This window comes from Bradyrhizobium sp. LTSP885, assembly GCF_000938305.1.
GTDB lineage: Bacteria > Pseudomonadota > Alphaproteobacteria > Rhizobiales > Xanthobacteraceae > Bradyrhizobium.
Genome location: NZ_JYMT01000006.1, coordinates 173,015 through 230,685 on the forward strand (window position 1 = coordinate 173,015; position 57,671 = coordinate 230,685).

Below are 57,671 nucleotides of genomic sequence, written 5' to 3' on the forward strand. Positions count from 1 at the left end.
AACGCCGTTCGAAGATCCTTCGATCGGTCGAGCAGTATCTCGCCGACGTTCGTCAGCTTGATGCCCCGACCCGACCGGACGAACAGCTTGGTGGAAATCCCCTCCTCCAGCCGCCGAATGCACTTGGTGAGCGTGGGTTGACTTCGGCCTACGCGCATCGCCGCGCGGCCCAGGTGCCCCTCTTCGGCGATGGCCACGAAGTACTCCAGATCCCTGATGTTCATCCTATTACCCGGGGTAATGAGTCGTTGGCAAAAAGCAATTAGACTTCATGAGACGGTTGCCTGACAACCCATATGTCAATCCTCCTTCCGGCGATGGCCGCAGGTCCCGATGCCGATCGTCCGACCGGCGGAGGGCCCGTCGATGGCCGACGGAAGCGGGCAACTCCGTTCGGAGCAATAGCAGTGAAAAGATACGAACTGTTCATCGACGGGAAGTGGTGCGCACCAAGCTCTAACGAGTGGTTCGAGACGATCGAGCCCTATTCCGGCCAGGCGTGGGCGGAAATTCCTCGCGCGACGAAGGCGGATGCAGATCACGCGGTGGAAGCCGCGCATCGAGCATTCCTGTCTCCCGAATGGGCCGATATGAGCGCAGCCCGCCGCGGCGCCCTTTTGCGCAAGCTTGCCGATCTGGTCGAAGCGAACGCGGACCACCTCGGGAGGATTGAGCAACGCGACAACGGCAAGCTGATCGCCGAAGTGAGTGGCCAGGTGCGGAACGTCGCGGGATGGTTCCACTATTATGCCGGCCTCGCCGACAAGGTGGCGGGTTCCGTGGTGCCCATGCCAAGACCGGATGTATTCAACTACACCAAGTACGAACCGCTGGGCGTCGTTGTCGCGATTACCCCCTGGAATTCGCCTCTTGCCCTGAACTCATGGAAGATGGCGCCGGCGCTTGCCGCCGGCAATACGATCGTGATCAAGCCCTCCGAGTTCACATCGGCGTCTTTGCTGGAGTTCGCAATGCTGGCCGAAGAGGCAGGCTTTCCAAAGGGGGTCGTCAACGTCGTCACGGGTTTCGGAGCGGACGTCGGCGATGCCCTGGTACGTCATCCCAAGACGGCCAAGATCGCCTTCACCGGCGGCGAGATAGGGGGACGGGCCGTCAACGAGGCGGCCGCTTCGGACTTCAAGAAAGTAACGCTGGAACTCGGCGGAAAATCTCCGAACATCGTATTCGACGACGCGGACATGGACCAGGCGGTGCGGGGAGCGGTCGCCGGCATCTTCGCGGCAACGGGTCAGACGTGTATGGCCGGTTCGCGGCTTCTTCTACAGGATTCGATTCACGACAAATTCATCGAGCGGCTCGTTCTGCTCGCAAAATCGGCTCGCATCGGCGACCCATCGAAGATGGAGACTGAAGTGGGACCGGTGGCGACAAGACCGCAATTCGAAAAGATCCTGCGGATGATCGAAATGGCAAAAGCGGAGGGCGCCAGGTGCATCCTCGGAGGACATGCTTTGTCCGGCGAGGGGTACGGTCAGGGCCAATTCGTCGCCCCTACGATCTTCGTCGACGTCACGAATGAAATGAAGATCGCGCAGCAAGAGGTATTCGGACCCGTATTGTCGATAATACGCTTCAAGGATGAGGATGATGCGATTAGGATTGCCAACGACGTGGTTTTTGGATTGGCTGCAGGCGTTTGGACGCAAAATCTCCATCGTGCGCTCTACTGCGTCGACCGCATTCGGGCCGGTACGGTATGGGTCAACAATTATCGATCTACCAGCTTCGCTACTCCTTTTGGAGGTTACAAGCGAAGCGGTCTGGGCCGCGAAGGCGGCGTCGAAGCGATCAAGGAATACCTCCAGGTGAAGAGCGTCTGGATTACAACAAAACCCGACCGGAAGAATCCATTCGCTCTCGGCTAAGCATCCGGCGTATTCAAAGACCGGACGGGGAGGCACAATGAAGGAAACCAACAGCGATATCGTGATCGTGGGATCTGGCGTCGCGGGCCTCTCCGCGGCCGTCACCGCCTTGCAAGCGGGCCTGAGCGTCACGGTGGTGGAGCGCGCGCCACTTGAAGACTTCGGCGGAAACAGCCGATGGACCGACGCCTACGTCAGAATGAAGAATGAAAGCGAGATTTCCGACGATTTCGAGGAGACCTTTGCGGCCAACGCCGGAACCAATCTCGATCCCAACGTCCTGATAGCGGCCGGCTCTTCCTATCACGACTGGCCTGACTACGTGAAAGCACATCCGTTCACCGACCCCGAAATCGTTTCCCAGTTCGCAAATCATGTTCCGCAGACGGTAGCGTGGCTAAAGACGCTCGGAGTTAAGTTCGAGCCCCACGCCATCTATCATTTGACGCAGAACACGACGCGGCTGGCGGCTTCCGGTGGCGGCCTGGCTATCATCGAAAGGCTGGCCGAAGAAGCCAAGGCTCTGGGCGCGACGGTGCTCTATCGCACGTGCGCCATCGACCTCGTGATCGGCGACGACGGCGCAGTTACGGGCATCCTCGCGACCGATCCCGACGGAAAGCGGAAGAAGATATCCGCGCGCTCGATTGTGCTCGCTTCGGGCGGCTATCAGGGCAACCTCGAGATGCTGACCCACTACATGGGCAAGCGTGCCGTCAATATCCGGCCAGTAGCGAGGGGTGGCTATTACAACAAGGGCGAAGGCATCCGCATGGCGCTGAAGGCCGGCGCGGCGCCGGCTGGAGACTTCGGTTCATATCATGCCGAACCGATGGATCCGCGCTCCAAGCAAGCGGGTCCCGTGATCTTCATCTATCCTTACGGGATCCTGGTCAATAAGGCTGGAGCACGATTTCTCGACGAAGCTCCGGGAACGAGCGATGCCTCCTACGACGAGATAACGCGGACTATCGCCGACCAGAAGGACGGCCTAGCATACGTCATCTTCGATTCGAAGGTTGAGGGAATTCCTCGCTGGAGGACCAGCATCCGCTCGGAGGTCCCTGCCATAGAAGCTCCGACACTCGAACGCCTGATCGAAAAGCTGGGACTTCCTATCGCCGAGACCACGTCGACGATTGCGGCCTACAACGCCGCTTGCGGCGACTCCGGAACTTGGGATCCGGTGCGGCTCGACGGTCTAGCGACCTCCGGTCTCGTGCCCCGGAAGTCGAATTGGTCGCTCACCATCGACAAGCCGCCGTTCATGGCCTTTCCGATCATTTCCGGAAATTGCTTCACGTTCGGCGGCTTGAAGGTCAACAGCAACGCGCAAGTACTCGACTCCGACGGAAAGGCGATGCGGGGCCTCTACGCGGCGGGAGAGACCGTGGGCCTGTATCATCAGGTCTATACTGGGTCGACGTCGGTCCTGCGGGGACTGGTATTCGGGCGCCTGGCGGCCACGCACGCGGCGGGCCGCAACGAATTCTAGGCGAAGGTCCGAGACCCGCTTGTTCGTTTGATAGCTAGAAAGGCAAACATGCCGGCTGCCCTTTTTTCCAGCGAGTTCCAGGACTACGAGGAGTGGCGGCCTGCCCTCCTCTCCGCGTACCCCGAGCTGGACTTGCGCCTTTGGCCGGACGTCGGAGACCCGCGGGACATCGACGTCCTTCTCGTCTGGACGCCCCCCGCCGAAGCGCTTCGTTTTCCCAATCTGACTTTCGTTCAGACGCTCGGTGCCGGAATAGACCATCTGGCCGGGGTCGAGGTTCCAGCGCACGTGCAGCTCGCGAGACTGGTGGATCCGAAGCAGATCGACGGCTTCGTTGAATTCGTGGCGTCCGGCGTGCTTTCGTTCCATCGCGACCTGCAACTTTACGCGAAGGACAGAACTTCACGGATATGGCGAAAACGACCCCGTCGGTTGGCGGCCGACCGGAAGGTCGGGATCATGGGCTTGGGCGAGATGGGGCAGCCATGCGCCGAGCGGCTCGCCTCTTTTGGTTTCTCCATGCGTGGTTGGAGCCTGTCGAGGAAGGATGTTCTGGGTGTTTCGACTTACGCGGGCGAGGCCGAACTCTCGGCGTTTCTTCGCGATCTCGACATATTGGTCTGCGCTCTTCCCCTCACAGAGACGACGCGGGGTATCCTTGACCGCAAAACGTTCGCGCAACTAGCGCCTCGGGCCTGCGTGATCAACGTCGGCCGCGGTGGTCACTGCGTGGAATCCGACCTCCTTGACGCGATAAGATCGGGCCGGGTCGAGGGAGCTCTTCTGGACGTGACCGATTTGGAGCCGCTTCCCGACTGCAGCCCTCTATGGGAAGAACCAAGAATCCAGATCACTCCGCATATAGCGACTTCGCAGATAGCAAGCTCGGCAGCCGTGCTTGCGGCCGAGAATATCCGCCGCGTGCGCGCCGGCGCGCCGCCCGTCGGCCTGATAGATCGGAGCCGCCAATACTAGCGTGCAACCCATGGATGGCCGACGACGTCACCTCGCGGTCGCGCTCCGTGCATGCTCCGGAGGTACACGATAGACCGAGCGCACGTTGGCCGATCATTTCTGCAGATGGGCTTGCAAACTCTGGCGCCGGCGGCCTCGCGTAGCTATGCCGATCTGCGTTGGTTCGAACCTCTGTCACGTCGTTTCGTCCCGTTCCTCCAAGGCTAGAACTCGCTCAAATACGGCATATCGCGCTCGAAGATATGGGCAAGGTGGTTGCTTACATTGTTTAGAATCATCATTGCGTCAGCGTGAAACAATGCCGGCTGCCAGGGGCTTGAAGCGATAGATTAGGTAAGGCGTCTTGTTTTCAGCCTTTCCACCGTGAAACATGGCCGCAGCGGACACCTGCGAGGCCGAAACGTACATGTAACCGTCTGGCGAATACGAAATACCGTCGGGCCAAACCATCTGCGGATCGCTGGCGAGCGTCCGATATTTACGGTCCGGCGTGATTACACCGATCGATTTCGTCTCGACAGCGGTCAAATAGATATTCCCTGCGAAGTCGATTGACAGCCCTCCGTTGTTCGGCTTGTCCGAGTAACGCTCTACCTTTGCGCTCAGTTGGGCACTCGAAAGAGCTTGGTCGTTCAAATCGGCCACCCGAATGCGATACAGACTACGGCCGCTCAGTGGCGCGTAGTAGAGCCAATCGGCCTTCGCATCCATGGTGATTCCATCACAGCCCACCTTGATGATCGTTGGCTTGCCGTCCTTGCCGGGGACAGTCAGGTCATTGCCGTCGACGGTAATTGGAACGTTCTCTGGGATAGTCGACTTGTCGCCTTCGAGAACCCGCCGGGTGAGCCCGGTATCCATGTCGATAACGAGGATCGCCGCCTGTGAACCGTCACCGCCCGGTCCGATATCTTCGTCGGCGATGTAGAACTTATGGTTCTTGTGGTCGATGACGATGTCTTGCGGTTGCGATCCGGGCCGCGTCACAGGCTCAGGCATATAGTAAATGCGCTCAAGCCTATTTGCGCGGGTATTCCAACCAACCAGCTTTGGCGTGATATGGGTGCGGAAACCCATGTCGATGATCCAAACGACACCATCCTCGTCGGACCGCAACCCCAAGACGCTGTCCAGATACTGGTCACTCCCCTCACGCGGCGTGTTCCATTCCGCATTTGGGAATGGCTCGAACGTCGTCGGCGAGGTGAGTTTCGCCACGCGCACATCCGGACTGTAAAATGGGTGATGACTAAAGATAACCTGATTGTCGGGCGTGAACGCGACGTTGCCAACGGATTGTGGCAATCTAGCAAATATCTCGGCGGTCACGGTGTTGGATTGCTGTTGCGATAAAGCTGGCGTCGCTGCCGCGAGCGCGGCAATGAGAGCGGGCACGATGATGCGCACTTCGGTTATCCCCTTGAGGGTTTCCACATTCGACGACTTATTTTTCTCCGCCACGGTAGTCATTCCGTTGGGGATTTTGGTCCTGGCCTATTAAGAAACGCGAATGGTCTACCTATCGACCGCCGCACTGCTCCCGACTACAGCGTGGAGACGTTGGCTGCCAAGAGAGGCCAATCCTGACGCACATAATCCACCACGCGCACGTTATGTCGCCCGTTCGAGTCTGCTGCAAAACGACTGCTTAACTTGCGTGCGTGACTCACATAGCGCGCTAGAGTTATATCGCGCAAGTACGCACAGCGCGGGGACTAGGTATCACGGAGTGAACCATGCAAGACCTATTCGTGAAGAAGTACGATTGCGCAGCCGGATGCCCCGTCGAAGCAACTCTGGATTTGATCGACGGAAAATGGAAGGCAATCATCCTCTATCATCTTTTAACGGGAACACTGCGCTTCAATGAGTTGAGACGACGCTTGGCGAAAATCACTCAGCGCATGTTGGCGCGGCAATTACGTGAGCTCGAGGAAGTCGGCCTCGTGAGCCGGACCATCTTTGCGGAGGTACCGCCCCGTGTCGAATATGCGCTGACGGCTCACGGACAATCATTAGAGCCGGTCATTCGAGCCTTGTGGGTCTGGGGTGACGCCTATCTCACTCGGCGAAGCCAAGGATCGATAACTCCCGTCGCAGTCAAGCACGCTAAAAAGGAGCATCGGCCAGTTGTTGCCGATCGAGCGGTGCGATGACCTTGTGCTCGGGGTCGTTGCTGCCCATCTGCAATTGACTGCAATCGACAATTTACAACCCGCAACCGGAAGCGATAAATTACTTTTCTGGATTGAAATGCGCAAGCTTCGGATTCTCTGCCTTCACGGATATCACGGGAGCGCAAAAACGCTCCAAGCGCAAATGCGACCGTTGATGCAAGGATTGGGGTCGCTTGCGGAATTCGTGTGCGTTGACCCGCCGTCCCTGGCAATAGGTGACTTTGGCTGGTGGCATGCCGTTTCGAACGTTGGTGACGATCCAAAACATGCCGGCGTCGATCACCCTACGATGCGATATGAAGGATGGTTAAAAACGAAAACCTGGTTGATTTCGCTATTCCAACAAAGCGCACCGTTCGACGGCGTATTCGGTTTCAGCCAGGGAGCCGCGCTCACGTCCCTTCTCGTCGGCTTGCGAAATTCTTGTGAAGCGGAAGATAGAATCTCGTTCGATTTCGCAATGATGGTGGGTGGATTTGCAAGTAACGACGGCAGCCATGCGTATCTATATCAACGGAGATCAGAATACGGACTGCCGTCAGTTCACATCATCGGCGGGACGGATTTTGTGGTCGCAGGCAGCCAGTCCGATCGGCTTGCAAGCTTCTTCAAGAATCCTCTGATCCTACGGCATTCCGGCGGGCATGTCATTCCCGGCAACCCGCAAGTGCGCAACAGCGTCGTTGCTTTCTTGCAAGAAAGGGCGTGCGGTGCCGAACCGGCAGATGAGAGTGCAAGACGAGATATATGATCCGCTCCTTGCTTTTTCGATTGGGTTCTGAGCTTTAGCTAGTTCCCTCTCTTGTATGGTGAAAAATGGTGGCACTCGTCGAAAAGAAAATGCCGGATCTACAGCCTTATCTGACGTCTCCGAGCCTCATGACGCCGTTTCAGATCGGTCATGCAGACATCGGCGTCATGGCCAGCCTGACTGTCCGCACGCTTCACACCATCCAGCGTGTACGCTTTCAAGACGCCTGCGTAATACTTGTCCTTGAAGGATCTAAATCGGTTTCTGATCTGGACCGTCCAAAACATGCGGAAACTGGCGATATTGCGGTGATTCCTGCCGGTACCATCGCGGACGTCACCAGCAAACCGAACCCGAACCACGCTTATCGCGGCGTCATCCTCTCATTCGAGCAGTCGCTGCTGACGCGTTTCTCTGAAACCTACCCACGCGTGGTCGGAAGCAAGCAGCCGCTCGGTCAAGTCAAGATTCTAAAGAGAGCCGAGGACATCAGCGATGTCGTAGGCCGGGTAATCAGGGATTTCGAGGCAGGACTGGTTATCGAACGAGACCTGCTTTATCACCGGCTCGTCGAAGTGCTACTGACGCTTGCGATACGTCACTGCGTCTTCAATGGCACGAGGCAGCCCAAACTAACAGAACGTGTCGGTGTCCTGGTGGCAGCTGACCTCGCCCGCAACTGGACCGCTACCGAGGTCGCTTGCGAATTCGCCATGAGCGAAGCCACTTTCCGGCGCCGTCTCGCGCGTGAGAGGACCAGCTTTAGCGCCATTCTCGCTGAAGCTCGCTTGGGGAAAGGCCTGTTTCTGCTCCAATCGACCGAACAAGACATCACCAGCATAGCGCTCGACGTCGGCTACCAATCGCCCTCGCATTTCACGGCGCGGTTTCGAAGGCGGTATGGCGTCGCGCCGTCAGACGCGCGGTGATTGATCGAAAGTCGCTCATATCTGAGCGAAACGGGCGCGCGGAATATCTCGTTTTCGTTCAAATGCCTTTGTTGCCGCGCGGATAGGCCGCGCGCTTCGGAGGCTTCGAAATGCGAAAATCATTGATGGCACTATCACTGCTCGCCTTGAGCATAGGATCGGCGGCGGCTGCCGATTTCTCGCTCTCAATTCCGGGGCTGAAAGACGGTGGTACGGCGCCCGAAACGATGGTTCTGAACGGAATGGACTGCAAAGGCGGGAACATCTCGCCGGAGTTGGCGTGGAAGGGCGCGCCCGCCGGTACGAAGAGTTTCGCTTTGACATTTTATGACCCTGACGCGCCCACCGGATCGGGGTTTTGGCATTGGGCCGTGCTCGACATTCCAGCGACCGCAACTGGCTTGCCTGCTGGCGCTGGCGAACCCTCCAAGGGTCAACTGCCTAAGGGCGCCAGAATCGGGAATTCGGATTTCGGCGACCCATCCTACGCTGGCCCCTGTCCGCCAGTGGGAAGCGGTGCGCACCGCCTGCAGTTCGTGCTTCACGCTCTCAAGACAGAGAAGTTACCCGATCTCGCGGGCAAGACCGGTGCTCTCACGGGCTTTCTGGTCAACGCAAACGAAATAGCTCGCGCAAGTTTCACACTGAAGCTCGCTCGCTAAACACAATATAAATAATGAAGCTCGAAAATTCGTCATCATGCTGACAGGCACCCAGGCTCCAATCCCAAGCATCGGCAGTGGGGCTTGAGGCAACACAAGTTCTGTCCTTGCCGATCGGCCGGTCTAACAAAATTGGCGAATGGCAGCGAAGCCCTTGAGTTTCTTTTCCTGAATGTGTCGGAATCTCTTTCGAGATTCCGGCCTTTTCGGATTAAACTTGTTTGCGGAGAGACGTTCTTGACAAGCTTTATGATACTTGCACTCACTTACAAACCGATCAAGATGCGGCCAGGGTGCATGGGCTCTTCACGTCTTGGAAAACGACAAAGTTTGAAGTAACGCATTCCTTCTACCGGTTGCAAAGAGCAGCCTGCATAAACGGAAAGTCGATTCATGCCTCTCCGTTTCGGACGCCTTGAAACGATCCAGACCCAAATTGAGCCAGGTTGATCGGACCCTGATGCTGGTGCGGCGCGCTGCCAAGCGTCACCTTGCCATGCATCACTCCATCGGCCACGGATCCGTCCAAAGAGTAGACGATTACAGTGCCTTCATGCCGCATACGGAAAACAAGATGGATGGTATCACCTTTTATCTCGCCGACGACATCACCTTCGAATTGATGAGATTGTTGGCTACCGGTGAGGGAGCCTGAGTGTTGCCTCAGCTTGAGGCGATGACTTCGTTCTCCGCTCAGGAATTTTATCACCAAATTCCAAAGCCCCGACACGTCAGCATTTGAGGTGGAGTGTGCAGGTTTTGCGGCAACGACCGGTTCCGACAGTATTGCTTTTATACCCAGACCAACCTGATCAGCCTCCCCCGGTTGCAATCCAAAGGGATCGATCTGAACGGAATTATCCGTGACGGACTTGTCGTCAATCATGATCCTTGGCTCGCTCTCAAGCAACCGCAATCGCAAAGCTTCACCATGCAGGGCGATTTGCGCCAGGTCCCAACTCACCGTCAAGCGAGGCACATGCACCGCTCCCTGCGGAGCAACGATGTTCGTCTTAACGCCAGGCAGCTCCAGCCGGTGAGCCACAATGGCTAGATCCTCATTCCATCGGCGAAGTTCAGCCGCGGGATCCCGGCGTTCGAGCCAGACTTCAAGCGCGGTAAGCACGCCGATCACATCTTCCTTGGACACTTTCATGCCGCGCGCGAATGCCTGGTGCGGAGACGCGTTCCACCAGGCCGCTTGGATAAGATCCTTGCGGCCGAGCAGCAGACCACTGGTCTGCGGCCCTCTCAAGAATTTGCCACCGCTATAGACGACCATGTCGGCACCGCGTACCAGATAGGGGCTCGGCCGTTCGATGTGATCAGAAGCCGCATCGACCAACACAGGCACACCACGCGGGGCGGCACGCGCGACGAATTCCTCCAACCGGACGGGCGACGTCGCTTCCCGCGAGCCCAGCACAGCGATCATGGCGACAGGCTGTGTCAGAGCGGCATCGAGATCGGCGATGGTCTCAACCTCTACGATATGCGTCCCTACGATGCGGATTGCCTGGTCGTAAGCATAGCGATGGCTCTTCAGCATGATCACGCGATTGGTCCAACCGTCTGTGAAGGGCAAACGAAGCATCTTCACCGGATCATTGCCGGCTACACAGGCTGCGGTGGCCAATGTCAAGGCAGCCGAACTGCCACAGGTCACGATGCCCAATTCTGCCCCAGTCAGTTCCGCTATACGGCGGCTTGCACCTTCCATGAGCTCATCGAGGCTAACAAACTGGCGAGACGCCTGAGCTATTGCAGCGCGCACTTCGGGCAGCATCACGCTCCCGCCATGGGCGGTGCGGACGGACGCGCAATTTATGTAGGGACGAACGCCTAGCGCGAGGTAGGGATTGTCATTGCGCGCGGCGGGCGAGAATTCTGCAGTGGCTTTAGTCATCATAACAGCGCCTGTATCATTGACAATCTCGGGAACCGAAACGCTGCGTCATCTAGATTCAGCAGCATCTCAGCTGGCTCGGAACGGACAAACATAATCTCTGCCCTCCTGATTGTTATTGTTGCTGCCTTGACTCAGTTTCACTGAGCATAGAACCACGCGCTTATGCCCTGGGGAGACTCCTGGTTCGGTCGCAATCGCGCCTCGCGTTATGGACCGTTGTCATGTCACGATCTCAAACACGGCCTCAATCTCAACGGCAACGCCGGACGGCAGAGAACCCATGCCGACCGCCGAGCGCGCGTGCCTGCCTGCGTCGCCAAATACGCTTACGAGCAGATCGGATGCGCCATTGATGACCTTCGGTTGCTCGCAGAACTCCGGAGCGGAGTTGACGAAACCTACCACCTTGACGCATCGCCTCACGCGGTCGAGATCGCCACCGCAGGCAATCTTGAGCTTTGCCAACAGATTGACCACGCACAATGCTGCCGCTTTTTGACCTTCAGCAACCGAGATCTCCCGTCCCAATTTGCCGATGTATTTTCGGACGCCGTGTTCGATCGGCACTTGCCCCGACATGAAGAGCAAATTGCCAGTTAAGACAAACGGTAAGTAGTTTCCGGCAGGTTCGCCGGGCGCGGAAAGTTCGATTCCGAGTTCGGTCAGTCTTGCGTCGATCTTGCTCGTCATGTGGTTTCTTTCTCAAATTAAACGGTATCGTGGATGCGCGGCTCAGAAGCCGCGGCAGTCGCATTTTCCCGTACCGCGGTCCTTGCGGGACGTCGAAGTGGCGATGTCGCGACGCAACTGGGAAGGACGCTAGCGGTGAACGATGTCGGAGCGAGACCGCAATCATGCGCTGATACCCTTTACGCAAGCGCTTTCATAACCTGCGCCTGGAATGCAGGTCTTGCCGCAAGACGCTGATACCAAGCCTCAAGGCCAGGCATATTCGGCCGATCGATCCCTAGATTGAACCAACGGTACGCTAGATTTCCAATTGCGATGTCGCCCATCGTGAACTGTTGCCCGGCAACGAAGTCTCGCCTCACCAGGTGTTTGTCCAGTACGGACCAAATGTCAGCGGCCTCTTGGCGAGCTTTCCCAATCTTTTCGGGATCACGACTCTCCGGCGGTGTACGAACGAGGCTGACATTCAGCGTCGTCATGTGCGGTTGAACCTGCGACGGCCAGTCCATCCAACGATCGGCATCCGCACGGTCGCGCACGTCATCCGGCCATAGCTGTCCGGCACCGTACTTGGCTGCCAAATACCGCACGATAGCGTTGGACTCCCAGACGACATAATCGTCTTCGTCGCGAATTACCGGTACTAATCCGTTGGGATTGAGCTCGAGAAACCACGCCTCCCTGTTCTTGCCAAACTTTCCTCCGACCTCCTCATGGTCAAACAAGAGGGCAAGTTCCTGCAGGCACCATAGAACCTTGATGACGTTCCCGGAGTTTCCGCGTCCCCAAATCTGAATCACTGTTATATCCCTGCTTCAATGTCACGATTGCTTCCACGATGACGACGCAGCCGCGCGGCGGCGTGTTCGATAGCCTTTCGCGAGCACATGAAGCCCGCAAGACCCATCGCCTATTTAGCGTTATCGTTCTGCATCTATTGACCCGATCGCACACCATCGGTTCGATTGGCTGCGGTGTGGAATAGATTCAGCGAGGACCCGGCCCTGAACCACTTGAGTTGATCGGCCGCGAACGAATGTAGCAACACCAAGGTCTCCGTATTGCCGTCGGCGTGACGTAAGACGCACGTGACCGGCTTACCCGGCGCGAGATGTTCGAGATCAAGCAGGCTGATCCGATCATCCTCCCGAATACGCTCATAATCTTCGACATTCTTGAAGGTGAGCGGCAACAGCCCCTGCTTCTTAAGATTAGTCTCGTGAATTCGAGCGAAGCTCCTCGTGATGACGGCGAGGCCACCGAGAAGGCGGGGAGAAAGAGCCGCGTGCTCGCGACTGCTGCCTTCCCCATAATTGAAGTCGCCAACCGCTACCCACCCTATGCCACGCGACTTGTAGCTACGCGCGATTTTCGAGAATGGCTGATTGATTTCTCCCGTTATGACGTTTTTTCCGTGCCCTGCAGTGTCCGTATAGGCGTTGATCGCACCCATGAACATATTGTCGCTGAACTTATCGAGGTGTCCTCGGTAACGAAGCCACCATCCAGCCGGGGAAATGTGATCAGTCGTGGTTTTGCCCTTGGTCTTCAGGAGAACCGGCAAATCGACAAAGTCCTCACCATTCCAAGCCGGCCAAGGATACAGTCGCTGTATGCGCTCGCTATTGGGGTCAATTTTCAGCTCGAGATCCCGATGGCCGTCCTGTGCCGGGACATAATAGGTCCGCCCCCGCTCAAAATCGGCGGCCGGGACTTCTGGAGCCGGTTTCGGCGGATCGAATTTGAACGGCTTACCGTTGCCACCAACAAGAGTATCGGTCATTGGATTGAACGAAAGCCGACCTGCGAATGCGAGCGCTGTAACCACCTCAGGGCTGGCGATGAAATTCATGGTGGTAGGCTGGCCATCGTTGCGCTTGGGGAAGTTGCGATTATACGATGTGACGATCGTATTTGGCTCGGTCGTTGCTGAGGCGGCCCTTCTCCATTGCCCTATGCAAGGTCCACAAGCATTGGACAGAACGGTGGCGTCCATCTGCTTCAGGGCATCCATCTGACCATCGCGTTCGATGGTTGCGCGGACCTGCTCGGAACCCGGGGTAACCAGGAGAGAAACCGCGGCCTTCAATCCGTTAGCAGTTGCCTGCTTCGCAATATCGGCAGCACGGCTCATGTCCTGGTACGACGAGTTCGTACAACTTCCGATCAATGCTGACGAGATTTTGTCGACGAAGCCGTTCCGACTATCAGCCAATTCCGCGGCCAGTTTCGAGAGCGGCCGGGCCCGATCCGGAGAATGCGGTCCGACAATGTGCGGCTCAAGCGTGCTGAGATCCAGCCGGATCACCTTATCGTAGTAGGCCTCCGGGTCTGCCTCAACCTCCGGATCGGGAGCCAAAAGATCAAGGTTCTGTCTCATCAGGGGGACCAGGTAGTCGCGGCCGGTAGCGCTGAGGTAGACCGCCATCCGTTCGTCAGCGGGGAACATCGACGTCGTCGCCCCAAGCTCCGCGCCCATGTTCGTGATCGTGGCCTTACCGGTGGCGCTGATGGTCCGTGCGCCTGGTCCGATGTATTCCACGATCGCGTTGGTTCCCCCAGAGACCGTGAGTTGCCCCGCGACGTAGAGAATAACGTCCTTTGGCGCGCTCCAACCGTTCAGCTCCCCAGTCAGGTAGACTGCAATGTGCTTCGGATAGAGCACTTCCCACGGCAACCCCGCTATGACGTCGACGGCATCGGCTCCGCCGACGCCTACCGAGCAGGCTCCGAGCCCGCCGGCGTTCGGAGTGTGCGAGTCGGTCCCGATAATAAGCTCACCCGGAAACGCGTAGTGTTCGAGGACAACCTGATGGATGATGCCACCACCCGGCTCCCAAAAGCCGCAACCGTATTTCATCGCGGCGGATCGCAAAAAGTCGTAGACCTCCTTGCTTTCGTCGATCGACTCTCGCAAGTCCGACTCGCCCTCCGTTCTCGCTTGAATAAGATGATCGCAGTGGATGGTCGTGGGCACCGCAACCTGTTCACGCTTCGTCTGCATGAACTGCAGCATCGCGCTTTGCCCGAGGACGTCTTGAAAGACCACCCGATCGGGGCGCAGCGCGAGATAGCTCTTGCCCGCCTCCAACTCCTGCGTTTCCGGAGAGTCGAGGTGGCCGAGAAGAACCTTGTCCGCCAAGGTGAGCGGCTTCTTCAATCGCTTGCGAACGACGCCGAGCTTTAACCGCATGGTGGCATACAGCTTCGAGGCCATGTTGGCCGTGGATTCGATCTCGATCATGATAGTCTCCGGTTGGTTTCTTAGTGTTTGACGATCTTCGACAGGAAGGCTTTCGCCCTGTCGGAATTAGGGTTGGAGAAGAAGTCCGGACACTTTCGATCCTCGACTATTTTACCCGCATCCATGAAAATGACGCGGCTCCCGACCCGTTGGGCGAACCCCATCTCGTGCGTAACTACCACCATCGTCATTCCCGACTTCGCCAGGTCGACCATTACGTCAAGCACCTCGTTGATCATTTCCGGGTCGAGAGCCGATGTCGGCTCATCGAACAGCATGACTATCGGATCCATCGCTAGAGACCGCGCAATGGCCACACGTTGCTGCTGGCCGCCCGAGAGCTGCGACGGATACTTCTCACCGTGAGCGGAAAGCCCTACCTGCTGGAGTAACTTCCTCGCCCTCTGAACGCATTCCTCGCGAGATCGCTTGAGTACCTTCATGGGTGCCAGGGTGATGTTCTCGATGCTGGTCAGGTGCGGATAAAGCTCGAAATTTTGGAAAACCATTCCGACCTTGGAACGAAGCTTGTAAATGTTCGTACTGGCCGACTTGATCGGCTCGCGATCAACCGTAATCTGTCCCTTCTGAAACTCCTCGAGACCATTGATGCACTTGATCAACGTACTCTTACCGGAGCCGGACGGCCCGCAAACGACCACGACTTCACCCTGGTCGATCGATGCACTGCACTCGGACAGTACCTGTAGCTGACCGTACCACTTGTCGACTGCTTCGATCATGATCATCGCGTCACCCTCTTTGTTGTCCGATCCAGTCCGAGCTCAGCCGCGTAGCACACAACAAAGTACACTAGGGCTACGAAACAATAGATCTCGATGGGACGGCCTTCCCTGTTAGCAATGATGTTGGCCGAGGTAAGAAAGTCCGTGAGGCCAACAACGAATGCTAATGAGGTGTCCTGAAAAATGATGATTGATCGCGTTACGAGCAGTGGGTACATGCTACGAACTGCCTGAGGCAGCACCACATGAAGGATCGCTTGGAAGTGGGTCAGCCCCGTCGCGAGCGCAGCAGACAATTGTCCCCGCCTAACTCCCTGAATGCCGGCGCGAACGATTTCCGAAAAGTAAGCTCCTTCGAAGAAGGTGAACGCGATCACAATGGAATAAAACGGCCCCACCGGCTGACCCGTTATGATCGGAACCATAAAGTAGAACCAAAAAACCGCTAGAACGAGCGGAATTGAACGGAACAGGTCTACGTAAATCTTTGCTAAGAGCGAAAGCGGCTTCCACGAACTAAGACGGCAAATCGCAACTAACACACCGACTGTTATGCCGCCGACCACCGCAAGAGCGGTCAGCAACAGAGTTAGCTGCATGCCAGCCCACAGCCAGGGTACATTCCGCGTGATTACCGTCCAATCAAACGAACTCATTTGATAGCGACCTCCGCTCCGAGGCCGCCCGCGTTCGAAAGGTAGCGCTTAAAGAGCCCGGCAAGAATAAGACACATCAAGGAGATGAGCGCATATAGTACGGTCGCCGCAGTGAAGGCTTCAAATCCCTGGAAGGTGAAGCTCTCGATCTGATGCGACTCGGCCGTGATCTCCAGGACGCCAATTGCCAACGCAACAGATGAATTCTTGAATATCGCCAAAAACTCCGATGTGAGCGGAGGAATGACGAGCCGGAATGCCATCGGCAATAGAACGAAGCGGTATGTCTTGACGTAGCTCAATCCGGAAGCGAGTGCGGCGTTTTTGGGCCCTGAGCCCGCTGTTTCCAATCCCGACCGGATCGTCTCGGCAAGACGGGAGGCGCTATAGAAGCTCAGGCAAAGCAACCCCATGGTAAACTCCGGGAAGGGCAATTGCCGCTTCAGGAAGAAGCCGAAGGTTTTTGGCACCACTTCCGGAAACACGAAGAACCAGAGGAACATCTGTACGATTAGCGGCACGTTCCGAAACACCCGAACATAGCACGCGCCGATCACCCTGCCGATCTTCCAAGGGCCGGTTCGCAACACGGCTATCAAGGTTCCCAAAGGAAGCGCGATTAGCCATGCTAGTCCGGAGAGTGTGAGCGTGACGGCGAGCCCGTGCGCCAACCAGGATAAATATGGTTGCTCTACGAGGATCGACCAGTGCCAATGATAATTCACTGCACTATCCCGCCGATCTTGTATACGTACGAGTTCGCTTCGCTCATCGGAACATCGAGCGGCCCGAACCATTTTTTGTAGATGTCGTGGATCTCGCCTGAGCGGTAGAGTTCCGCAAGCGCCGTATCCACGACGAGCTTGAAATCCGGATCGTCTCGCCGAATAACAATCGCATATGTCTCGAAGGTCAGCGGACGCCCTACGACCGCTAATTGATTCTTTGAACGAGCGTCGTCCCTAAGCGACAACAACACGACATCGTCGGTGACATATCCATCGATGCGGTCGGTCTCGAGCGCCAGTACGCCGGCCGCATGATCGGGAAACGTTATGACCTCAGTCCCCTTAAAGGGTGGCGTCTCAACAAGAGATTTCACTGTCTTCTCGCCATTCGTTCCTTGCGGGACACCTATCACTTTGCCCTTCAGATCCTCCCAGTCCTTAACCCCGGAGTCCGTCTTCGTAAGGATCCTCGCTCCGACCACGAAAAACGGCGAGGAGAAGCCGACTTGGCGCATGCGCGATAGCGACATCGACGTGGTGCTGCATTCCATATCAATCGTCCCGTTTGCCAGCAGCGGAATACGCGCTGAGGGCGCCGTGGTAAGATATTTGATCTTCAGACCAGGGGACGCTGTAACGATCTTGATTTTATCGACTACTTTCCGGCAAACGTCGACGGAGAAGCCAACCGTCTGGTTGTCTTGATCCAGATATGAAAACGGCTTGGAGGATTCACGGGTTCCCAAGGTGACGGTACCCGTATCCTTTATCTTCTTCAGTGTCCCAGTGAGATCTTCGGCGAGACAGGGCCGAGCGAACTGTCCGGCCGAAAAGCACGTCACGACGATCAATAAGCCGATGATTCTCATCTTACGTCTCCAGCTTTGGAAATTCAGGGCTACAATAGGAAAACGCCAAGTCCGACTTCAGCGCGCTCGCCGAATTGACGATCACAATTGTGGAACGGGCGGAGATTTCACCGAAGCCGAGTCCGGCTTCGAGCGCGGCCAGTGCCGTTCCGCTTTCGAGCCCGACGAGGATCCCGTCGTCCTTGGCAAGCCGTTGGAGCGCCCGCTTTGCGGCGTTCGGACTGATTGCATATGCGCCGCCCGTAGAGATCGCATCCAAGACCGCTGGAGCCAAACTCGGCGACGGGGTCCTCATGCCGCCTCTCGGGGTATCAATTCGATCCCAACGCTGCACTGTTGTTTGTCCGGCACGAAATGCCTCAACGAGCGGCGAACACCCCTGGTATTGGCTTATGATCAACCGAGGAATCGCGCCTTGGGCGTCGCCGCCTTCCTTCAGACAGTCGAACGCTTGCTTGAGCGCCAATAGAGCAGTGCCCCCCCCTGTCGGACAGACCACGTATTCTGGGAAACGCCAGCCCAATTGCTCTACAATCTCGAAGCCAAGGCTCGTCTTACCGATGACCCGGAACGGCGTTCGATTTGCAGAAATGTTCTTCAGCCCTCTCGCGTTCGCGATATCGTCAGACATTCTGCTGACTGTGCTCCAATCGTCGACCAAGACGAGTTCTGCACCCGTCAATTGGATCTGAAGGATGTTAGCTTCCAAGACGTCGCGCGGAACCAGGCAGACGCATTTCATTCCGGCTCTGCTCGCATAAGCCGCGAACGCTGCGCTTGCATTGCCGGTGCTATTCAGAACAATACCCTCGACGTTGCCGCCGTTCAGCCGACTAATGGTATAGGACGCGCTACGATCCTTGAACGACCCGGTCGGATTCTGACTTTCGTCCTTTATCAGTAAATGATCACAACCAAGCCGCTTGGCAGTTAGAGGCGCGTCCAAAAGAGGGGTCCAACCCTCCCCCATCGTGACGCAACGATCGATATCGTCGAGCGATAGAGCGTCACGATAGCGCCACATCGAACTGATGGCCGTGTCTACCCTCATGAGACTGGGCCCGAACGCGTTGGTTGGAAAGTTACGTCGCTTGTCAGCACTGTCATTTCTTCCTGAGATCCAGCTTCGACGCTTGATCCGCGTGAATTCCATGTGGCCTTGTGCGCTACCGCTAAATGGCAGCGACGATCCTAATCTGGACCGCGAAGAGCGAAGACATCGGCGTTACCTGCATGAACGGTCGCGACGGCGCCTGGCCTTGGGGGGAACCAGCACTCCCACACCGAGTTGACGCTGAGAAGATCGGATAGACTCTTCACGTAACGATCGGAGCGCGGCCGCCTACCGGCCAGATAGGCGGCACCATTGTGCAGCACGGTTTTGACGAACTTGGCCGACTGTTCGAACCGCTGTATCGGCATTTCTTACTCCTTACTCTTGCCAGGTCTCTTCTGGTTCAGTCGGCGTAACCTATGCGACCGCGCGTGACGGACTCTGAAGACCGGTCTTGCCATCCCAGACGCTGCTGGGGATGCAGATCCAACCTTCGAACAACTTTCGGCATGTCCGAATTAGAGATGCCTGCTTAAGTTCAAAACCCGCAAGATCAGATCCGACCGATTCCGTTTCAACCTCGATCACTCCACCTGGATGCTCAATCGCGATCTTCTTCACCTGCGATTTGGGCAGCACCGCAAGGTCGCTGGCTACCGTTCCCGGCAAAATGCACGCCGTCGCCAACGCCATTGCGCCTGTGACGGAGTGCGTCGCGTGGCAATTGTACGGTACGAAATCGCGGGATGCGATCACTCCCCCCTTGGTCGGAGCCGATACCATGACCGGCTTTGGAATGACGAGGTTCGACGTATCGCCTAAACCCATTCGACGGCCGGCTTCGTTGCGCATTTTTTCGAGCCGCGCGATTAGCGGCCTGTCCGCATCTAGTTCTGGCTTGCTTTCGTTTCCACGCTTACCTACCGCCGCCGCCGAAACGATCATCATCGGAACCGCGACGTCAATTAACGTGACCTCGACGTCCTGAATTATTTCGCGAACCTTCCCGGTCGGGAGCAGCTTTTTTGTCTTGCTTCCTACACTCTTGACAAAGTTCAGTCTTACAGGAGATGCGGTTCCATTGACGCCGTCGATCGCGGCATCGCCTTCATACGTGGTGGTACCATTTGGAGTTTGCAGTTCCGCGATGATGACGGAATCGGTGTTGGTATTATAGATCCTGACCGTGGTCGTAGGATCGCCGGCGGCAATCAATCCATTTTCGATGGCGAACGGCCCGACCGCACTCAACATGTTGCCGCAGTTAGAAGCATAGTCAACGATTGGGCTGTCAGGATTTACCTGGACAAAGAAGTAATCGATGTCGGCGTCGGACCGTGCAGACTTCGATATGATTGCGATTTTGCTAGTGAGAGACTCTGCTCCACCAATGCCGTCGATTTGGCGGGGGTGCGGGGATCCCATCGCCGCAAGCATGACCCGATCCAATATGCCGCCCGGATCGTTCGGGAGATCGGACGCGAGAAAAAGCGGCCCCTTTGAGGTACCTCCCCTGTACATGACTGCGGGTATGCGAGTGATCATCCTTGGCTCCATGTCTCTAAGCGCCAGCGCGACTTTCGCGGCGCGTCTAAATTCTCAGGTTCGCTTGGCCTCGGTTCCCCGGGCGAGCGACGCGCCGCCCCCTAAGGTATCCGATACGACCGCGATGCTCGAAAGGATCGAAGGCAGAGCAGCTTTCATTGCAGCCCGATTCCATCGGCTGGCAGGTCCCGAAATCGTCACAGCCCCCAAGATGCCGACGGATCCGTAGATTGGGACCGACACCGAACCAACATCGGGAGTGCGCACCCCGATGCCGATGAAATAACCCTGTTGCCGAGCCCGAACGATGTCAGCGCGAATTCGGTCCGGATTTTGGTTGGCTTTGGCGGCCGCAGCCATGAGCGGAGAGAGCTCGGTCTCGGAAAGTTCGGACATCAGCATCCGACCCGTCTCTCCCGCAAAGAGCGGAAGGGTTTCTCCGATCGGTACGGCTCGGCGAACGGCGTGCAAACCGTCGATTACGTCCACGCATACGCGAAGGTCACCGCTGCGCACGTGGAGAGAGACTGTTTCACGGTGACGGGAACTGATCTCCTCCATCAGAGGTCGCGCGCGGCCCCGGATGTCCATCCGAGATACAGCGAGCACGCTCATCGACAGGAACGTCGCCGCGAGCGTGTAACCGCCGACTGTCGGGCCGCGCCCGATGAAGCCAGCGTTCTCGAGAGATCGGAGGAGCCGATAGGCGATGCTTTTGTGCAAACCAGAACGCTCTACGACCTCTTCGAGAGAGACCGGACCATTCTCGGAAGCGATGATCTTCAATACGACAAGCGCCCGATCGACGGTCTGCGAGCCGCCCGGTCCAGATTCCATTTTCACAGTCAGCAACCTCACTTTCGATTTTAGAGACCGAATGTTGCCACCGCCGCAACGACCCGTCAATCGAAAAACTCCGCGCGCCTCGGCTGACTCATCCGAAGGCGCGATTATGCGAAGGGGTATTGCGCAGTTCTGGTCCATTCCAATCCTAGGCGAAACGAAGCGAGCGTTCTGATTAGTGATAACAAATCACGGCAGCGCGGGCCATGCGCTGCCGTGTAGAGATCGTCCTAGAAGGGATAGTATCGAAGGCTGGTCATGACGATGTTGTCGTCGGTAGAGGCCTTTAGGCCACCGAGGCCTGGCAGTAGATCTCGCCTCACGTACTGGTATTGGGCGCCGACGCGAATGTTGCCCCACGGACCTTCATAAAGCTTGTCCCACAAACCGGTCGTCACTTCCCAGATGTCGCCGGTCACACCTGCGCACGTCCCGCCTTCGATATTGCAACCGGCATTGCTCAGCGTTGGCACGCCATACCCGATGTAACCTCCTGGATTAGTTGCGGTCGCTCCTCCCAAGCCATAAGCGGCGGCTGTCTTTTCGATACCGCCGTAGAGATAAGCGTCGATCTGAGGCGTCGCATGGAGAACCAAACCGCCGAAGAGATCAATATTCTTGAGAGGCGTAATGGCGCCGTTGGTCGCAAGCGTCGCATCTGGTAAGGTGGTGGATCCATAGCGACCCATCCCTTCGCCGTAGAGACCGCTGAAGTGGAAATCGAGCAGCTTCGGTATAAGGGTCGCCACGATCGCACCGCCGACGCCATAACCGCTGGTCGATTGGTTTGTCGACCCTCCAGCAAAGCCGGCTGCAGTGAGTGCCCCGTAATTCACCCGATCGTAGAAGTTACGATAAGCGCCGAAGGCTTCGATATGTATGTCGCGATCTCCGACCTTCCCTTCATAAGCGACCTTGCCGACAATGTCGGGCATCTGGTTGATGGATAATTGTTGATTCTGACCTGTTTGGCCGTAGCCGGAGGCGCCGGTTGCAAGGCATGAGATGCCGGCAACCCCGGTAGCCGCACCAAAGTTGGTGGCAGACGCCGCAGGCAAAGCGGACGAATTAGCTACGACGTTATTGCAACCAGTCCCGCCGAACGTCGTTGCGGATTCTTCGGCCGACAGAGCAAACCACCAAGTCTTGTCGAAGTCCTTGGTGATCCGAATACCCGGTTGACGAGCGTAGGCAAAACCAGCGACGTCGTTGTTTTCGATCACCAGGGGGATATCTTCGTTGCGCGGCGTGATGCCCTTCGTGTTGGTCGTCACCAGAGAATAGGCCTGTCCCGCCAGCACGTGCCAGCCACTATCCAGATAATCGGCGTTCACGAACGCTTGTCTAATTCGAGGTGTCCAGCCATCGGTTTGAGTGTAGTTGCTCGTCGTACCGCCACCGTTAAAATCCATTTCGTAGTATCCGGTCACGAACATCGACGGACTTACCGGCGCCTCCGCGAGTAACGACAGGCGCGAACCTCGCGCCGAGAAGCGTTGTTCGTTCATATGCGCGAGCGGACTATTCAGAGTTGGAATTCCTGTGAACGAGGTTCCCATGTCGGAGCTGTCGTTGCGCGTCCGAAATACGCTGTCGGCGGCGATGTATCCGCCGGGCGTGAATTTCACCACACCCCAAGTCCAGCTCTTGTCGAAGGCGGGCGCCGGCGTCTTGTACTGTAATGGCGGTGGAGCGACTGGGCGCTCGGCCACAACCTTGATCGCTTCCTTTGTCTTGCGGGTCTCTGTCTTCTGATCTTTGACCGCAGCCCTGAGTTCGTCGATTTGTGCGTTTTGCGCATTGATCAGCGCTTTGAGTTCAGAGATTTCTTTCTGAACCGAACTGTCCTGCGCGAAGAGTGCAGTAGCAGAGGTCGATAGCAGCAACGCTGCTACAGAAGCTCGAAATGATGAAGCAACCAACTTCCGACAGATATCCATGATTAACCCCCAAGTGTTTACAGACAACAGATCCCCCTCCCCGGAAATTACTTCCGAGGTGCCCTTCTCATGATTCCGTTAGTTTCTATTATAGAGACTTCGATATCTAAATACGAAACTCGACAAAAGCCCCTAGCAGCGATCGAAATGTGACGTCAATACGAAGAGTTAGGCAGACCGTGCCCAACCTCTCGGCAGCCGTGGTGACAACCGACACAAACCTACAATCCATCGAATGCGGATTGCTCAAGCCCCCTTGCTCTTGGAACATCAAACGATCGATCGACGCGGCTTGTCCTAAACGCAGGGCCTGCTTTCGCGGGGCGCGCGCATGCATTCATGATCTCTGCCTGGAAGGCAGGTCTTTCTGTGAGACGCTCGTACCAACGGCTAAGAGCCCTCATCTCGGGCGGATCGATGTCCAGGTTGAACCACCGGTGAGCCAAATGACCAATTGCGATGTCCCCCATCGTAAAGTTCTTACCCGCTACGAATTCGCGTCCGACTAAATGCTCATTTAGCGTCGCCCAAATCGCAACGGCTGCTTGCCGTGCTTCTTTTAACTGGACGGCGTCCCGTCGCTGCTCGGGAGAGCGCACAAGACCAGCGGCCAGGTTCGTCATGTGAGGCTGGACCAGAAGTGGCCAATCCATCCAACGGTCGGCGTCGGCCCGTGCGCGACATTCATCAGGCCATAGCGTTCCCATGGCATACTTCGCCGCGACATAACGCACGATCGCGTTGGACTCCCAGACCACGTATCCGTCATCGTCGTGAAAAACGGGTACGAGGCCATTGGGATTCAACTCGAGAAACCAACGCTCCTTCGTCTGACCGAACCTTCCACCGACCTCCCATACGTGAAAGGGAAGGTCGAGCTCGCGGAGACACCAAATAACCTTGATGACGTTTCCAGAGCTTCGGCGCCCCCAGACCTGAATCACGAGAACGATCCTTATTTGAGCGATACTATCGCTTCCACAACCGCAGCCGAGCCTCTAGGAAGCATGCTCACTCCAGCGGTGGTTCGGGAATGCACGCCACTCTCTCCGAACACGGCAACAAACAGGTCGGACGCGCCGTTAACGGCCTGCGGAATTTCTTTGAATCCGTCCGCCACCTGCACAAAGCCCGTGACCTTTATAATCTGAGCAACTCGGTCCAGATTACCGCCACACGCGACCCGCAACTGAGCCAGCAAATTGAGGGCGCAAAGCTTGGTGGCTTCCTTCGCTTGGTCCAAATTGAATTCTCGTCCCACAGATCCCAGGAAACGCGCCTCGCCGTTCCAAACTGTGGATTGCCCCGACAGGAAAACGAGCGGACCCGCAATCACGTAGGGCGCGATATTGCCGGTCGGCGCACTTGGCTTAGGCAACTCCAATTTCAACTGCTCGATGCGCTTCTCTGCGGATTCACTCATCAAAATCTTCCTTCTCGCCTTCCCACATGATTGACGATCGCGAAACTTCGCGGCGCCACAAAAAAATACATTCCGTCGACGGCTACTTTTTTTCGAGCCGTCCGTCCCAAACAGAGCCTGGTACAAGGACAAAGCCCTCGAACAACTTGCGGCACGTTCGATCGACCGCCACGCCGATTGGCCTCACTTGGCCGTCGGAATCCCGCTCGGTCTCCACATCCGCCTCGATAACCCCACTTACGTGCTCTATGACCACGTGACTGGAGCGCGAGCCAGGCCGCAGGACATCATCGAAAATGGTCCCGGGGACAACGCAAGCTGACGACGTGCAAATGGTCTGTGTAACGCCGTGCGCTGAGTGGAGCGTGTGCGGCAAGAAATTGCGCGCCGTGACCGTGCCGTTATCCCTTCGGGGTGGCGCAATAAGTGTCGGCAACGGAAGTAATGCCTTCATGGGCTCAAGACCCATTCGCCGGCCGGCCTCTAGCCTAATTGCCTCGATACGCGCCAGGAGATCGTTGTTACCGTCAAGCTCAGGCTTCGTCTCATAACCCGTCACGCCCAGCGACGCGGCGGGCATGAAAACCATGGCATGCCCGACGTCCATCATGGTCACGGGAACACCATCGATGTCCTCGCGCGGGCGCCCGGTCGGAAACATCGCTCCCGCACTGCCGCCTATGATATTTCTGAACATGAGACCGACCGGCGCAGCCGAACCGTTGACGCCATCGATCGATGCGGTCCCCTCGTATTCGACAATGCCATTCGGTGTTTGGACGATCGCTTCGACTAACGCTCCAGTGTTCACATTGTGAATGCGAACCCGCGTCGTCGGATGCGCCGCTTTAACCAGGCCACGCTCCACGGCAAACGGCCCTACACCGGTTAGAATGTTTCCGCAGTTCGGAGTCGTATCGACAACAGCTTCCGTTATCCCGACCTGAGCGAATAAGTAGTCGACGTCCGCACCTGGATGCTTCGAAGGGCTGACTATTGCGACTTTACTGGTGAGATGTTCGGCGCCGCCGATTCCATCGATCTGGCGGGCGTGAGGCGAACCCATTGCCGCCAACAAAACCCGATCGCGCAAGCTCCGCTCCGGAGGCAAGTCGCTGGCCACGAAGTACGGGCCTTTCGACGTGCCTCCTCGCATCAGGATGCATGGGATTCTCGTGAGCATACCCACTCCACTCTGGCTTCTCGTCGAGCGAGGGGCCAGCTGCGCTTTCACAAACGGTGTTCCGCAAAATCAAATCAAGACTTTGCGAGAGCACTGAACACCAATTTGGTATTCGGTATACTGCCACACTGTCAAGAGGTCATTGTAAAATATACGATTTTTGAGCTTTATATCGAAAATAATGGAGGATTTATAAGGCGTTGGACTTAACCACGTGACGGATTCGTGTCGGCGATGAACGTTGTTCGCTAGGTCGCGAAGTGCTTATCAGCCTCTGCAAGGATTCAGGAGATGGCGGTGGACCGAGTCGGAAAGCCAGACGGAAACAGGACGAATGGCCAAAGCGGAAGCTCGCCCCTTCGGGGCGAGAGTTGTCACCGCAACAACTGCCCTTACACTGGTACTTCGAATCGGATTCCCGTTGAGACAATGAAAGGGGTAGCCTACCGGAACGCGTGAATACTTCGCGCCACCCTGGTACAGCTCATCAAACTATGTTCGACAGCGCAGATCATATCGAGGGGTCATGAGTTCAAAGGTCACACGCCGCCCCTTGTTCGAACAGATCTATGAGGTTCTATGGGATCGAATTATCTCGGGAGAGATCGCCCCTGGTGATCGCTTGCAGGATATCGAACTAGCCAAGCGGTTTAAGGTGAGTAGAACACCTGCTCGGGAAGCGATGCGCAAGCTGGAGCAGGATGGCGTTCTCGTTCCGGTCGGCGCTGGTTATATGGTCCGCAAAACAGTTCCAGATGACTTGACCAACCTTTATGCTTGCCGTGCCGCACTTGAGGCTCTTGCGGCCGAAGAAACGGCCGGAAGGCTGCCGTCTGCTACGATCGACCAGTTGCGGCGTTCGATAAAGACGGCAGAGGTCCAAATCGACGAAGGGGACTACGCAGGTGCCGCGAAGGAGCACACAACGTTCCATGCCGCCATCCTCAAGTATTGCGGCAATGAGCATCTCGTCCGACTCCTGAGGTCGCTGCAGCGACTGATCCTCTTCCATCGCTCCTCGCTGCTGGTCCAAGCTCAGAAGGGTGACGAGACGCAAGCGTACGCCGATCACCTAAGGAATTCGCAAAAATTTCACAGCGATATTCTCGACGCTCTCAGCACTGGCAACGGCTCCCGGGCGTCCGACCTAATGCAACGGCATCTCCGCCAAACGGCCGAAGATATGACGGCGGTCGTCGATGCCTATGAAGCGCGCGTCGTGAGTGCTCCAAAGCGTAACGCCGCGGCCACCGAGCGTCGGGCGGCAGTGGCAAAAAGACGTCTTCGGACGACATAGCCCTGTAGCGCCCAGTCTCCGCCTTCAACGCTGCGCGACGAGAAACAAACGCCGAAACGGAAACAGTGTCCGACCATCAGATTGCTTGGGGTATACAAGATTCACACGCCCTGCGTACTCCTCGAAGAATTCGCTTCGCTGGTCCGGAGCAAGTGCGTCAAGAAATGGCTTTAGGACGGACCCTCTCGTCCATTCGGCTACGGCGTTGTCACCCTCGAGGACGTGAAGGTACTCGGTCTCCCAAATGTCGAGCTTGCCGACTAGATCATTTAGCCAAGCATAATACGAACTCGGGTCTTCCGTCATAGGCATCGAAGCAACAACCGGCTCCAATGCTTCGCGCCAACTACCACATTCGACCGCTGCCAATATTGCCTGGTGCGACGAAGCCTTCCCATTTCTCGGCATCTGCACGGCAAGTACGCCACCGGCGCGCAATTGTCGAACGAGCCTCGGAAACAAGAGATGATGCTCCGGAAGCCAGTGCAGAGTTGCGTTGGAATAAATGAGGTCAGTTGCTTCTGGGGGAGCCCATTTGGAGATGTCCCCCTCAATCCAAGTAACGTTGCTGATGCTCTTTGCTTTCGCGAGCATTTCCGCGGACGAATCCATTCCGACCACCGTCGCGTTCGGCCATCGTTGGCAAATGATTTGGGTCACGTTACCCGTGCCACAGCCGAGATCCCAGATAGACCTCGGGTCGCTGTGAGGAACGCGCTCCAATAAGTCTAATGCCGGTCGAAGACGTTGATCGCCAAATCGGCCATACTGACCCGGATCCCATTTAGCCATCGCTACCCCAATCGGACCGAAATTGGTCTCTAAAGAAACACTTTGCGGATTTCACACTAAGTCCCAATCTGGACCGGCGCTGCCAATCTTCGCAGGGTCGCGATCACGCTCTGCGAAGTCAAACGACTCGTGCGGGGGTTGAGCGGGTCAGGCACGCCTTCGACAGTCACGCTGAACCGAACGGCATCGGCCTCAACTTCGTAGTGCTGTACATTGCGTTCCAGTGTTGGGTCCGCCCAGATCTCAACTCTGGTTCGTTCCGGACCCATACCCGCCAGGCTGAGCGATGCAATCACATTGGCATTTAGGGGAAAAGCTCTCGCCGCCTCACGAGCATTTCCTTCGAAGACCTTCAACGGATGTGAGAGGCCCTCGATCTCTATGCCATTGTCGCGAATATACGGCGCTCCCGCCAGTCCGCGCGGCGGCTTGCGTTGAACAATACGCACACTGCGAATCTCCCCCTCTGCAGCAGCGACGACTCCGTCGAGTCCCGCAGTCGCCCCCGTGGCTACCAAAAGTCGGCCGCCGGAACGCTTGGCAAATTCAAGGAGGTCGGGATGACTTAAAAGTGCAGTGCTATTGACGGTAATGATCGTCCGTCTTGCTTGAAGCACCGCCCGAGCGATCGCGTCGAACGTCGCTCCCGTCGAACAGTCCACGATGACATCCGACCAATCGATAAGCTCATTCAAGTCGCTCGCGATCTTCGCATTTAGCTTGAGCGAATCAACTTTTTGACCCGCTGCAGTTGGATTTCGGCCGACAACTCCGACAAGCTTGAGACCAGGTACACCAGCGTCCAATCGCTGGGCCACGTCGGCGCCGATAGCGCCGATGCCGACGACTCCAACACGAATGAGTTCGCACGTGATCATGAACGACGACTCTACTCTAGATAATCCAACCAGGAAACTCTAAGTCAATGCGGCTCTCCGGCAGGTATCGACCGAATACCTTTGGCTCCCAGAAAAGGGCTTCCTTCCGGCTCCTTACTCTCGTCAATCGCCTAAGTATGGCCACGCCTCAGGGTACGCTTAAGAACACTCCGCCGTCGACCAACGTTGTTTCATGAGTACCAACTGCGGCTGTCGCCGTTGCGACAGTCGCGTTACTAAATCCTGTTGTTCGTGCCCACTAGTTTCCCCGACGGACAGTGGCTACTGCAGATCCTTCCCGAGCGATCTGATCCCGTCCAAAGCAAAAATACGATCCACCAAAGCCGAAGCTTCAACTTGATCGCAAGTGTAAGGCCATCGTTGACATCCCGCGATGCATTTTTCGCCTCCAACGACTGTTGCGCCTGACGAGGAGTTTCAGTATACCGTATTCTGAATCTTGCGCTACAAATTTGTAACAAAGGATTGATTTCCTTGGCCCGAAGAACGAAGGCGTGACAAATTGAGCATTCAAAATAGCGCCGAAAAGACCCTCTACGGGGGCGTGAACGCCGCCGTCGCGACGCCGATGATGAAGGATTTTTCGATCGATCTCGAACGCATGGCGAACCATTGCAATTGGCTCTTGCGCAACGGTTGCGACGGGTTGGGCATCCTTGGCACGACCGGCGAGGCTAATTCCCTCGGAATCGCGGAACGAATATATGTCATGGAAGGACTAGTCGAGCGCGGCATCCCGGCGGAGCGCCTATTGCCCGGCGTCGGCACCACGGCGTTAACTGATACGGTCAAACTCGCTTCGAAGGCGAGAGACCTCGGTTGTCGAGGGGTCTTAGCTCTGCCGCCCTTTTTCTACAAAAATCCAAGCGATGACGGTCTCTTCCGATATTTCAGCGAAGTCATCGAACGAATTGGCGCTCCACCATCTATCTACCTTTACCACTTTCCACAGCAATCGATGGTACCAATCAGCGTCGACCTGATCCGGCGTCTGCTTAAGGCCTATCCGGGTGTGGTGAAAGGCGTCAAAGACAGCAGTAGCGATTTTGCAAATACGTCGGAATACGTTCACCAATTTGCAGAACAAGGTTTCGAAGTTTATTGCGGCGACGATAGTCATCTTCATAGTCTGCTTAGCATCGGAGGGGCTGGCTGCATCACTGCCGCTTCTAACGTGACCTGCAAACTCAACGCAGAGGTATACGCCAACCGGGCTAATCCCGCCGGCGAGGCGGCTCAAACAGCACTTAGCGCCCTGCGAAAGGTGATTACTTCCGTGCCGTTGATTCCCGGACTGAAGTCCCTGTTGGCGCACCAATATAACGATCCGGACTGGACCAATATTAGGCCTCCGCACCTTAAGCTTTCTCAGGCCGTTGAAGCACCATTTTTTAGTGAGTTCGATAAATGTACTTCAAACCAAGGTAAGACGCCGTCGCACTAAAATGGATCGTGGGGTGACAACCATGATACCGACATTCAGTGATGGTGGCCATTTGACGGATTCGACGCTTAGCCCATGATGCCCGGTGGCTGCGGTGTCCGTCGATCGATGGAAACTCAACACATCCGGAAACGGTCATTTCCGTGATTTGTCCACTTGAAACGCCCAATCAAGTGCTGCGGCGATTTCGCCGATCAACGTGGTCGCCTCAGGGACAACCTTTCCCATAGTGATGAAGCCATGGATCTGGCCACCAAAGCGGCGCGACCTGACGCGCACACCGGCCGCCAGAAGCCGCTTGAGATATGCCTCACCCTCATCATGCAGCGGGTCGAAGCCAGCGGTTGCGACGAAGGCAGGAGCAACCCCTTTGAGGTCGGGCGTAAGTAGCGGCGAAACCCGCCAATCCCGACGATCCCTTTCGTCGCGAAGGTATTGTTTCTGAAACCAGCGCAGCCGATCGCGGGTCAGCGGCGGCTGATCGGCAAGCGTGGCCCACGAAGCATGTTCCGTGGAAAAATCGGTCGCAGGGTACGCAAGCACCTGGAGAGAAAGCCGCGGCCCTCCGGCATCTCGGGCCATCAGCGCAAGGGTCGCCGCAATATTGCCGCCGGCGCTGTCGCCGCCCACCGCTATCCGCGTTGTATCCAGCTTGAGGCTCGCGCCCTGGCTCGCCACAAACGTGAGCGCCGACCAGCCGTCGTCGATGGCGGCGGGAAAACGGTGTTCGGGCGCAAGGCGATAATCGACCGCGATCACCGCGCAGCGCGCGACCGTCGCGATGGAGCGGCAAACGACGTCGTGCGTATCGAGGTCGCCTGATACCCAACCACCGGAATGGAAAAACAAAAATACCGGGAGGTCAGCGTCGAGGTCGGTCCCGGCACCGCGATACAGCCGCAACGGGATATGGCCGGCCAGGCCGGGCGCCTTGAGATCGTCGACGAACGCGACCGCGGGCGGTTCTGGCGAAAGTGCCCGGCGTGAATTACGAAAATTCTCCCGCGCTTCGGCCGGCGTCAACGTGGCCTCGGAAACGGCCTTGGCCTTGCGCGCCGCTTCGACGATGCGTCGGGCGCTGGGATCGATGATGTCGTTCATGAGTCTCACTCTCACTGCTGATGGGGTCGTGGAGGGGATCGACGCGGCAAACGTCGTCATCGCGGCACATCGAGGAGAGGCATGTCAGCGAGAGGCAAATCCACATCGGCACGTCCGTCGGAAGAAAACTCCAGCCTGTCCTTGCTGCTTTGTGCCGAGGTATCGAGCACTGACACCAGCCAGCACACGGCAAAAGCCAACGGCATGGTAAAGACGGTCGGCGGATCATACGGAAAGACCGCGACGGCATTCCCAAGCACCTTGATCCATATCGCAGGCCCAAGGATCGTGAGCACCAACGAACCGCCGAGGCCCACGATCCCACCCGCGATCGCGCCGCGGGTCGTCAGTCCGCGCCAATACATCACCAGCAGCAATACGGGAAAGTTCGCGCTGGCGGCGATGCCGAAAGCGAGGCCGACCATATAAGCGATATTCTGCTGCTCGAATCCGATGCCCAGCGCGACGGCAACAACGCCGATAGCGACCGTCGCGACACGCGAGACGAACATCTCGCGATTGTCGTCAGTCTTGCCGAGCCGGAAGACATTCGCATAGAGATCATGCGACACGGACGTCGCGGCCGAAAGCGTCAGTCCGGCCACGACCGCAAGAATGGTCGCAAATCCTACCGCGGAAATCAGCCCGAGCAGCCCTTCCCCACCCACGGCATGCGCGAGATGGAGAACAACCATATTGCCGCCCCCGATCACCGCACCGCTGCTGCCGACGTATGAGGGATCGCCCGAAATCAACGCGATCGCACCATAGCCCAGCACGATCGCGACAAGAGCGAAGGCGCTGACGAACAATGTCGCCCAGAACACCGAGCGGCGCGCTGCGGCGCCATCCTTCACGGTGAAGAAACGCATGAGGACATGGGGCAGCCCGGCGGTTCCGAACATCAGGGCCAGTCCAAGGGAAAGCCCTGATACGGGATCCTTCACCATGGCGACCGGCGCCAGAATCGCGCTTCCCCTGGAATCGACAGACACAGCCTTGCCCAACAGGGCGCCGAAATCGAAGCCGAATTGCGCAAGCGTCAGGAAGCTCACGATGCAGGCACTGCCCAGCAGCAGCACCGCCTTGGTGATCTGCACCCAGGTCGTCGCGACCATCCCGCCGAAGGTGACGTAGAGGATCATCAGGGCGCCGACGATGACAACCGCGAGGGTATAATCCAGGCCGAAAAGCAGCCGGATCAATTGGCCAGCGCCGACCATTTGCGCCAGCAGATAGACGGTCACGACGATCAACGTCGAACACGCAGCAAATATCCGGGCCGGCCGTCTCGAAAGCCGATAAGCTACGACGTCGGCGAAAGTATATTTACCGAGATTGCGCAAACGCTCCGCCACCAGAAAGACGACGATCGGCCAACCCACCACGAATCCCAGGGCATAGACGACGCCGTCGAAACCCGTCGTGTAGATGAAGGCCGTCAATCCCAGCAGCGCCGAGGCGGACAAATAGTCGCCGGCAAGAGCCAGCCCGTTTTGAAGCGGCGTGATGGTGCCGCCGGCGGAGTAGAAATCACTCGTGGAGCGCGTACGGCGGGCGGCCCAATAGGTGATGCCCAGTGAAAGAAGCAGGATGGCGAAGAACAAGAGCTTGGCGGTATCGTTTGCTGGCGCTCCCTGGGCGGCATGGGCGCTCCCGGCATCCGAGAGAAACGCCGCTCCGGCAGTGAAAACTATGATCAGCCCCTGCAATGTGCTGGTCCTTAAAACGTAATATCCGGTCAAGCCCGCGCATGCGACAATGATGACAATCGCGAACACCATCGCCAGACTGACGGCCCCTTTGGCAAACAGAGGCGTCGCCAGAAGTTGCGGTTCGGCGATACCGGCGAGCAGGAAGCAAAAATAAAGTCCGCAGACGACCGCCGATAGTTGCCAGCCGAGGCGCACCTTGGAATTCCCGGTCTTGCTTTCGTTGTGCATGAATCCCCCGTCGTCACTAAATTTCAAGCGAACTGCCAGCTGTATCCGCTACCGCGGCGACGAATCCGCCCCGCGGAGTTTTCGGGAAAGTGAGAACTGAAAAGCAGAGCGTCGTTGTCGGCCGCGAATTGGAGCGCCCACATGCGTGATTTTTGCGCGTCTTCCGGTGAGGCACAGAAGACCGAGCTCCACGCCGGCTGATAGACCTGTATCGGATGATGCATCACGTCGCCGGCGAAGAACGCAGTCTCGCCACGCGAGGACATGCTGACGGACCAATGATCGATGCTGTGACCGGGCGTGGGATGCAGCACGAGGTTGTCGATGAATGCCGACTGCCCTGGATCAACGAGCCTGGCTTGTCCGGCCGCAACGACCGGCTCTACGCTGTCCTCGAAGAAGCCTCGGGGATCGGCGCCGGACTGCGATAGCACGTTAAGCGCTTCGTACTCGATCCCTGAGAAGACGTATTGAGCGTTGCGAAAGGTCGGCACCCACCGCCCCTCGACAAGTTGCGTATTCCAGCCGACGTGGTCGGTGTGAAGGTGCGTCAGCAGAACGAAGTCGATGTCGTCAGATGAAGCACCCGCCTCCTGAAGACGAGCCAGGAACGGCGTCCTCAACTGATGGAACATAGGACTCGGGCGGAGTTTGTCGTTGCCGATACCGGTATCGACCAGAATCGTGTGCCTGGCCGACCTGACCAGCCAAGCATGGGTGCTGAGGATCACGCGCCGACCGGCCTCATCGAGAGAGCCCGGCATCAGCGAATTCAGGTGCTCTTGAACCTGTTCGGCATCCCAGCGAGGCAATAGAGCCTGCGGCGCGAACCCCGACAGTACCGTCTCGGGAATGCGAGAGATCGTGAGATCTCCAACCTGGAATGTCTGCACCGTCGTCGGATCGTTCATGACAGCCTTGCTCAATTTATACTTTACAGTACAGTCTAATTTTGGCGATGGCAATAGGTATTTCTTTGCAGCAGATCAATGAAACCAGGCTATCCGGGCTGATAGTTGAGCTAGAACGGCATCTCGTCAAACTCACAGGGATGCCCGAAAGCTCGAACCGCTATATACTTGATCGTAAAGTCAATTTAAACCCCGACGCGGAACGGAATGGCACGTGAAGGCAAGCACCGTATCGTCCGCACGACGCGCCCGTCGTCCGTCAGGTAAGTCGTCCGCTGATGCAATTCTCATCGGCGCAAAGCGGCTTTTCTTGGCGGAAGGCTATGATGGCGTAAATCTGGAGCGTATCGCGGAGGCCGCCGGCGTCTCCCGTCAAACGGTTTACAATCAGTTTGGAAGCAAAGAAGCCGTCTTTCGTTCCATGATCGAATTTCACTGGGCGAGCATCAACAGGGACGATATCTTTTCTAATCTGCACAAGGCCCGCGTCCTGGAGAATCCAAAGGCTATCTTAAATCGCTTTGCGGATGCGATTTTCCGATTCGTCTCTGACACCGATCAGATCGCTTTTACGCGTCTCGTCATTTCGGAATCCAGAAGGCTTCCATGGATCGGGCAGGAGTTTTACCGTCTTGGCAAACAGCCCCTCCTCCGGGCCTTCGTCGTATGTATCGAGAAGATGATCGAGGATCGACAATTATCGTGCCAGAATCCTGAACTCGCGGCCCATCAGTTCCTAGGGCTGATCCAGGAATTTATCATTTGGCCAAGGGTCATGGCGATCGGGCCTGCGATCCTCGAAATACCGCCGGATAAAGTAGTTATCGAAGAAGCAATCCGAATGTTCCTCGGCCGGTATAGGGTCGACCGGGATATCACACCTTTCAGGCCGTAGTGAGCTCCACTAAGCGAACTTCCATCGCATTAGACGCGTCTCTGTTGCTATTAGAGATCGATCGGAGAAACTCCGAAGGTTCCGGCAAGCCATATCAAGTTTGTTGATGCCATTGCGCATTGGGCATGCGCGTTTACGCGATGTTCGCCCTTGGGGAGCCTAGAGCGATGGGCCGCAAAGAGCTGTCCGCATCCCGGCCGTAGCAGCAAGCGACGCCACGGCAGTGGTATCATTGACCAGTTCTCTGTCTTTCTGCTCGGCACGACAAACTCGGGCTGGTTTCCGAATGTCTCAGGCGGATTCGCGCATGATCAACTTGGCTTCGAGGAGCGTGGCCTCCGCGCGCTCCGTCTTAGCCGCCGTTTCGTCCTCCTCCTGTATTTCTTGCAGCAATATATCCAGGCTCGTGCGCGCGATCTGCGCATAGTCCTGAGAAACTGTCGTCAAGGCTGGACAGGCATATCGGCTTAGTGGATGGTCGTCATGACCGGCGATCCGCAGGTCGCAATCGTTTTCCCGTCCGATCCGCATTCCGCGCTGATAAGCGGCCGCCATCGCGCCGAACGCGATTCGGTCGTTCGCGCAGAGCACGGTCCGCGTCGGAAATCCCGCGCCGTCCAGGATCTTGTTCGTCTCTTCAAAACCGATGGCTTCGAACTCCCAGCTTCGCGCCGAGATTTCGAGCACGATCGGTGCCTTTCCGAGACGCTGCATGCTTGCAATGTAAGCGTCCTTGCGTTCGATCGCGTTGCGATTGACCGGCGGCATATCCAGGTAGCATGGGGATTCCCCGGTTCGGCATAAATACGCGACCATCAAAGAGACACTCTGAAGATTATCCGTGCCTACGAACGGTGTTTCGTGCCCGACCCGCGAATCCATGAAGACAAGCGGCATCCTGTCGCGAAGACTGTCGATCAGGCCAGGATCCGATTCAAAACCCAACGGCGCCATCACGGCGCCTGAAAGCTTAAGCGCGAGAAGTGTCTGAACAGCCTTCTCTTCCAACTGTCTGTCTCCCTGAGAGCTCAGCACGATGGCCCAATACCCTTCCTGCAACGCCCGTGTCTCGATTTGCTGAACGAGACCAGCGTAGAAAGGGTCCGATATGTGCGGAACGATCACGCCGATGTTCTTCGGTCGCCGTCGATTTAAATTCACGGCAAATAAGTTCGGCCTGTAGTCGAACTCCCGGAGCGCACGCTCAATCTGTCCGCGCGTCGTCTGGCGTACGCTGCTGGGATCATTAAAATATTTGGAGACTGTCGGACGAGAAATGCCGCTGGCCCGTGCAAAGTCTTCCATATTGCGAATCTTTCTTTCGCTCATCGATCCCTATCCAGAGTTGTGTGAGGTTGCCCCGGGGGCGGCTCCTCTCCCAGAGGCCCATTCACCATAAACAGAATCTCGTGATTGGAAAGCTTACCTGTTACATGCGCAAATAATAAAAGTTGACATGTAAAGATAGTCGTAACGCACGGCCCCGTAAGTAAAGGTATACGTAATTATAAAATATTACGTGCGCAAAGTTTATATTGACATTGTGTATTATATTAACTTACCATAAGATAACAATTGGCGCCGCGCCTAACGGTTGCCCACAGCGCCAAGGGGTGGATCATCGATATGGCGAGACAAGCCGAGCGGCGCGGCGAGCCCGTTGGTCGACATCTACTGCGCCTCCAAGGCATCGCTCACGACTCGGCTGGACTGGAGGGGGCTTCCACGCGCGCCGAACTCGGCAACTTTCTCGATCATGACACCGGAGTCGTCGCATGAGCACTCGATTCCTTCGTGACCTTCCCGGTCGGCACGCAGCTGGAGACCCTGTCGGCATCACCTCGGTCTGTTCGGCGCATCCACTCGTCATCGAAGCCGCTTTGCGCCAAGGGCTCGACGAGGACGGCCCCGTCCTGATCGAGGCCACCTGCAACCAGGTCAACCAGGAGGGCGGCTACACCGGGATGACTCCGGTCGACTTCCGCAAATTCGTGACGGGGATCGCCGACAGGATCGGGTTCGACGCCGCGCGTCTGATACTCGGCGGCGACCATTTGGGTCCCAACCCCTGGAAACACCTGCCTCCCGAACTCGCGCTCGGCCGGGCAGAAGCGATGGTCGATGCCTACGTCAAGGCCGGCTTCACCAAAATACATCTCGACACCAGCATGGGCTGCGCCGACGAGAGCGAAGCACTGCCTGACGAGATGACCGCGACGCGCGCGGCGCGGCTCGCCAAAGTTTCCGAGGCTGCTGCAGCGGGGGCCGACTTCGATGCGCCGGTCTACATCGTCGGCACCGAGGTGCCGATTCCCGGCGGCGCCACGGAAGCGCTCGACCACCTCGAGGTCACACACAGAGATGCGGCGGTGAAGACCGTCGACGTCCATCGCCAAGCCTTTCACGATCTCGGGCTCGAGGGCGCCTTCGAGCGCGCGATCGGGGTGGTCGTCCAGCCCGGGGTGGAGTTCGGCAACGAGAACGTGGCCGTCTATCAGCGCGACAAGGCGCGGGAACTCAGCACTGCGCTGAAGGAGATCCCGCAATTCGTCTTCGAGGCGCATTCGACCGACTATCAACCGCCGGAGGCACTCGCCCGATTGGTCGAGGACGGCTTCGCGATTCTGAAGGTCGGGCCCGGCGTCACCTTCGCGTTGCGCGAAGCTTTCTATGGGCTCGACCACATAGCGGCCGTGCTCGAGCCCATCCCGGAAGATCAGACGCTCCGCGGTACCATGGAGCGTCTGATGCTGCGGGATCCGAAGCACTGGGGCAAATATTATCACGGCGGCGTCGACGAGCTGCGCGTTCAACGACACTTCAGCTACTCCGATCGAATTCGCTACTACTGGCCCCACGCGGAAGCAGCCGCTGCCGTCGACGCGCTCTTCGCCCGCCTCGACGGGCGCGTCATTCCGGAGACTCTGGTCAGCCAGTATCTCGGCACCCTCTATCCGGCGGTCGCCGCTGGCAGGGTGGCGGCCAGCGCCCCCAAGCTCGCCGTTGCCGCCGTTCGCCGAGTTCTGTCGGTCTATGGCGCGGCGGCGCGGCCAGTCTGACGGGCGGCGCGGCGCTATGACGAGTCGCACCATCGTGACCGATCCCTTCGACTACGTCGTCTTTGGTGGTACCGGCGATCTCACCCGCCGTAAGCTACTGCCGGCACTCTACCAGCGCGAGCTGGCCGGCCAGTTGCCGTCCTCGGCGCGGATCATCGCCGTATCCCATCGGCCAGCCACCACAGAGACCTACCGGCAGGAGATTGGGTCGGCGCTTACGTGCACCTTCCCAGTGACGGAGCAGTCTTCGCAAGCGCTCCATCGCTTTCTCGCACGGCTCTCTTACATCGCAGCCGATGCCTTGAGCGAAGAGGGCTGGGGTGCGCTCGCCGATACGCTGCAGCCCCGCGCCGATTGCATCCGCGCCTTCTACCTCGCGACCGCGCCCGATCTCTTCGGACCGATCTGCAACCGCATCGGAGCGAACCGGCTGATCACGGAGCGCAGCCGGTTGGTCGTCGAGAAGCCGTTCGGCAAGGACCTTGCTTCGGCGCGGGTGTTGAACGACGCGATCGGGCGGATCTTCGCCGAACAGCAGATCTACCGGATCGATCACTATCTCGGCAAAGAGACCGTGCAGAACCTTCTGGCCCTGCGCTTTGCCAACGCACTATTCGAGCCGCTCTGGAACGCCCAGCATATCGATCATGTCCAGATCACCGTCGCCGAGAGTCTCGGCGTCGAGGGGCGGGCCAGCTACTACGACACGGCCGGTGCCATGCGTGACATGGTGCAGAACCATATTTTGCAACTGCTCTGCTTGGTCGCGATGGAGCCACGCAGCTCCAGCGATGCCGATGCGCTCCGCGATGAGAAGCTCAAGGTCCTAAAGGCACTGAAGCCGATCGACGGCAGCGCGGCGCACATGCTGGTAATTCGGGGCCAATATCGGGCCGGGATGGCGGGGGGCGCGCCCGTGCGAGGCTATCTCGACGAACTCGACCCACAGCCGCGGCCGAGCAGCACAGAGACCTTCGTCGCGCTGAAGGCCGAGATCGCCAATTGGCGATGGGCGGGTGTCCCGTTCTATCTGCGCACTGGCAAGCGGTTGCCGGGGCGGGTGTCTGAGATCGTCATCTCCTTTCGGGGCATCCCGCATTCCGTCTTCGACGACAAGGCTGGGCCGATCTCGCCCAATCGCCTCGTCATTCGCCTACAGCCGGACGAGGGCGTCAAGCTTTGGCTGATGATCAAGGATCCGGGCCCCGGAGGCATTCGTCTGCAGCACGTCCCTCTGGATATGAGCTTCGCCGCGACCTTCGGCGCGCGGTCCCCGGAGGCCTATGAGCGGCTGTTGCTCGACGTCGTTCGCGGCGACCAGACGCTGTTCATGCGCCGGGACGAGATCGAGGCGGCTTGGGCCTGGGTAGATCCGATCCTCGCCGCCTGGCACGAGATCGATGACCCGCCGCGTCCCTATCAGGCTGGCACATGGGGACCCTCGGCCGCCATCGCGCTGATCGAGCGGGATGGCCGGACTTGGCTGGAAGGCGTCGCATGAGCGGTCGGCGAACCTCAACACCTATCGTGATAGTGCCGCGCACGCAGAGGCGCTGGCCGACTTCATCGCTTCGGTATCCATGATTACGCACATGGTCGCATAACCCGCGTATCCAGTCAGGAGATTGCTATGGCCGATCTTGTTCCACCGCCCAGCGTGAATGCTCGTGTCGCCGAAGTTACCAAGCGCATCGTCGAGCGCTCGCATGACAGACGTGCGCGCTATCTGGACCGCATCGCCGCTGCGGCCGCCGCCGGCCCTCGCCGCCAGCGGCTCGGTTGCGCTAATCAGGCTCACGGCTTTGCGGCCTGTGGACCGGGTGACAAGGCCGCATTGCGGGCTGGCGATGGTGCAAATCTCGCCATTGTCACCGCCTATAACGACATGCTCTCGGCCCATCAGCCCTATGAACGCTTCCCCGAACTCATCCGTGCCGCGGCCCGGCAGGCCGGCGGCACCGCGCAAGTCGCAGGCGGCGTACCCGCCATGTGCGACGGTATCACCCAAGGCGAAGCGGGCATGGAGCTCTCGCTGTTCTCGCGCGACGCAATCGCTCTCGCAACGGCCATAGCGCTCTCGCACCAGACCTTTGATGCGGCGGTTTTTCTCGGGATTTGCGACAAGATCGTGCCAGGCCTTATCATTGGCGCACTCGCCTTCGGCCACCTGCCGGCAGTGTTCATACCCTCCGGGCCGATGACCTCCGGCCTGCCCAACGACGAGAAGTCGCGCATCCGCCAGCTCTATGCGGAGGGCAAAGTCGGGCGCGACGCGCTTTTGGAGGCCGAGGCCAGATCCTATCACGGCCCCGGCACCTGCACCTTCTACGGCACCGCCAATACCAACCAGATGATGATGGAGATCATGGGCCTTCATCTGCCCGGATCGTCCTTCGTCAATCCCAATACCCAACTGCGTGATGCCCTGACCACCGCCGCCACCGCCCGGGCCTTGTCGATTACCGCACTCGGCAAAGAGTATATCCCCGTGGGGCGGATGCTTGATGAGAAGGCGTTCGTCAATGGTGTCGTCGGCGTGCATGCTACCGGTGGCTCTACGAATCATACACTGCACATTGTGGCCATGGCGGCGGCGGCCGGCATCACGCTTAACTGGGACGACTTCTCGGATCTCGCCGAAGTGACGCCTCTGCTCTGCCGCGTCTATCCGAACGGGAAGGCCGACATGAATCATTTTCATGCCGCCGGTGGCATGGGTTTTGTCATCCGTGAACTACTGAATGCCGGGCTGCTGCACCGCGACGTCGAGACTATGTGGGGCGCTCGGCTTGATGCCTATACGCGGGAACCCGTCCTGGAGGATGATGGCACGCTTGGTTGGCGCGACGGCACGCCGATCAGCGGCGATGCTTCGGTGTTGCGCGGCACCGAGGCCCCATTTCAGGCGACGGGCGGGCTAAAGCTCCTCAAAGGCAACCTGGGACGGGCGGTGATCAAGACCTCGGCGACCGCCGCGGAGCGTCACATCATCGAGGCGCCAGCCCGGGTGTTCCATTCGCAAGAAGAACTGCAGACGGCTTTCAAGGCCGGCGCGCTGTCCGGCGATGTCGTCGCAGTGGTGCGCTTTCAGGGGCCAAAAGCAAACGGCATGCCGGAACTGCACAAGTTGATGCCGCCGCTCGGAGTTCTGCAGGACCGCGGCTTCAAAGTAGCATTGATCACCGACGGCCGGCTGTCCGGTGCGTCCGGTAAGGTACCGGCAGCGATCCACGTGACGCCTGAGGCAGCCGATGGCGGCGCCATCGCAAAAATCCGCGATGGCGATCTCGTGAGCATAGATGCGGTGGCGGGACTCTTGTTTGTGCTGGTCGACAGCGTCGAATGGGAGTCGCGGGATCCGGTCGAAGTCAATCTTTCGACGAGCTACGTCGGGGTCGGCCGGGAGCTTTTCGCCTCGTTCCGCGCCTCGGTCGCAGCGGCCGAGGAAGGCGCGACTATCTTCTCGCGAGTCCACGCATGACATCCATCCCGCAATATGGTCTTTCCACCATCCTCGCGCAGGCACCCGTCGTGCCCGTGGTAACGGTCGTCGATGTTCACGACGCAGTGCCGCTCGCCAAGGCCCTTGTCGCCGGCGGTCTATCGGTGATCGAGGTCACGCTAAGGACCGCGGCGGCGTTGGACGCGATCTACGCGATTGCCGCGGAGGTCGAAGGTGCGATCGTGGGCGCGGGCACCGTACGCGAACCCGCGCAACTCGCAGCGGCCGCGCGGGCCGGCGCCCGTTTTGCGGTCTCGCCAGGCTTTACGGCTCGTCTGCTCGACGCGGCCGCCGACACCGATCCGCCGCTGCTGCCCGGCGTGGCGACGGCATCCGAAGCCATGACGCTGATTGACCGCGGCTACCGCTTTGCCAAATTCTTCCCGGCCGAGCCGGCGGGCGGTCGAGCCTATCTCTCGGCCCTAGCCGGGCCGCTGCCGCAACTCATGTTCTGCCCGACGGGCGGCATCACGATCGAGACAGCGCCGCGCTATCTCGATTTGCCCAACGTCGTTTGCATCGGCGGTTCCTGGATGGTCACCCATGACCGGATCGCCGCGAAGGACTGGACCTCGGTGGAAGGCGCAAGCCGTACCGCCGCGACGTTGCGGCAGCCTCCGCGCCGAACCTAGAGCGTGCTGATTTTAAGTCCGCCTACAGCCTGAGTTTGTGAGATAGTTGGCGCTTCTTCAGGCGTGAAAACCGATCGCGGCGCAAACTGCTTCGACGGTTCGTGCGGCAGATGTCTCGCATTGTTCGAAGTCGTGACGAGGTTTGCCGAGCAGCTCTGTGGTTGCCGCGATGTCTCCCGCCTCCAGCCGGCAAGCACAGTCGATTGTTTCATGTCATCAATGTCTATCCGACGCGTTGGCGCTCGCCAAGAGAAACGAGCGACTCGGACCGCAGCGCGTCCGCGAACTCGCGACGCATGAATGCAAGCGCATGCTCGGCGATATCGTTGCTGTCAGACCAGACATCGCGCCACGCGGCCACCATCGCGCCAAGCGCCTCGCCGGCGACCGACGAGGAAAATGCTTCAAACGCGATCGTGCGGTCGTACCCGATCCGCCGCAGCGCCCGAAATGAAGGAGAGAACGCGATCGAGCCACTGCCTAAGTATCCTCGATGGTTTTCGTTTACGTGGAAATACCCCAGCCGTTCGGCACAGAGTTCGATGACGCCGACGCAGTCGGCCTCTTCAATATTCATGTGAAACGTATCGAGATGAACAAAGACGTTCGCTTCCCCGACCTCGTCAATGAATCTAAGGGTCTGGGCGCCGGTATTGAGCAGATTGGTCTCATAGCGGTTTACCGCTTCCAGCCCGATGTCGATGTTGGCCAGTCGCGCTTCTCGCGCCAAATCGCGAATTACAGCCACAGCGTTCGCGCGCCCTGCAGGAGACGCGCAGCGGCTATATTTCTTCAGGGCGGAATAGATAACGCCGCCAAGATAGTCCCCGCCAAGCGCTGTTGTGGCGTGCAACGCCTTCGCGAGGATCGCGCTCCCGCGACGCACTTCGACAAGGTCCACGCTAGATACGTCGGCTTCCGCCGGGAGACCTAGACTGACTGCCGCCTTGATGTTGTGAAGCTCAAGAAGCGTCCGCGTATGGGCAAGGTCGATCTTGTCAGGATCGAGGAGCGGGATCTCAAGAAGGTCATATCCGGCGCGAGCTGCGCAGGCGATCGCTCTTTCCGCTTCCGCGTGGCTCCAGGCTCCAACCCAGACCATCGCATGCACCCCGTAGCGTGGCATCGTCGTCTCCATCTCAGCGGTTTCGTCTTGGCAAGGATTCTCAGTTGATTGGATTACCAGCATAGTCAGCTTACCGAACGACGGGCAAGAGAAGAGCAAATTCTCGCGGCTGCGATCATGCGGCAGCATTCAAACCAGCAATCCCGCGCTAAGCGTTCATCAAAATAGAGCCAAACAGCGTGGGCAATCACCTCCGCTGAAAATCGATGGCCGCAATAAGGGGAGCTGGGTGTCTTGATCATGCCGGCCGGATATCCGAGAATCCTCCCCAACCCCTCAACGTGATGGTTTCGTTCAAGGACACGCACCAGCGCGTCCGCCTTGTCAATGGCTACGTCGGCAATAACGACCTTCGCACCCTCGACCGCATAACTGCGGACGATCGCCTCGCCAATGCCTTGGTGCGCCGCCGACGACCTTCGCGTTCAGTCTCATTTTCCTGTCCCCTGTGGTCAGCGCGTCGTGTAACCGCCGTCAACCACCAGCACCTCGCCAGTAACGTAGCTCGACGCCAGCGAGCAAAGGAAAAGTGCGCAACCCGCCACCTCTTCAGGCTGCCCGACGCGCCCCATCGGGGTCATCGAGCGCCAAATTGGAAACCAGTCGGGGTTGGCGATGCCGCCACGCGACATGTCCGTCTCGATATAGCCGGGCGCAAGAGCATTAACTCGAATATTGTCCGCGGCGAGCTCGCTTGCCAGGCTCTTTGTCATCATATGGACCGCCGCCTTCGAACTATTGTAAGCGACCTGATTTTGCGGGATGTTCGAGACAATGCCTGACATTGAGCCGATGTTGAGGATAACGCCTCCCCCCTGCCTACGCATGGGCGCAAGGGCCGCGCGACAACCGCGAAACACTGCGTCGACGTTTAGGCTCATGATCTCGCGCCAGGTCTTGTCGGAGAAAGTGCCGCTGTCGCCATGAATCGCGGCGCCTGCATTGTTGACGAGTATCTCAAGTTTGCCCGTCCGCGACACCGTTTCGCGCACGAGATGGTCCGCCGCGCCCTCTTCCGCGAGATCGGCAGCTATGAACTCACAAGCGATGCCGGCACTAGACAGCGATTTTTCGGCATCGGCCGCTCGGCTGCGCGCGCTGATAACAACGCGCGCGCCGGCCTCGCCGAGGGCTTTAGCGATAGCCAAGCCAATACCGCGCGTTCCACCAGTGACGAGCGCTACTTGGCCATCGAGCCGAAATCTGTCGAGTATCATCATTGCTTCCTTCCATTCGGCTTCGCCGATTTGCAATTCTGTGCCTGTCACTGGTGGTCCATTACATCCTTGGAAGCCCAGCTGCCGCCGCTACCCGCGACGACGAAGCACGAGCGCGGCCTAAGCCAACCGCGATGCCGTAAACATGGTCTTGCATGGCATTTCAATTGCCCCATGGTGTGTCTTGAAAGGACGCTGATGTTGGGCGGAAAATCGAGAGCGGTCATGTTGAACTGCTAGATGTCTGCGCTTTGTGGTAGGATCACAAGATCCCGGATTGTAACGTTCCTCGGCCGAGTGAGCATGAACAGAACGGCTGCAGCCACCTCTATCGGTTCGATCAAACCTCCGGCCATAACCGCCTCATCGAGCTTCTCTTTTGGCCAGTCGCTGATCAGCGCCGTAGCGACAGGGCCAGGAGCGACGGCGCCGACGCGAAGTCCATGTTTGGCAACTTGTCGTCGAACCGTGTGGACGAAAGCCTGTACCGCATGTTTGGAGGCTGTGTAGATCGGCTCCCACACGACCGGGATAAGGCCGGCTACCGAGCTGGTAACGATGATATCGCCGGTCTTGCGCTCAACCATGTGAGGTAGAACAGCATGGACAGACCGGAACACGGCATTGATATTCAGGCTCAGCATACGATCCCAGGCGTCTGGATCGCCATGGATCACTTCACCCCCGATGTAAGAACCCGCGTTGGCGTGAAAAATATCAAGGCCACCTGCCCTCTCCAGAATTTTCGGCATCATTCTGGACACGCTGGCGGGATCGACCAAGTCGACGACCAAGGGGATCGCCTGGGGACCGAGCTCCGCGCAAATTCTCGTCAGCGCTTCTTCGGCGCGGTCTATGAGCACGACGCGGGCGCCCGCAGATAAAAGGCATCTGGCGCATTCGAGGCCGATGCCCGACGCGGCGCCAGTGATTGCTGCGACTTTTCCGGATAGATCCTGACTCACTTTGTCTCTCCCCATGCTTAGTTCACGCGCGGCCGTGTGACACTCGGGATCTGCGCGCCAGCGAGTCGACGATGACCGCGACCGCAAGCACGGCGCCAGTGATCATGTACCGAAGCGACGAGGACAGATCGATGAGCGTCAGCCCGCTCGCGATCGACTGGATGACGATGATGCCGAGCAGCGCTGAATATGCATTGCCTCGACCGCCGAACAGGCTCGTGCCGCCGATTACGGCGGCGGCGATGGCGTTGAGATTGACGTCGCCAGTGCCCGCCTGAATGCTCGCCGACGCGAGGCGTGCGGCAGATAACACGCCACCGGCAGCAGCGAACATCGAACATAGAGCAAAGGCGCTCGTATAGATGAGCCTGACATTGATGCCAGCGCGCCGCGCCGCCTCCCGGTTGCCTCCGACAGCGGTCATTGAGCGGCCCCATTTCGTCCGTGTCAGCGAGTAGCTCATCGCCATGACCAAGCCGACGAAGAGGCCGAACATCCAGGGGACCCCACGGGCTTGGTTAAGGTAAAAGACGACGAGTTCGAGCGCGACTGTGATCGCGACCGCCCGGACGAGTAGCGTGCCGAGCGACTGGGAGGACAGGTTGGCCTGGCGGCGATGCACGATGGCGCGAACGCCTGTCGCGAACGTCACGAGCCCCGGAAGCGCCGCGAGGGCATAAGCGACGGAGTGTGGCATGACCAGTATTTGGCCGAAGTTCACCAGGGGCGAACCGTACGGCAGATTGATTGAGCCGGCGGCACCGAGTATGTAGAGCTGCAGCCCCAGGATGGCTAGCAGGCCTGAGAGCGTCGATACGAAGCTCGGCATCCCGACGCGATTAAACAGCAAAGCGTAGAGGGAACCAATAAGGCCGCCAACCGATACGGCGGCGGCGATCGCAAGCCATGCTGGCCAACCTTGGTTGACCCAAAGAACGCCGACCATCGCCGAGGCAAAGCCGCTGAGCGAGCCGACGGAGAGGTCGATCTCGCCAACGATCAGGATGCAGACGATGCCGAGAGAAATCACGCCCACCGTCGAGCAGTCGAAGAGCAGGTTGGCGAGATTGTCGCTCGATAGGAAGACCGGATTGAGGCTCTCGAAGACGGTCCAAATGATCACTAGTCCGACGACAACCGGAAGGGACCCGAGGTCGCCCGAACGCACGCGACTGAGAAATGAGCGGATCGCGCCGCTAGCGCCGGCCTCGTGAGTCACGCGCACGTCGCCGCGATCCATCAGCGGCGCGGGCGCCACGTCGTCTTTGATGTCGCTGGTCATGGCTGCTGACGCTCCTGTGTGCTCGTGCCCTGAGGCTGCCGCCGCTCGACCCGACGGGAGACCGAATTGTTCGAGGCCCCGGTAATGGCGCCGACCAACTCCGCATTCGTGGCGTCCGGAAGAAACACGCCGTTGTTACGTCCCAGGCGCAATACGACGATGCGGTCTGCGACCGCTCTGACATCTTCCATGTTGTGGCTGATCATGACGACCCCCAGACCACGCGCGCGGACCCGTTCGATCAGGTCGAGCACTTCGGCGGTTTGGGCGACGCCGAGCGCCGCGGTTGGCTCGTCGAGCAGGATAAGTTTCGGATCAAGGAGCAGCGACCGGGCGATCGCGACGGTCTGGCGCTGGCCGCCGGAGAGCGAGGCGACCACCTCGCGGACACTCGGGATGCGCGCAGACAGCTCTTTGAGAAGCTTCCAGGAGCGTATTTCCATAGACACTTCGTCCAGTTGTAGCGGATTTAGCTCTCTGCCCAGAAAGATGTTGGCGACCACGTTCAGGTTTTCGCAGAGGGCGAGGTCCTGGAAGACGGTCGCGATGCCGAGCGTCAGCGCCGCGCTCGGGTTGTCGAAAGTCACGTTCTTGCTGCGGAACGTAATCGTTCCTTCGCTCGGCGGATGCACGCCTGCGAGTATCTTGACCAGGGTCGATTTCCCCGCGCCGTTGTCGCCTACAAGCGCCACGACCTCACCCGCATGAACATCTAGATCGATATCGGTCAGCGCCGAGACGGCGCCGAAACGTTTGGAGACGCCTCGCAGGCTGAGCACCAGTTCATGTGGCGAGGCCGGTCCTTGAGGAGAGTCAGTCATGCGAGCGGCCTTTCAAGTATTGTGCGGCGGCATGCGAGTGGAGACCGTCCGGCCGTTGAGCGCGAGGCCGGACGGTCGCTTTCAGGTCGCGATCAGGGCATTATGCCGAGCTTCTTGCAACCTTCGACATAACTGCCGGTGCAGATCGCCGCTGCTGTCGCTATCTTCTTGTCGATAATCTCGGCCTTCAGGTTCCCCGCGGTGACGACCGCCGGGATGAAGAGCTGCGAAGGCGTGTCGAACAAGGACATATCGACCTTCGGAGACTCGCCGGAGAGCAACTGGAAGGCGACTTTTGCTGCCGCCCCCGCCACAATCTCGCTAGGCTTCGAGATAGTATTATATTGGTCGCCCGAGATGATTAGCTGTAACGCCGAGGTTGTGGCGTCGTTGCCGGTGACTGGCGGAACCGGGTCAAAGCCCGCCGCCTTGAACGCCGCGATGGCGCCGCCGCCAGTGCCGTCATTGGCGGCGACGACGCCCAGGATTTTCTTTCCGAAGCGTGTGACCTGGCCGGCTGCCCATTCCTGCGCCTTCGGCGGCGCCCAACTCGGAGTATCGAACTCGGCAAGAATTGGATAGCCGCTGGAATCGAGACCTTCGTGGATACCCTTTTTGATAAGCCCGGCCGCGGCGTCGGTGGGCGAGCCGTTGATCTCGAGCACGCCGCCGTCGCCCGCAGCCACGTTCATCGACTTCAGATGTTGAACGAGCGAATCGGCGATCGCCTTGCCTATGGCCTCGTTATTGTACGATACGTAGAAGTCTGCCTTGGCACTCGGAATCGGCCGATCGTAGGCGATCACTTTGACGCCTTGACTCTGGGCTATCTTGACAAGGGAAGCCGCGGCCGACGAATCGACGGGGTCAATGACGATCGCCTTGGCGCCCTGTGAGATGACAGAGTTGAACTGCTGCTGTTGTTTGGACGCATCGTTGTTCGCATTCAGATACAGAACCTTGCAACTGGCGCACAGCGCCTTCATTGCGGCCACGAAGCCGGGGTGGTCGTGTTCCTCGTAGCGAGTCGAACCTATGTCCGGCATGAGGAAGGCAACGGTGGCGTTGGAGACATCGGCCGCCTGCGCCGATGTGACGGTCCCACTGAGGAGACCTAAGACTAGCGCCGCCGCAGCGGCCTTGGACGGAATGGCGTTACGGGTCATGGATGCTTCCTCTTCTCTGGGTCTAAGCCCTTAATAGCGTTCGTTAGACATAGTCCTGCTGCGCGAGAACGCTTGGCCGCGTCGCCGGAATTTCAGCGCCGATCCGGAATTGCGCGTCAGGCGGCCATAGGCGCGTCCTTATTCTGCTCTGAGAGCGCTCTGAATTTTGACGGCGACATTCCTTTCTGGGCAAAAAACTGTCGATTGAAATTGGACACGTTGTTAAAGCCAACCTGGTAACAAATCTCTGTCACGGAAGCCGGCTCACTCTTCAACAATTGACATGCGGTATAGATACGCAGACGATTGACGAAGCGCACGAAGGTCATTCCCGTATGTCGCTTGAAGGCGCGAGAGAACCCCCCAACCGTGACGCCAGCGACATTAGCCAGCATTTTCTCGTCGAGCTTGCCCGCCAGATGCTCGCGCACGTAATGCAGGGCGCGGTTCATACCAGCCGACATATAGGCGGAGGGATCGGGCAGATAATTGGCGCTGGCGAGTTGAGAGCGATGCGTCGCGTGCATCAGCTCCTCTATAACTTGCAAAAACAGGGAAACGCGTCGAACGCCGGTTGCGGTGACCAGTTCGATCATGAGAGGGCGCACAATTGCGCCGCAGGCGGGTGAAAAAAGAATGCCCCTGCAACTCTCTTCGAGCAGAACCTTAAAGTCTCCGAATTCTGGGAACGTGCGCAAGCAGGACTCGATGAAATTTTGATTGAACTGCAGAAAAGCGCACCGGCGGGGAATCGTCACGCCAACGGGAACATCGCTGACCCAATTGTGCGGCAAATTGGGACCGGTCATGATTAGATTGTTGGGACGAAATTCACCGATGTTGTCGCCGACAAAATAGTGACCGGATGTCTCGGTGACTAAATGGATTTCGTATTCGGGATGAAAATGCCAGCGTACGGTATGATAGGGGTAGCCGTGCGCCGAGACCGTGAACGATTCCGTGGGAGTAATACGGATGACTTCCAGATATGGCGTCATGCTTCCTCCCATTTTTCTATTCGTAGCCGCGCCGCTCGAACGGCGGCTGTTGCGAAGGTAGAGAAAATATACGAAGGGCGGCTACCAAATTTCACGGCATCTATTGATACGATTTTCACATTCGAAGGTCCTACGGCCGCCAAAATTGCGCTTTGGCGCGGCTTTGAACGCGGCAAAGCTCGGAATGCGAGACGAGAGAATCGCAGCGCACGTCATCCGCAAATTCACGACGCATGCACCTTGACGAGGCTGTCGCCATCGACCGCAATGATGAACAGATCCTCGGGTGTCGCCTGCACGTAGAGGAATGTCTGAACTCCGCAACGAATAGACTCTTCGGATCGTTGTAGATGGATGCAGTAGATCCCAAGCGCTGAGATTGACGAGAACGATCTGTCCACGAAAAGACGATGTGCGATTGCGAGTCGCTTTTTTAGTCGGTTAAAGCCGCAAAGGAGTGCTTTCGTCCTCATTGCACGACACACCAATATCCCACGAAAGCCGTTGCTTCGCGCTCCGAATTTCAGTATACCGTATTCTGAATATGGCGCTACAAATTTGTGACATTGGGGCTGGTCCGCTTCATGGCCCCATAACGAAGGCCCATCATTTGAGCATTCAGAACACGAATAAAGAGGCCCTCTTTGGAGACGTAAACGCCGCTGTCGCGACACCAATGAGGCGGGATTTGTCGGTGGATTTCGACCGCACGGCGAGCCATTGCGATTGGCTTTTACGAAATGGTTGCGATGGCTTAGGCGTCCTTGGTACGACCAGCGAAGCCAATTCGCTCGGGATCTCCGAACGAATTTCTATTATGGAAGGATTGGTCGAACGCGGTATTTCCGCGGAGCGGCTGTTGCCCGGCGTGGGAACCACGGCGTTAACCGATACGATCGCGCTGGCTTCGAAAGCGAGAGATCTAGGTTGTCGACGGGTACTGGCCCTTCCGCCTTTCTTCTACAAAAATCCAAGCCTTTCGTTGCGGGCGGGTTGAGGAGAAAAAATCATGGAAATAATCGAGCCCGACGCTATTGCTGCCGGGGGCACTATTCGTCGGGTTATCGCACAGGAAACTTCGTCTTCGTCGCTAGTCAAACGCCTTGGGATGTCGGCCGCAACGTCTTCAATCGATACGGCAGACAACGATGCTTGCAAAACATGAGATGGGCTTCGCCCATCAAGGTACGTCCAAAGATGTTGTTTGGAAGCCTTTGCAGCGAGAGGCGCGGAAATTTCTCTTGAGCATCCTATCGCACATAATATATCGCCCGTAAGGAATTGCTTGAAGAAGCTGGAAGCGACACAATCATGAAACCGAAACTGGAATCACCCGGTACTTTTGCTATCGCTCCAACACCGTTCGATGAAGATGGACAACTAGATCAAATATCGATCGATAGGATGTGTGACTTCTATGGTGAGGCCGGCTGTGACGGCATTACCGTGCTTGGAATTATGGGTGAGGCTCCAAAGCTTGAACATGAAGAGGCGATCGCTGTCGCGACACAAGTGATTCGACGGGCCAAGGGACTCTCTGTCATTGTTGGAGTTTCGGCGGCCGGTTTCGCGGCCATGCGATCGCTTGCGCGTAGCGCGATGGATGCCGGGGCAGCGGGAGTCATGATTGCTCCAGTGCCATCTCTTCGTACGGACGATCAGATCGCTAACTATTTTCACCAAGCGGTTGAGGCAATCGGCCCAGATATTCCGTGGGTATTGCAGGACTACCCACTGACGCTATCTGTTGTGATGACGCCGGCAGTGATCCGACGCATAGTTCAGGAGAACCCAAGCTGTCAGATGCTGAAACATGAGGATTGGCCGGGACTTGAGAAGATATCGATATTGCGCGATTTTCAAAAGAATGGATCGATGCGCTCCGTCTCAATTCTCACGGGCAATGGCGCGCTATTTCTTGACTTTGAAATGGAGCGTGGCGCCGATGGAGCGATGACCGGCTATGCGTTTCCCGAAATGTTGGTTGACGTAGTACGGTTTTCCAAGTTGGGCCGGCGTGACGAAGCTCACGATTTGTTTGATGCTCACCTTCCTCTTGTTCGTTACGAGCAACAACAAGGTATCGGCCTCGCCGTTCGCAAATATGTTATGGCAAAACGGCGCATTATTTCGTCCGAGACGCAAAGAAAGCCAAGTTCTGGCCTAAGCGCCGCCGGCAAGGCGGAGGTCGACTATCTTCTTTCGCGCTTGGCGCGCGTCGACGGGCGAGCAACATATACTTTCGTTTGATACCCCTGTTTTAATCAATTGTTCCGGAAGGAATTCAATATGGAATTAGGCCTCAGGAATAAAACGGCTCTCGTTCTTGGCGGGGGAGGCGGGCTCGGCAGCGCTATAGCCCAAATATTGAGTGAAGAAGGTGCTCAGATTGCGGTTGCTGATGTCAATTGCGAAGCGGTCAAGAAAGCTGCAGCCAACATCATCGCGCGCGGTGGTCGGGCAATTCCCCTCGTGTGGGATCTAACAGATCTCTCCGTCATTGACGATCAAGTTTCGACGATTGAACGAGAATTCGGAAACGTAGATATTCTCATTAATAACACAGGCGGTCCACCGCCAACCCCAGCATTCGGCCAAACACCGGACCTATGGTTGAAGCACTTCCAAGCCATGGTATTATCAGTGATCGCGATTTCCGATCGCGTCCTGCCTCACATGCGTCGAAAACAATGGGGCCGTATAATAACATCGACTTCATCAGGCGTTGTCTCACCGATTCCCAATCTTGGTATTTCTAACGCGCTGCGTTTGTCTTTGGTGGGTTGGTCGAAGACACTTGCGCGCGAAGTTGGCTGCGACGGTATAACAACGAATATCGTTCTTCCTGGCCGCGTAGCAACCCAGCGTATCCAGTTCCTTGATGAGCAAAAAGCGAAGCGAGAAAATCGTGCGCCCGACGACGTAGCTGCGGAAAGCTCGTCATCCATACCCGTAGGCCGCTATGGTAATCCGCAGGAATATGCCGACGTGGTGGCGTTTATTGCCAGTGAGCGTGCTTCATATGTGACCGGCTCGGTTATCCGAGTTGACGGTGGCCTTATTGCGAGCATCTGAGCGTTTGCTCCGGTATGTCTGCGTCTCGCACCTAGGCGCAATCGACGATATCGCGGTACGCCTGCCGTCGCATTGAACGGAGGACGTCTGTTTCCAGATACATAAGCCGAACAGCCTCTTGATTAGGTGTGGAGTCTTTCACTCTGCGTTAGCGAGAGCATCCCTGTGAACGCCCCCCCCGGCACCGGCTTGCCATAGAGATATCCCTGCGCGATGAGACATCTACTCTCTTCCAGAATAGCGCTCTGCAGCTCGGTCTCGACCCCCTCTGCGACGAGCTTGAGCCTCAGAGCCCTTGCGAGGCCGATGATCGCCCTCGTCAACTCTGTCTTTTTGAGGTCCATGCCTATGTCACGGACAAAGGATCGATCGATCTTCAAGACATCGATGGGGAAAGTGTTGAGGTAGCTGAGGGCAGAGTATCCTGTCCCAAAATCATCGATGGCGATCGACACGCCCAATTGTTTCAGCGCATCCAGGGTTGTCTTGGCATTGTGCTTGTCTTCTAGAAAGAGGCTTTCGGTAACCTCCAGGCATAGCCATTGCGGTTTGCAGCCCGTTACGGCGAGTGCGTCGGCAACGACAGCGGCAAGATCGTTGTGCGTGACCTGGCGAGGGGAAATGTTTGCGGACACCAGAAGCGGTTCGGCGCGATTACAATTCCACTCGACTGCGGCGCGGCAGGCGGTTTCGATGACCCACCGGCCGATTTCGACAATCAGCCCGGTCTCCTCCGCAATGGAAATGAACCTGTCGGGGCTCAACAATCCTAAGTCGGGATGGTGCCAGCGCAGCAGAGCTTCCGCACCGATGATACGGCCTGACGGCAGCAGGACTTGCGGTTGATAATAAAGTTCAAATTCGTTGCGTGACAGCGCCTTTCTTAAGGTTGCCTCGATCATCATGCGCTGGACAGCGCGCGCCATCATCTCGGCATCGTAGAATTGGTAGTTGTTGCGGCCAGTGCTTTTGGCTTTGTACATCGCCGCGTCAGAACTCTTAAGAATTTCCGGGAAATCCTCGCTGTCCGCCGGATAGCGAGCGATGCCGATGCTGGCGGATACCGTGATTTCGCGATTAGCGAGATGCATGGGCTCAGCAAGCGCACACAGGATCCGGGCTGCCGCGGCGGCGAGTCCCTCCTTGTTTGGCATGTTCGGCAGCAGGATCGCGAATTCGTCACCGCCAAAACGTGCGATCATGTCTTCAGCACGCGTGCAGCGACGCAGCCGCTGCGCCACCTCGCGTAGGAGCATGTCGCCGATGGCATGTCCCAGTGTGTCGTTCACATCCTTGAAGCGGTCGAGATCGAGCATCATAAACCCGAAGGTAGTATCTGTCTTCCCGTTGCCTGCGATGTGCTTCTGAACGTAATCGAGCAGCGAAGTGCGATTCGGCAAATCGGTGAGCGGATCGTAGAAAGCGAGGCGGTCGATCCTGTCACGACTCTCGACGAGTTCCGTAATATTGTGGCTGACGACGAGGACACTGGTGACGGTACCTTGCTCGTCAAGTTCCGGCGTGAGGCGCACGTGCGCCCATTGGAGCCGCCCGTCCACGGTCGAATAGGTAGTTTCCAATACCTGAACCGTGCCCTGGTTCAAAACGGCGCGCATCTTGGCCACGAAGGCACCGGGGTCCGGCTCCGCGCCGAGCGGCGTCGCGGCAATGCCCAATTCCCTCTGCATGGCGGGGTTGACGTAGAGGCGACGACCCTGCTGGTCGTAGCGCGCAATGAAGTCGGGCGAATTCTCGACAAGAGTGCGGTACTCCTGCTCGCGTTGCCGCAATTGCCGCTCCGCTTTGATACGCTCGGTCACGTCACGGGCGATCGTCAGGACGCTGACGATCGCACCGTCCACATCCATCTCCGGTACCGCGCGGATCCAGAAATGTGCACCCTCACCATTCGTGACGAAGTCGATATTGATCTCATCGGCGGTACCCGTCGCGAGTACTCGCTCGATACGCTCCTGGAAGGATGCTGCGAGTTTTGGCCCGAAGACGCCGAGTTCGATCGGCGTTTTTCCTATCCCGGTCGCCGCAAGGAACCCCGTGATTCGCTCATGAGCCGGATTGGCGTAGATACGCCGGCAATTCCGGTCGTAGCGCACGACGGCGTCGGGCGAGTTCTCGACCAGCGTATAGAAATAGCCCTCGCGCTCGACCCGGATCTGGTTGAGCTGACGCTCCTCCGTAATATCGCGAGCGATGCCGATGATGCGCCGGATTGCTCCATCATGTCCGCGAGCGGGAATGAGAGTCGTCTCAAATTGGCGGTCCCCGGTCGGAAGCTTGATGGCTTCCTCATATCGGATCTGCGCTTCTGCCTTGAGACAAGCGTTGTAGTTCGAGATCTGGTCCTGGGCGACGGCGGGTTGCAGGATGTCTTCGATGAACTTGCCACGCACCTCCGCGTTGGCGAGGGAGATCGTGCGTTCGGCCGTCGGATTCAGCCGTTCGAACTTGAACCGATGCTCGGGTGTAACTTCCACAACGAAGACGCAATCGGAAGAATTGTCGAAGACGTCCCGATAGCGCTGCTCGCTATCCCGCAGCGCCGATTCCGTGCGTCTCTGCTCCGTGATGTCCTTAAGGAGCGACACCCAAGAACCGTCGTGCATCATCTGCGTCTCGATCGAGACGAAGCGACAACGCGCATACTCAAGGATATAGCTTGAGCATTCACCGCGCCGGGCGTTCGATCGAAGCTGCTCGTATAATGTGCGAGCGACTTTTTCCGGATCTGGATGCGTCTTCTGAGCCGTGGCCATCGCCAGAAGGACGTCGTAGAGGACCATTCCGGGACGCACCGCGTCTCGTCGGACGCCGAACATATCTGCGTACATTTCATTCGCGTAAACGAGCTTCTCGTCAGCGTCATAGAGAGCAATGCCATGAGGCATGCTACGGAGTGCCAGTTCGAGATTACGCGTAGCATCCTGCAGACGATCTTCGACAGCCCTCTTCTCGGTGAGATCGCGCGTAATCTTTGCGAACCCGACGTGCGTGCCGCCACTACCGTAGACCGGCTGGATCCGGATCTGCGCCCAAAAGCGGCTTCCATCCCTGTGCAGACGCCAACCTTCGGCTTCGAACCTGCCATCCTTCAACGCCGCGATGAGGGCCAGACGAGGCCTGCCCGCCGCCTGATCCTCGTTGGAATAGAAGATGGAAAAGTGACGACCGAGAATTTCCTCTGCCGCATATCCTTTGATACGTTGCGCACCGGCGTTCCAGCACACTACAAATCCGTCCGGGTCGATCATGTGGACCGCATAATCGGAAACTGCCTCAGTCAGCAGGCAGTGGAGAGCGTATTCGGATTCCGTGTTACTGCTGGCAACCGACATTCTATCGTCCGCACAGTTCTGATTTCAGCTTCGATGCTGGAGCACGATGACAAGGTGTTCTTCCGACACGTCAGCGTGCGGGACACATCCTGAAGGAAAATAATTCAAATGACGTTAAGAAAAAACTGTTCGCGCGACGAACGAATAAGCAAAAAATACAGGCCAATCGCAGGAGAAAGCAAATTTTGTATGCAGTCCGACGTTGCGCGCGGAGAATTAGAATTTTTTCATCTTGTCGAGCGATGCACAAAACTAAGAGCCGAAACGAGCCTCAATAATCGTGCATGAAATTAGAGCAGACACTGCATGAAAGGTGTGACGTAAATTTTCGGCAAAGATAATGCTCAAACAAAAGACAACAGAGTGGCTGACCCAACCGAGGCGGATCAGCAGCCAGAGCGATTGGCACAATTTCTCATGAGACGCATACGTTCCCTCTCGATCATCGCCGACAAGAGATAAATGTTATCGCGATTGCGTACCGGCGAAGGCGCATGGATGCCTTTCGCGGAGGGCTGCCCGCAGCTATCGCGGCCGGACACCCGGCTTGCCGACTTGCGGAAACAAGAGTTCGACCCCTGCATCTGAAAATGTTCTCTGAAATACTTCCATCAATTCGTCCGACACCAGCAATGCGCTGTTGCATTCCTCAAACCGCCGTATCACAGCCGGCGACACGCCCGTCTGATCCGCAAGCTGCTTGACGGACCAGTTCAGAATTCCCCGGGCCGCGCGCATTTGCGCACCGGTGAGCCTGGGCCGCAGAGCAGAGAGGCCGAATAGTTTCTCGTTGTGCACATCGGTGGAAACGCCCATCCACTCCTGGACGCCGCCATCCTGATTCAGGATGGGAACGGCACTGCACCTGAACCATCGGTACGTGGCGTCTGGCTGCAGCAAACGATGCTCGACCTTGTAAGGCAGCCCGGTCTCGACCGAGACCGACCAATTTTTCAACGCGGCATCGCGATCTTCTTCATGCAGCAGGTCCACCCAGTCATTCCCACAAGCCAGAAGGGGGCCGTCTTGCCTCGCAGTTTTCCAGTTCTGCAGCGCCGTGATGCGTCCATCGGGGCTGGCGGTCCACACGAGCCCTTCCGCCACCCGGATGAGTGCGTTGTAGCGATCGACGTCAGCCCTGAGCGGCAGCAATGATTCCCGGCTATTGGTGATGTCGAGCACCACGCCCAGAATCCTGACCGGCTCACCGACTGCATTGAGCAAAAGCTCAGCATGGCTATGAACCCAGCGCAGCTGGCCATTTGGCCTGATGATGCGAAATTCGCGCTTGAGCGGCAAGCCGTCGAGCAGCATGGCCCGCAACACGTCATTCGCACCGCGATTCAAACGGCGATCTTCGGGATGAATTCTCCGATCGATCTCTTCGTATGACGGAGCAACCGTGCCGGGAACCAATCCCAGCAGCTCATAGAAGCCGCGCGACCAGCGTATTTGCCCGCTTAAGACATCAGTATGCCAAGTCCCGAC

49 protein-coding genes (2 of these 49 running past the window's edge) are annotated in these 57,671 nt (G+C 57.8%); 17 read left to right on the plus strand and 32 right to left on the minus strand.

All coding sequences use genetic code 11. From position 1 onward, the window contains the following. Positions 1-224, minus strand: the 5' portion of a protein-coding gene (locus UP09_RS05510; protein ID WP_063840129.1) for a LysR family transcriptional regulator. 751 nt of this gene lie to the left of the window's left edge; only the first 224 of its 975 coding nucleotides appear in the window; its start codon is at positions 222-224; its stop codon lies off the left edge, out of view. A 183-nt stretch (positions 225-407) separates the two neighbouring features. Between UP09_RS05510 and UP09_RS05515 the strand changes: the two genes are divergently transcribed. From UP09_RS05515 to UP09_RS05525, 3 genes are read left to right on the plus strand one after another with little or no spacing between them, the layout of a single operon-like run. Further along, positions 408-1,886 carry an aldehyde dehydrogenase gene (locus UP09_RS05515; RefSeq protein WP_044537121.1) on the plus strand — a complete coding sequence of 493 codons (1,479 nt, stop codon included), beginning with the start codon at positions 408-410 and terminating at the stop codon, positions 1,884-1,886. Between the two features lie 37 nt (positions 1,887-1,923). Next, positions 1,924-3,381, plus strand: coding sequence for an FAD-dependent oxidoreductase (locus UP09_RS05520; RefSeq protein WP_044537032.1), 1,458 nt, complete (start codon positions 1,924-1,926; stop codon positions 3,379-3,381). A gap of 48 nt (positions 3,382-3,429) precedes the next feature. Next, positions 3,430-4,356, plus strand: a complete 927-nt coding sequence (locus UP09_RS05525; RefSeq protein WP_044537034.1) for a 2-hydroxyacid dehydrogenase — start codon at positions 3,430-3,432, stop codon at positions 4,354-4,356. A 285-nt stretch (positions 4,357-4,641) separates the two neighbouring features. Here UP09_RS05525 and UP09_RS05530 read toward each other — a convergent pair whose 3' ends face one another. Then, positions 4,642-5,817: an L-dopachrome tautomerase-related protein gene (locus tag UP09_RS05530; RefSeq protein WP_197082611.1), complete on the minus strand. Its 1,176-nt coding sequence runs from the start codon at positions 5,815-5,817 to the stop codon at positions 4,642-4,644. A gap of 275 nt (positions 5,818-6,092) precedes the next feature. On the opposite strand from UP09_RS05530, the gene UP09_RS05535 reads away from it, so the two are divergent. The 4 genes from UP09_RS05535 to UP09_RS05550 all read left to right on the plus strand — a co-directional run bounded on the left by UP09_RS05535 (position 6,093) and on the right by UP09_RS05550 (position 8,875). Next, positions 6,093-6,512, plus strand: coding sequence for a winged helix-turn-helix transcriptional regulator (locus tag UP09_RS05535; protein ID WP_082069985.1), 420 nt, complete (start codon positions 6,093-6,095; stop codon positions 6,510-6,512). Continuing rightward, positions 6,487-7,284 carry a putative serine hydrolase gene (locus UP09_RS36760; protein WP_156164467.1) on the plus strand — a complete coding sequence of 266 codons (798 nt, stop codon included), beginning with the start codon at positions 6,487-6,489 and terminating at the stop codon, positions 7,282-7,284. The genes UP09_RS05535 and UP09_RS36760 overlap by 26 nt, the downstream gene beginning before the upstream one ends. 68 nt (positions 7,285-7,352) lie before the next feature. Further along, complete coding sequence (locus UP09_RS36245; protein ID WP_197082612.1) at positions 7,353-8,213, plus strand: helix-turn-helix transcriptional regulator; 861 nt, start codon at positions 7,353-7,355, stop codon at positions 8,211-8,213. Between the two features lie 110 nt (positions 8,214-8,323). Continuing rightward, entirely contained in the window at positions 8,324-8,875 is a 552-nt protein-coding gene (locus tag UP09_RS05550) for a YbhB/YbcL family Raf kinase inhibitor-like protein (protein ID WP_044537036.1), read from the plus strand. Positions 8,876-9,266: 391 nt separating this feature from the next. Here the strand turns inward: UP09_RS05550 and UP09_RS05555 are convergent, their stop codons facing one another. The 15 genes from UP09_RS05555 to UP09_RS05625 form a co-directional block, all read right to left on the minus strand. Beyond that, positions 9,267-10,781 (minus strand): aminotransferase class V-fold PLP-dependent enzyme, encoded by a 1,515-nt coding sequence (locus UP09_RS05555; protein ID WP_197082613.1) that lies wholly within the window; start codon positions 10,779-10,781, stop codon positions 9,267-9,269. A 222-nt stretch (positions 10,782-11,003) separates the two neighbouring features. After that, on the minus strand, positions 11,004-11,474 hold the full coding sequence (locus UP09_RS05560; RefSeq protein ID WP_044537037.1) for a RidA family protein: 471 nt from the start codon (positions 11,472-11,474) through the stop codon (positions 11,004-11,006). Between the two features lie 179 nt (positions 11,475-11,653). Then, complete coding sequence (locus UP09_RS05565; protein ID WP_044537038.1) at positions 11,654-12,274, minus strand: glutathione S-transferase family protein; 621 nt, start codon at positions 12,272-12,274, stop codon at positions 11,654-11,656. 134 nt (positions 12,275-12,408) lie between these two features. Continuing rightward, the gene (locus tag UP09_RS05570) at positions 12,409-14,718 is read right to left on the minus strand and encodes an aconitate hydratase (RefSeq protein WP_156164468.1); all 2,310 of its coding nucleotides are present in this window, start codon (positions 14,716-14,718) and stop codon (positions 12,409-12,411) included. Between the two features lie 20 nt (positions 14,719-14,738). Next, positions 14,739-15,467, minus strand: a complete 729-nt coding sequence (locus UP09_RS05575) for an amino acid ABC transporter ATP-binding protein (RefSeq protein ID WP_044537039.1) — start codon at positions 15,465-15,467, stop codon at positions 14,739-14,741. Next, entirely contained in the window at positions 15,464-16,120 is a 657-nt protein-coding gene (locus tag UP09_RS05580) for an amino acid ABC transporter permease (RefSeq protein ID WP_044537040.1), read from the minus strand. The genes UP09_RS05575 and UP09_RS05580 overlap by 4 nt, the downstream gene beginning before the upstream one ends. Beyond that, the gene (locus tag UP09_RS05585) at positions 16,117-16,845 is read right to left on the minus strand and encodes an amino acid ABC transporter permease (RefSeq protein WP_044537041.1); all 729 of its coding nucleotides are present in this window, start codon (positions 16,843-16,845) and stop codon (positions 16,117-16,119) included. Before UP09_RS05585 ends, UP09_RS05580 begins: the two co-directional genes overlap by 4 nt. Next, on the minus strand, positions 16,842-17,717 hold the full coding sequence (locus tag UP09_RS05590) for an amino acid ABC transporter substrate-binding protein (protein ID WP_052832974.1): 876 nt from the start codon (positions 17,715-17,717) through the stop codon (positions 16,842-16,844). Before UP09_RS05590 ends, UP09_RS05585 begins: the two co-directional genes overlap by 4 nt. A gap of 1 nt (position 17,718) precedes the next feature. Continuing rightward, positions 17,719-18,870 (minus strand): pyridoxal-phosphate dependent enzyme, encoded by a 1,152-nt coding sequence (locus UP09_RS05595; RefSeq protein WP_082069987.1) that lies wholly within the window; start codon positions 18,868-18,870, stop codon positions 17,719-17,721. Between the two features lie 318 nt (positions 18,871-19,188). Beyond that, positions 19,189-20,328: a 4-oxalomesaconate tautomerase gene (locus UP09_RS05600; protein ID WP_349643906.1), complete on the minus strand. Its 1,140-nt coding sequence runs from the start codon at positions 20,326-20,328 to the stop codon at positions 19,189-19,191. A 42-nt stretch (positions 20,329-20,370) separates the two neighbouring features. Then, positions 20,371-21,159, minus strand: coding sequence for an IclR family transcriptional regulator (locus tag UP09_RS05605; RefSeq protein ID WP_245301762.1), 789 nt, complete (start codon positions 21,157-21,159; stop codon positions 20,371-20,373). A 230-nt stretch (positions 21,160-21,389) separates the two neighbouring features. Further along, entirely contained in the window at positions 21,390-23,099 is a 1,710-nt protein-coding gene (locus tag UP09_RS05610; protein ID WP_156164469.1) for a hypothetical protein, read from the minus strand. A gap of 221 nt (positions 23,100-23,320) precedes the next feature. Next, positions 23,321-24,043, minus strand: coding sequence for a glutathione S-transferase family protein (locus UP09_RS05615; protein ID WP_063840130.1), 723 nt, complete (start codon positions 24,041-24,043; stop codon positions 23,321-23,323). A gap of 11 nt (positions 24,044-24,054) precedes the next feature. Further along, positions 24,055-24,522 (minus strand): RidA family protein, encoded by a 468-nt coding sequence (locus tag UP09_RS05620; protein ID WP_044537046.1) that lies wholly within the window; start codon positions 24,520-24,522, stop codon positions 24,055-24,057. Positions 24,523-24,604: 82 nt separating this feature from the next. Next, positions 24,605-25,705: a 4-oxalomesaconate tautomerase gene (locus UP09_RS05625; protein ID WP_044537047.1), complete on the minus strand. Its 1,101-nt coding sequence runs from the start codon at positions 25,703-25,705 to the stop codon at positions 24,605-24,607. A 526-nt stretch (positions 25,706-26,231) separates the two neighbouring features. Between UP09_RS05625 and UP09_RS05630 the strand changes: the two genes are divergently transcribed. After that, complete coding sequence (locus UP09_RS05630) at positions 26,232-27,002, plus strand: GntR family transcriptional regulator (protein WP_044537048.1); 771 nt, start codon at positions 26,232-26,234, stop codon at positions 27,000-27,002. Between the two features lie 24 nt (positions 27,003-27,026). On the opposite strand, the gene UP09_RS05635 is transcribed toward UP09_RS05630, so the two are convergent. Next, the gene (locus tag UP09_RS05635) at positions 27,027-27,794 is read right to left on the minus strand and encodes a methyltransferase domain-containing protein (protein WP_044537049.1); all 768 of its coding nucleotides are present in this window, start codon (positions 27,792-27,794) and stop codon (positions 27,027-27,029) included. Between the two features lie 56 nt (positions 27,795-27,850). Continuing rightward, the gene (locus UP09_RS05640) at positions 27,851-28,672 is read right to left on the minus strand and encodes an aspartate dehydrogenase (protein WP_044537050.1); all 822 of its coding nucleotides are present in this window, start codon (positions 28,670-28,672) and stop codon (positions 27,851-27,853) included. Between the two features lie 523 nt (positions 28,673-29,195). Here UP09_RS05640 and UP09_RS36765 point away from each other — a divergent pair. Beyond that, the gene (locus UP09_RS36765; RefSeq protein ID WP_082069989.1) at positions 29,196-30,137 is read left to right on the plus strand and encodes a dihydrodipicolinate synthase family protein; all 942 of its coding nucleotides are present in this window, start codon (positions 29,196-29,198) and stop codon (positions 30,135-30,137) included. A gap of 135 nt (positions 30,138-30,272) precedes the next feature. On the opposite strand, the gene UP09_RS05650 is transcribed toward UP09_RS36765, so the two are convergent. From UP09_RS05650 to UP09_RS05660, 3 genes are read right to left on the minus strand one after another with little or no spacing between them, the layout of a single operon-like run. Beyond that, positions 30,273-31,238, minus strand: coding sequence for an alpha/beta hydrolase (locus tag UP09_RS05650; RefSeq protein WP_044537052.1), 966 nt, complete (start codon positions 31,236-31,238; stop codon positions 30,273-30,275). Between the two features lie 56 nt (positions 31,239-31,294). After that, positions 31,295-33,208 (minus strand): cation/acetate symporter ActP, encoded by a 1,914-nt coding sequence (gene actP / locus UP09_RS05655; protein WP_245301760.1) that lies wholly within the window; start codon positions 33,206-33,208, stop codon positions 31,295-31,297. After that, positions 33,205-34,092, minus strand: coding sequence for an MBL fold metallo-hydrolase (locus tag UP09_RS05660; RefSeq protein WP_044537131.1), 888 nt, complete (start codon positions 34,090-34,092; stop codon positions 33,205-33,207). The genes actP and UP09_RS05660 overlap by 4 nt, the downstream gene beginning before the upstream one ends. A gap of 214 nt (positions 34,093-34,306) precedes the next feature. Here UP09_RS05660 and UP09_RS05665 point away from each other — a divergent pair, with 214 nt between their 5' ends. Continuing rightward, positions 34,307-34,987 (plus strand): TetR/AcrR family transcriptional regulator, encoded by a 681-nt coding sequence (locus UP09_RS05665; protein ID WP_044537053.1) that lies wholly within the window; start codon positions 34,307-34,309, stop codon positions 34,985-34,987. Between the two features lie 291 nt (positions 34,988-35,278). Here UP09_RS05665 and UP09_RS05670 read toward each other — a convergent pair whose 3' ends face one another. Then, positions 35,279-36,316, minus strand: coding sequence for a LacI family DNA-binding transcriptional regulator (locus tag UP09_RS05670; protein WP_044537054.1), 1,038 nt, complete (start codon positions 36,314-36,316; stop codon positions 35,279-35,281). A gap of 446 nt (positions 36,317-36,762) precedes the next feature. On the opposite strand from UP09_RS05670, the gene UP09_RS05680 reads away from it, so the two are divergent. The 4 genes from UP09_RS05680 (at position 36,763) to eda (ending at position 42,180) form a co-directional block, all read left to right on the plus strand. Beyond that, positions 36,763-38,046 (plus strand): D-tagatose-bisphosphate aldolase, class II, non-catalytic subunit, encoded by a 1,284-nt coding sequence (locus tag UP09_RS05680; protein ID WP_044537056.1) that lies wholly within the window; start codon positions 36,763-36,765, stop codon positions 38,044-38,046. A gap of 16 nt (positions 38,047-38,062) precedes the next feature. Next, positions 38,063-39,547, plus strand: a complete 1,485-nt coding sequence (gene zwf / locus UP09_RS05685; protein WP_044537132.1) for a glucose-6-phosphate dehydrogenase — start codon at positions 38,063-38,065, stop codon at positions 39,545-39,547. A gap of 129 nt (positions 39,548-39,676) precedes the next feature. Continuing rightward, a complete protein-coding gene (gene edd / locus UP09_RS05690) occupies positions 39,677-41,527 on the plus strand; it encodes a phosphogluconate dehydratase (protein WP_044537057.1) in 1,851 nt (616 codons plus the stop codon). After that, the gene (gene eda, locus UP09_RS05695; RefSeq protein ID WP_044537058.1) at positions 41,524-42,180 is read left to right on the plus strand and encodes a bifunctional 4-hydroxy-2-oxoglutarate aldolase/2-dehydro-3-deoxy-phosphogluconate aldolase; all 657 of its coding nucleotides are present in this window, start codon (positions 41,524-41,526) and stop codon (positions 42,178-42,180) included. Before edd ends, eda begins: the two co-directional genes overlap by 4 nt. Before the next feature lie 223 nt (positions 42,181-42,403). On the opposite strand, the gene UP09_RS05700 is transcribed toward eda, so the two are convergent. The 7 genes from UP09_RS05700 to UP09_RS05730 form a co-directional block, all read right to left on the minus strand. After that, the gene (locus UP09_RS05700) at positions 42,404-43,435 is read right to left on the minus strand and encodes a sugar phosphate isomerase/epimerase family protein (RefSeq protein ID WP_197082615.1); all 1,032 of its coding nucleotides are present in this window, start codon (positions 43,433-43,435) and stop codon (positions 42,404-42,406) included. A gap of 323 nt (positions 43,436-43,758) precedes the next feature. Further along, positions 43,759-44,523, minus strand: coding sequence for an SDR family NAD(P)-dependent oxidoreductase (locus tag UP09_RS05705; protein WP_044537134.1), 765 nt, complete (start codon positions 44,521-44,523; stop codon positions 43,759-43,761). Between the two features lie 236 nt (positions 44,524-44,759). Next, positions 44,760-45,488, minus strand: a complete 729-nt coding sequence (locus UP09_RS05710) for an SDR family oxidoreductase (protein WP_044537135.1) — start codon at positions 45,486-45,488, stop codon at positions 44,760-44,762. 22 nt (positions 45,489-45,510) lie between these two features. Beyond that, positions 45,511-46,770: a sugar ABC transporter permease gene (locus tag UP09_RS05715; RefSeq protein ID WP_044537059.1), complete on the minus strand. Its 1,260-nt coding sequence runs from the start codon at positions 46,768-46,770 to the stop codon at positions 45,511-45,513. Then, complete coding sequence (locus UP09_RS05720; RefSeq protein WP_044537060.1) at positions 46,767-47,591, minus strand: ATP-binding cassette domain-containing protein; 825 nt, start codon at positions 47,589-47,591, stop codon at positions 46,767-46,769. The genes UP09_RS05715 and UP09_RS05720 overlap by 4 nt, the downstream gene beginning before the upstream one ends. A gap of 92 nt (positions 47,592-47,683) precedes the next feature. Then, positions 47,684-48,757 (minus strand): ABC transporter substrate-binding protein, encoded by a 1,074-nt coding sequence (locus UP09_RS05725; RefSeq protein WP_044537061.1) that lies wholly within the window; start codon positions 48,755-48,757, stop codon positions 47,684-47,686. Between the two features lie 116 nt (positions 48,758-48,873). After that, positions 48,874-49,755, minus strand: a complete 882-nt coding sequence (locus tag UP09_RS05730) for an AraC family transcriptional regulator (protein ID WP_044537062.1) — start codon at positions 49,753-49,755, stop codon at positions 48,874-48,876. Positions 49,756-50,365: 610 nt separating this feature from the next. On the opposite strand from UP09_RS05730, the gene UP09_RS36770 reads away from it, so the two are divergent. The 3 genes from UP09_RS36770 (at position 50,366) to UP09_RS36775 (ending at position 52,830) form a co-directional block, all read left to right on the plus strand. Further along, entirely contained in the window at positions 50,366-50,752 is a 387-nt protein-coding gene (locus UP09_RS36770; RefSeq protein ID WP_197082616.1) for a dihydrodipicolinate synthase family protein, read from the plus strand. A gap of 314 nt (positions 50,753-51,066) precedes the next feature. Then, positions 51,067-52,005: a dihydrodipicolinate synthase family protein gene (locus tag UP09_RS05740; protein WP_044537064.1), complete on the plus strand. Its 939-nt coding sequence runs from the start codon at positions 51,067-51,069 to the stop codon at positions 52,003-52,005. A 39-nt stretch (positions 52,006-52,044) separates the two neighbouring features. Continuing rightward, a complete protein-coding gene (locus UP09_RS36775) occupies positions 52,045-52,830 on the plus strand; it encodes an SDR family oxidoreductase (protein WP_082069991.1) in 786 nt (261 codons plus the stop codon). A gap of 122 nt (positions 52,831-52,952) precedes the next feature. On the opposite strand, the gene UP09_RS36780 is transcribed toward UP09_RS36775, so the two are convergent. Continuing rightward, positions 52,953-56,183 carry a sensor domain-containing protein gene (locus UP09_RS36780; RefSeq protein WP_052832975.1) on the minus strand — a complete coding sequence of 1,077 codons (3,231 nt, stop codon included), beginning with the start codon at positions 56,181-56,183 and terminating at the stop codon, positions 52,953-52,955. Positions 56,184-56,708: 525 nt separating this feature from the next. After that, positions 56,709-57,671, minus strand: partial view of a PAS domain-containing protein gene (locus tag UP09_RS05750; protein WP_082070001.1) — the 3' portion only. It continues 66 nt past the right edge of the window; 963 of the gene's 1,029 nt are visible here — the last part of the coding sequence; its start codon lies off the right edge, out of view; the stop codon is at positions 56,709-56,711.

Coding starts and splice junctions, on each gene's coding strand:
- UP09_RS05670 (WP_044537054.1), bottom strand. CDS start 36,316: ATGAGCGAAAGAAAGATTCGCAATATGGAAGACTTTGCACGGGCCAGC.
- UP09_RS05650 (WP_044537052.1), bottom strand. CDS start 31,238: ATGAACGACATCATCGATCCCAGCGCCCGACGCATCGTCGAAGCGGCG.
- UP09_RS05590 (WP_052832974.1), bottom strand. CDS start 17,717: ATGAGAATCATCGGCTTATTGATCGTCGTGACGTGCTTTTCGGCCGGA.
- UP09_RS05715 (WP_044537059.1), bottom strand. CDS start 46,770: ATGACCAGCGACATCAAAGACGACGTGGCGCCCGCGCCGCTGATGGAT.
- UP09_RS05630 (WP_044537048.1), top strand. CDS start 26,232: ATGAGTTCAAAGGTCACACGCCGCCCCTTGTTCGAACAGATCTATGAG.
- UP09_RS05610 (WP_156164469.1), bottom strand. CDS start 23,099: ATGGATATCTGTCGGAAGTTGGTTGCTTCATCATTTCGAGCTTCTGTA.
- UP09_RS05725 (WP_044537061.1), bottom strand. CDS start 48,757: ATGACCCGTAACGCCATTCCGTCCAAGGCCGCTGCGGCGGCGCTAGTC.
- UP09_RS05575 (WP_044537039.1), bottom strand. CDS start 15,467: ATGATCATGATCGAAGCAGTCGACAAGTGGTACGGTCAGCTACAGGTA.
- UP09_RS05600 (WP_349643906.1), bottom strand. CDS start 20,328: ATGGAGCCAAGGATGATCACTCGCATACCCGCAGTCATGTACAGGGGA.
- UP09_RS05720 (WP_044537060.1), bottom strand. CDS start 47,591: ATGACTGACTCTCCTCAAGGACCGGCCTCGCCACATGAACTGGTGCTC.
- UP09_RS05640 (WP_044537050.1), bottom strand. CDS start 28,672: ATGATCACGTGCGAACTCATTCGTGTTGGAGTCGTCGGCATCGGCGCT.
- UP09_RS05550 (WP_044537036.1), top strand. CDS start 8,324: ATGCGAAAATCATTGATGGCACTATCACTGCTCGCCTTGAGCATAGGA.
- UP09_RS05560 (WP_044537037.1), bottom strand. CDS start 11,474: ATGACGAGCAAGATCGACGCAAGACTGACCGAACTCGGAATCGAACTT.
- UP09_RS36775 (WP_082069991.1), top strand. CDS start 52,045: ATGGAATTAGGCCTCAGGAATAAAACGGCTCTCGTTCTTGGCGGGGGA.
- edd (WP_044537057.1), top strand. CDS start 39,677: ATGGCCGATCTTGTTCCACCGCCCAGCGTGAATGCTCGTGTCGCCGAA.
- UP09_RS05700 (WP_197082615.1), bottom strand. CDS start 43,435: ATGCTGCCGCATGATCGCAGCCGCGAGAATTTGCTCTTCTCTTGCCCG.
- UP09_RS05625 (WP_044537047.1), bottom strand. CDS start 25,705: ATGCTCACGAGAATCCCATGCATCCTGATGCGAGGAGGCACGTCGAAA.
- UP09_RS05705 (WP_044537134.1), bottom strand. CDS start 44,523: ATGATACTCGACAGATTTCGGCTCGATGGCCAAGTAGCGCTCGTCACT.
- UP09_RS05660 (WP_044537131.1), bottom strand. CDS start 34,092: ATGAACGATCCGACGACGGTGCAGACATTCCAGGTTGGAGATCTCACG.
- UP09_RS05520 (WP_044537032.1), top strand. CDS start 1,924: ATGAAGGAAACCAACAGCGATATCGTGATCGTGGGATCTGGCGTCGCG.
- UP09_RS05730 (WP_044537062.1), bottom strand. CDS start 49,755: ATGACGCCATATCTGGAAGTCATCCGTATTACTCCCACGGAATCGTTC.
- UP09_RS05570 (WP_156164468.1), bottom strand. CDS start 14,718: ATGATCGAGATCGAATCCACGGCCAACATGGCCTCGAAGCTGTATGCC.
- UP09_RS05555 (WP_197082613.1), bottom strand. CDS start 10,781: ATGACTAAAGCCACTGCAGAATTCTCGCCCGCCGCGCGCAATGACAAT.
- UP09_RS05620 (WP_044537046.1), bottom strand. CDS start 24,522: ATGAGTGAATCCGCAGAGAAGCGCATCGAGCAGTTGAAATTGGAGTTG.
- UP09_RS05580 (WP_044537040.1), bottom strand. CDS start 16,120: ATGAGTTCGTTTGATTGGACGGTAATCACGCGGAATGTACCCTGGCTG.
- UP09_RS05595 (WP_082069987.1), bottom strand. CDS start 18,870: ATGGAATTCACGCGGATCAAGCGTCGAAGCTGGATCTCAGGAAGAAAT.
- eda (WP_044537058.1), top strand. CDS start 41,524: ATGACATCCATCCCGCAATATGGTCTTTCCACCATCCTCGCGCAGGCA.
- UP09_RS36780 (WP_052832975.1), bottom strand. CDS start 56,183: ATGTCGGTTGCCAGCAGTAACACGGAATCCGAATACGCTCTCCACTGC.
- UP09_RS05635 (WP_044537049.1), bottom strand. CDS start 27,794: ATGGCTAAATGGGATCCGGGTCAGTATGGCCGATTTGGCGATCAACGT.
- UP09_RS05535 (WP_082069985.1), top strand. CDS start 6,093: ATGCAAGACCTATTCGTGAAGAAGTACGATTGCGCAGCCGGATGCCCC.
- UP09_RS05740 (WP_044537064.1), top strand. CDS start 51,067: ATGAAACCGAAACTGGAATCACCCGGTACTTTTGCTATCGCTCCAACA.
- zwf (WP_044537132.1), top strand. CDS start 38,063: ATGACGAGTCGCACCATCGTGACCGATCCCTTCGACTACGTCGTCTTT.
- UP09_RS05525 (WP_044537034.1), top strand. CDS start 3,430: ATGCCGGCTGCCCTTTTTTCCAGCGAGTTCCAGGACTACGAGGAGTGG.
- UP09_RS05680 (WP_044537056.1), top strand. CDS start 36,763: ATGAGCACTCGATTCCTTCGTGACCTTCCCGGTCGGCACGCAGCTGGA.